Origin of the sequence: Lentzea indica (assembly GCF_012184385.1) — a bacterium.
GTDB classification, from domain to species: domain Bacteria; phylum Actinomycetota; class Actinomycetes; order Mycobacteriales; family Pseudonocardiaceae; genus Lentzea; species Lentzea indica.
On record NZ_VSRL01000037.1, the window covers coordinates 1 to 55,520 of the forward strand.

At 68.0% G+C, this 55,520-nt stretch carries 57 protein-coding genes and 2 pseudogenes; 34 read left to right on the top strand and 25 right to left on the bottom strand.

The window, feature by feature from the left end:
* From FXN61_RS13180 to FXN61_RS13210, 7 genes and pseudogenes are all read left to right on the top strand, one after another.
* Positions 1–950: pseudogene (locus FXN61_RS13180) on the top strand (DEAD/DEAH box helicase); the annotation flags it as partial.
* Positions 951–1,059: 109 nt separating this feature from the next.
* Positions 1,060–1,737: a DUF4333 domain-containing protein gene (locus tag FXN61_RS13185; RefSeq protein ID WP_167973699.1), complete on the top strand. Its 678-nt coding sequence runs from the start codon at positions 1,060–1,062 to the stop codon at positions 1,735–1,737.
* A 67-nt stretch (positions 1,738–1,804) separates the two neighbouring features.
* Positions 1,805–2,311: a hypothetical protein gene (locus FXN61_RS13190; RefSeq protein WP_167973701.1), complete on the top strand. Its 507-nt coding sequence runs from the start codon at positions 1,805–1,807 to the stop codon at positions 2,309–2,311.
* A gap of 37 nt (positions 2,312–2,348) precedes the next feature.
* Complete coding sequence (locus FXN61_RS13195) at positions 2,349–3,521, top strand: GNAT family N-acetyltransferase (protein ID WP_167973703.1); 1,173 nt, start codon at positions 2,349–2,351, stop codon at positions 3,519–3,521.
* A gap of 69 nt (positions 3,522–3,590) precedes the next feature.
* Entirely contained in the window at positions 3,591–3,938 is a 348-nt protein-coding gene (locus tag FXN61_RS13200; RefSeq protein WP_167973795.1) for a YciI family protein, read from the top strand.
* Entirely contained in the window at positions 3,932–5,128 is a 1,197-nt protein-coding gene (locus FXN61_RS13205) for an RNA polymerase sigma factor (RefSeq protein ID WP_167973705.1), read from the top strand. The genes FXN61_RS13200 and FXN61_RS13205 overlap by 7 nt, the downstream gene beginning before the upstream one ends.
* A gap of 143 nt (positions 5,129–5,271) precedes the next feature.
* A complete protein-coding gene (locus FXN61_RS13210; RefSeq protein ID WP_167973707.1) occupies positions 5,272–5,685 on the top strand; it encodes a MarR family winged helix-turn-helix transcriptional regulator in 414 nt (137 codons plus the stop codon).
* Here FXN61_RS13210 and FXN61_RS13215 read toward each other — a convergent pair.
* Positions 5,669–6,610 (bottom strand): NmrA/HSCARG family protein, encoded by a 942-nt coding sequence (locus FXN61_RS13215; protein ID WP_167973709.1) that lies wholly within the window; start codon positions 6,608–6,610, stop codon positions 5,669–5,671. The genes FXN61_RS13210 and FXN61_RS13215 overlap by 17 nt on opposite strands.
* A 117-nt stretch (positions 6,611–6,727) precedes the next feature.
* On the opposite strand from FXN61_RS13215, the gene FXN61_RS13220 reads away from it, so the two are divergent.
* On the top strand, positions 6,728–10,222 hold the full coding sequence (locus tag FXN61_RS13220) for an NACHT domain-containing protein (RefSeq protein ID WP_167973711.1): 3,495 nt from the start codon (positions 6,728–6,730) through the stop codon (positions 10,220–10,222).
* Here the strand turns inward: FXN61_RS13220 and FXN61_RS13225 are convergent.
* Positions 10,219–10,581, bottom strand: coding sequence for a winged helix-turn-helix transcriptional regulator (locus tag FXN61_RS13225; protein WP_167973713.1), 363 nt, complete (start codon positions 10,579–10,581; stop codon positions 10,219–10,221). The two genes, FXN61_RS13220 and FXN61_RS13225, sit on opposite strands and share 4 nt — an antisense overlap.
* Positions 10,582–10,678: 97 nt before the next feature.
* Here FXN61_RS13225 and FXN61_RS13230 point away from each other — a divergent pair, with 97 nt between their 5' ends.
* Positions 10,679–11,065 carry a RidA family protein gene (locus tag FXN61_RS13230; protein ID WP_246291398.1) on the top strand — a complete coding sequence of 129 codons (387 nt, stop codon included), beginning with the start codon at positions 10,679–10,681 and terminating at the stop codon, positions 11,063–11,065.
* 56 nt (positions 11,066–11,121) lie between these two features.
* Complete coding sequence (locus tag FXN61_RS13235) at positions 11,122–11,538, top strand: hypothetical protein (RefSeq protein ID WP_167973717.1); 417 nt, start codon at positions 11,122–11,124, stop codon at positions 11,536–11,538.
* Positions 11,539–11,541: 3 nt separating this feature from the next.
* Here FXN61_RS13235 and FXN61_RS13240 read toward each other — a convergent pair whose 3' ends face one another.
* The 3 genes from FXN61_RS13240 to FXN61_RS13250 are packed head-to-tail and all read right to left on the bottom strand — an operon-like array spanning position 11,542 to position 13,155.
* On the bottom strand, positions 11,542–11,976 hold the full coding sequence (locus FXN61_RS13240) for a hypothetical protein (RefSeq protein WP_167973719.1): 435 nt from the start codon (positions 11,974–11,976) through the stop codon (positions 11,542–11,544).
* Entirely contained in the window at positions 11,973–12,338 is a 366-nt protein-coding gene (locus tag FXN61_RS13245; RefSeq protein ID WP_167973721.1) for an SPW repeat domain-containing protein, read from the bottom strand. Before FXN61_RS13245 ends, FXN61_RS13240 begins: the two co-directional genes overlap by 4 nt.
* A 40-nt stretch (positions 12,339–12,378) precedes the next feature.
* Positions 12,379–13,155, bottom strand: coding sequence for a heparin lyase I family protein (locus FXN61_RS13250; protein ID WP_167973723.1), 777 nt, complete (start codon positions 13,153–13,155; stop codon positions 12,379–12,381).
* Positions 13,156–13,322: 167 nt separating this feature from the next.
* Between FXN61_RS13250 and FXN61_RS56280 the strand changes: the two are divergent.
* Both FXN61_RS56280 and FXN61_RS55260 read left to right on the top strand, forming a co-directional pair.
* Positions 13,323–13,607, top strand: a pseudogene (locus tag FXN61_RS56280) (FAD-dependent oxidoreductase); the annotation flags it as partial.
* Between the two features lie 257 nt (positions 13,608–13,864).
* Positions 13,865–14,353 (top strand): geranylgeranyl reductase family protein, encoded by a 489-nt coding sequence (locus FXN61_RS55260; RefSeq protein WP_312877697.1) that lies wholly within the window; start codon positions 13,865–13,867, stop codon positions 14,351–14,353.
* On the opposite strand, the gene FXN61_RS13260 is transcribed toward FXN61_RS55260, so the two are convergent.
* The 9 genes from FXN61_RS13260 to FXN61_RS13295 form a co-directional block, all read right to left on the bottom strand.
* Positions 14,350–14,535: a DUF397 domain-containing protein gene (locus tag FXN61_RS13260; protein WP_167973725.1), complete on the bottom strand. Its 186-nt coding sequence runs from the start codon at positions 14,533–14,535 to the stop codon at positions 14,350–14,352. The two genes, FXN61_RS55260 and FXN61_RS13260, sit on opposite strands and share 4 nt — an antisense overlap.
* Positions 14,532–16,820, bottom strand: coding sequence for an ATP-binding protein (locus tag FXN61_RS13265; RefSeq protein ID WP_167973727.1), 2,289 nt, complete (start codon positions 16,818–16,820; stop codon positions 14,532–14,534). Before FXN61_RS13265 ends, FXN61_RS13260 begins: the two co-directional genes overlap by 4 nt.
* Before the next feature lie 79 nt (positions 16,821–16,899).
* Positions 16,900–17,406, bottom strand: a complete 507-nt coding sequence (locus tag FXN61_RS13270; protein WP_167973729.1) for an SRPBCC domain-containing protein — start codon at positions 17,404–17,406, stop codon at positions 16,900–16,902.
* 104 nt (positions 17,407–17,510) lie between these two features.
* Entirely contained in the window at positions 17,511–19,475 is a 1,965-nt protein-coding gene (locus FXN61_RS13275) for an AbfB domain-containing protein (RefSeq protein WP_246291400.1), read from the bottom strand.
* A complete protein-coding gene (locus FXN61_RS51980) occupies positions 19,475–20,224 on the bottom strand; it encodes a sugar-binding domain-containing protein (RefSeq protein ID WP_246291401.1) in 750 nt (249 codons plus the stop codon). The genes FXN61_RS13275 and FXN61_RS51980 overlap by 1 nt, the downstream gene beginning before the upstream one ends.
* Positions 20,225–20,231: 7 nt before the next feature.
* Positions 20,232–21,194: an ABC transporter permease gene (locus FXN61_RS13280; protein WP_167973731.1), complete on the bottom strand. Its 963-nt coding sequence runs from the start codon at positions 21,192–21,194 to the stop codon at positions 20,232–20,234.
* A complete protein-coding gene (locus FXN61_RS13285; RefSeq protein WP_167973733.1) occupies positions 21,191–22,123 on the bottom strand; it encodes an ABC transporter permease in 933 nt (310 codons plus the stop codon). The genes FXN61_RS13280 and FXN61_RS13285 overlap by 4 nt, the downstream gene beginning before the upstream one ends.
* Entirely contained in the window at positions 22,104–23,594 is a 1,491-nt protein-coding gene (locus FXN61_RS13290) for a sugar ABC transporter ATP-binding protein (protein WP_167973735.1), read from the bottom strand. The genes FXN61_RS13285 and FXN61_RS13290 overlap by 20 nt, the downstream gene beginning before the upstream one ends.
* Entirely contained in the window at positions 23,584–24,621 is a 1,038-nt protein-coding gene (locus tag FXN61_RS13295) for an ABC transporter substrate-binding protein (RefSeq protein ID WP_167973737.1), read from the bottom strand. Before FXN61_RS13295 ends, FXN61_RS13290 begins: the two co-directional genes overlap by 11 nt.
* 138 nt (positions 24,622–24,759) lie before the next feature.
* On the opposite strand from FXN61_RS13295, the gene FXN61_RS13300 reads away from it, so the two are divergent.
* Positions 24,760–25,749 (top strand): LacI family DNA-binding transcriptional regulator, encoded by a 990-nt coding sequence (locus tag FXN61_RS13300; RefSeq protein WP_167973739.1) that lies wholly within the window; start codon positions 24,760–24,762, stop codon positions 25,747–25,749.
* Entirely contained in the window at positions 25,746–26,303 is a 558-nt protein-coding gene (locus FXN61_RS13305; protein WP_167973741.1) for a hypothetical protein, read from the top strand. The genes FXN61_RS13300 and FXN61_RS13305 overlap by 4 nt, the downstream gene beginning before the upstream one ends.
* Position 26,304: 1 nt before the next feature.
* On the opposite strand, the gene FXN61_RS13310 is transcribed toward FXN61_RS13305, so the two are convergent.
* The 4 genes from FXN61_RS13310 to FXN61_RS13325 all read right to left on the bottom strand — a co-directional run bounded on the left by FXN61_RS13310 (position 26,305) and on the right by FXN61_RS13325 (position 29,950).
* The gene (locus FXN61_RS13310) at positions 26,305–27,570 is read right to left on the bottom strand and encodes a prolyl oligopeptidase family serine peptidase (protein WP_167973743.1); all 1,266 of its coding nucleotides are present in this window, start codon (positions 27,568–27,570) and stop codon (positions 26,305–26,307) included.
* An 11-nt stretch (positions 27,571–27,581) separates the two neighbouring features.
* A complete protein-coding gene (locus FXN61_RS13315; RefSeq protein WP_167973745.1) occupies positions 27,582–27,950 on the bottom strand; it encodes an STAS domain-containing protein in 369 nt (122 codons plus the stop codon).
* 96 nt (positions 27,951–28,046) lie between these two features.
* Entirely contained in the window at positions 28,047–28,934 is an 888-nt protein-coding gene (locus FXN61_RS13320) for an AraC family transcriptional regulator (protein ID WP_167973747.1), read from the bottom strand.
* Between the two features lie 176 nt (positions 28,935–29,110).
* Positions 29,111–29,950, bottom strand: a complete 840-nt coding sequence (locus FXN61_RS13325; RefSeq protein ID WP_167973749.1) for an SGNH/GDSL hydrolase family protein — start codon at positions 29,948–29,950, stop codon at positions 29,111–29,113.
* Between the two features lie 114 nt (positions 29,951–30,064).
* On the opposite strand from FXN61_RS13325, the gene FXN61_RS13330 reads away from it, so the two are divergent.
* From FXN61_RS13330 to FXN61_RS13340, 3 genes are all read left to right on the top strand, one after another.
* The gene (locus FXN61_RS13330; RefSeq protein ID WP_188135003.1) at positions 30,065–30,598 is read left to right on the top strand and encodes an isochorismatase family protein; all 534 of its coding nucleotides are present in this window, start codon (positions 30,065–30,067) and stop codon (positions 30,596–30,598) included.
* Positions 30,599–30,742: 144 nt separating this feature from the next.
* Positions 30,743–32,290 (top strand): hypothetical protein, encoded by a 1,548-nt coding sequence (locus FXN61_RS13335; protein ID WP_167973751.1) that lies wholly within the window; start codon positions 30,743–30,745, stop codon positions 32,288–32,290.
* Complete coding sequence (locus FXN61_RS13340; protein ID WP_167973753.1) at positions 32,190–32,999, top strand: PKD domain-containing protein; 810 nt, start codon at positions 32,190–32,192, stop codon at positions 32,997–32,999. Before FXN61_RS13335 ends, FXN61_RS13340 begins: the two co-directional genes overlap by 101 nt.
* 42 nt (positions 33,000–33,041) lie before the next feature.
* On the opposite strand, the gene add is transcribed toward FXN61_RS13340, so the two are convergent.
* Complete coding sequence (gene add, locus FXN61_RS13345) at positions 33,042–34,043, bottom strand: adenosine deaminase (RefSeq protein WP_167973755.1); 1,002 nt, start codon at positions 34,041–34,043, stop codon at positions 33,042–33,044.
* Positions 34,044–34,201: 158 nt separating this feature from the next.
* The gene (locus FXN61_RS13350) at positions 34,202–35,266 is read right to left on the bottom strand and encodes a CdaR family transcriptional regulator (RefSeq protein ID WP_223165417.1); all 1,065 of its coding nucleotides are present in this window, start codon (positions 35,264–35,266) and stop codon (positions 34,202–34,204) included.
* A 121-nt stretch (positions 35,267–35,387) separates the two neighbouring features.
* Here FXN61_RS13350 and FXN61_RS13355 point away from each other — a divergent pair, with 121 nt between their 5' ends.
* The 8 genes from FXN61_RS13355 (at position 35,388) to FXN61_RS13385 (ending at position 41,837) form a co-directional block, all read left to right on the top strand.
* Entirely contained in the window at positions 35,388–36,275 is an 888-nt protein-coding gene (locus FXN61_RS13355; protein ID WP_167973759.1) for a substrate-binding periplasmic protein, read from the top strand.
* A gap of 10 nt (positions 36,276–36,285) precedes the next feature.
* Complete coding sequence (locus FXN61_RS13360) at positions 36,286–36,999, top strand: amino acid ABC transporter permease (RefSeq protein ID WP_167973761.1); 714 nt, start codon at positions 36,286–36,288, stop codon at positions 36,997–36,999.
* Positions 36,996–37,370, top strand: a complete 375-nt coding sequence (locus FXN61_RS56935) for an ATP-binding cassette domain-containing protein (protein WP_312877693.1) — start codon at positions 36,996–36,998, stop codon at positions 37,368–37,370. Before FXN61_RS13360 ends, FXN61_RS56935 begins: the two co-directional genes overlap by 4 nt.
* Positions 37,363–37,779, top strand: a complete 417-nt coding sequence (locus FXN61_RS56940; protein WP_312877694.1) for an amino acid ABC transporter ATP-binding protein — start codon at positions 37,363–37,365, stop codon at positions 37,777–37,779. The genes FXN61_RS56935 and FXN61_RS56940 overlap by 8 nt, the downstream gene beginning before the upstream one ends.
* Positions 37,776–39,029, top strand: a complete 1,254-nt coding sequence (locus tag FXN61_RS13370; protein WP_167973763.1) for an NAD(P)/FAD-dependent oxidoreductase — start codon at positions 37,776–37,778, stop codon at positions 39,027–39,029. The genes FXN61_RS56940 and FXN61_RS13370 overlap by 4 nt, the downstream gene beginning before the upstream one ends.
* A 12-nt stretch (positions 39,030–39,041) precedes the next feature.
* A complete protein-coding gene (locus FXN61_RS13375) occupies positions 39,042–39,521 on the top strand; it encodes a nucleotidyltransferase domain-containing protein (protein ID WP_167973765.1) in 480 nt (159 codons plus the stop codon).
* Positions 39,522–39,825: 304 nt separating this feature from the next.
* Positions 39,826–41,073, top strand: coding sequence for a cytochrome P450 (locus FXN61_RS13380; protein ID WP_167973767.1), 1,248 nt, complete (start codon positions 39,826–39,828; stop codon positions 41,071–41,073).
* Positions 41,074–41,114: 41 nt separating this feature from the next.
* Positions 41,115–41,837, top strand: coding sequence for a class I SAM-dependent DNA methyltransferase (locus FXN61_RS13385; RefSeq protein WP_167973769.1), 723 nt, complete (start codon positions 41,115–41,117; stop codon positions 41,835–41,837).
* Positions 41,838–41,861: 24 nt separating this feature from the next.
* On the opposite strand, the gene FXN61_RS13390 is transcribed toward FXN61_RS13385, so the two are convergent.
* The gene (locus FXN61_RS13390) at positions 41,862–42,257 is read right to left on the bottom strand and encodes a nuclear transport factor 2 family protein (RefSeq protein WP_167973771.1); all 396 of its coding nucleotides are present in this window, start codon (positions 42,255–42,257) and stop codon (positions 41,862–41,864) included.
* A 57-nt stretch (positions 42,258–42,314) separates the two neighbouring features.
* Between FXN61_RS13390 and FXN61_RS13395 the strand changes: the two genes are divergently transcribed.
* Positions 42,315–42,887, top strand: a complete 573-nt coding sequence (locus FXN61_RS13395; RefSeq protein ID WP_167973773.1) for a PadR family transcriptional regulator — start codon at positions 42,315–42,317, stop codon at positions 42,885–42,887.
* A 15-nt stretch (positions 42,888–42,902) separates the two neighbouring features.
* Positions 42,903–43,211, top strand: coding sequence for a hypothetical protein (locus tag FXN61_RS13400; protein ID WP_167973775.1), 309 nt, complete (start codon positions 42,903–42,905; stop codon positions 43,209–43,211).
* On the opposite strand, the gene FXN61_RS13405 is transcribed toward FXN61_RS13400, so the two are convergent.
* Positions 43,208–43,606 carry a GNAT family N-acetyltransferase gene (locus FXN61_RS13405; protein WP_167973777.1) on the bottom strand — a complete coding sequence of 133 codons (399 nt, stop codon included), beginning with the start codon at positions 43,604–43,606 and terminating at the stop codon, positions 43,208–43,210. The two genes, FXN61_RS13400 and FXN61_RS13405, sit on opposite strands and share 4 nt — an antisense overlap.
* Before the next feature lie 73 nt (positions 43,607–43,679).
* Here FXN61_RS13405 and FXN61_RS13410 point away from each other — a divergent pair, with 73 nt between their 5' ends.
* The 5 genes from FXN61_RS13410 (at position 43,680) to FXN61_RS55275 (ending at position 48,268) form a co-directional block, all read left to right on the top strand.
* Positions 43,680–44,192 carry a hypothetical protein gene (locus FXN61_RS13410; RefSeq protein WP_167973779.1) on the top strand — a complete coding sequence of 171 codons (513 nt, stop codon included), beginning with the start codon at positions 43,680–43,682 and terminating at the stop codon, positions 44,190–44,192.
* 68 nt (positions 44,193–44,260) lie between these two features.
* On the top strand, positions 44,261–45,547 hold the full coding sequence (locus tag FXN61_RS13415; RefSeq protein ID WP_167973781.1) for a PepSY-associated TM helix domain-containing protein: 1,287 nt from the start codon (positions 44,261–44,263) through the stop codon (positions 45,545–45,547).
* A 168-nt stretch (positions 45,548–45,715) separates the two neighbouring features.
* Positions 45,716–46,015, top strand: a complete 300-nt coding sequence (locus FXN61_RS13420) for a hypothetical protein (protein WP_167973783.1) — start codon at positions 45,716–45,718, stop codon at positions 46,013–46,015.
* A gap of 24 nt (positions 46,016–46,039) precedes the next feature.
* Positions 46,040–46,723 (top strand): YbaB/EbfC family nucleoid-associated protein, encoded by a 684-nt coding sequence (locus FXN61_RS13425; RefSeq protein ID WP_167973785.1) that lies wholly within the window; start codon positions 46,040–46,042, stop codon positions 46,721–46,723.
* Between the two features lie 363 nt (positions 46,724–47,086).
* Positions 47,087–48,268, top strand: a complete 1,182-nt coding sequence (locus FXN61_RS55275; RefSeq protein WP_312877695.1) for a M28 family peptidase — start codon at positions 47,087–47,089, stop codon at positions 48,266–48,268.
* 23 nt (positions 48,269–48,291) lie between these two features.
* Here FXN61_RS55275 and FXN61_RS13435 read toward each other — a convergent pair whose 3' ends face one another.
* Positions 48,292–50,256: a putative bifunctional diguanylate cyclase/phosphodiesterase gene (locus FXN61_RS13435; protein ID WP_167973787.1), complete on the bottom strand. Its 1,965-nt coding sequence runs from the start codon at positions 50,254–50,256 to the stop codon at positions 48,292–48,294.
* 261 nt (positions 50,257–50,517) lie between these two features.
* On the opposite strand from FXN61_RS13435, the gene FXN61_RS13440 reads away from it, so the two are divergent.
* Positions 50,518–51,465 (top strand): sugar ABC transporter substrate-binding protein, encoded by a 948-nt coding sequence (locus tag FXN61_RS13440; protein WP_167973789.1) that lies wholly within the window; start codon positions 50,518–50,520, stop codon positions 51,463–51,465.
* 85 nt (positions 51,466–51,550) lie between these two features.
* A complete protein-coding gene (locus FXN61_RS13445) occupies positions 51,551–52,978 on the top strand; it encodes an amidohydrolase family protein (RefSeq protein WP_167973791.1) in 1,428 nt (475 codons plus the stop codon).
* 16 nt (positions 52,979–52,994) lie between these two features.
* Here the strand turns inward: FXN61_RS13445 and FXN61_RS13450 are convergent, their stop codons facing one another.
* Positions 52,995–53,978, bottom strand: a complete 984-nt coding sequence (locus FXN61_RS13450) for an alpha/beta fold hydrolase (protein WP_167973793.1) — start codon at positions 53,976–53,978, stop codon at positions 52,995–52,997.
* A gap of 40 nt (positions 53,979–54,018) precedes the next feature.
* On the bottom strand, positions 54,019–55,520 hold a 1,502-nt coding region (locus tag FXN61_RS13455; protein WP_223165418.1), incomplete at its 5' end, for a LuxR family transcriptional regulator.

The following is a 55,520-nucleotide window of genomic DNA, read 5'->3' on the forward strand; positions in this document are numbered from 1 at the left end:
CGCGGCCGCTGGTCGTCACCGAGGACCGCTGGTCCGGCCGGCTGACGTCGGCGGACTTCCCTGCGCCGGTCGAGGTCCTCGGCCACATCAAGCTGCCACGGCAGGTCGACGTGCGGTCGCCCAAGTCGCGGCGCGACCTGGCGTCGACGATCCGCAACACCGGCATCACCGTGCCGTCCCGCGGCCGCAAGAAGACCACGGCGGACGACGACCCCGAGCTCGCGACGCTGCGCCGCGCCCTGCGCGTGCACCCGTGCCACGGCTGCGACCAGCGCGAGGACCACGCCCGCTGGGGCGAGCGGTACCACCGGCTGCTGGCGGAGACCGAGCAGCTGGAGCGCAAGGTCGCGGCGACCACGCACTCGCTGGCGCGCCAGTTCGACCGCATCCGGGCGTTGCTGCGCGAGCGGGGCTACCTCAGCGAGGCCGAGGAGGTCACCGACGACGGCAAGCGCCTGACCAGGCTCTACAGCGAGTCGGACCTGCTGGCCGCCGAGTGCCTTCGCCACGGCGTGTGGAAGGGCCTCAAGCCGGAGGAGCTCGCGGCCGTGGTGTCGTCGCTGGTCTACGAGGCGCGCCGGGACGGTCCCGTCGAGGCGCGGCTGCCGCAGGGAGCGGTGTCGGACGCGATGCTCAAGACCGTGCGGCTGTGGGCGGAGATCGAGGACGACGAGCGCCGCCACAAGCTGGAGCGCATCACGCGTCAGCCGGATCCGGGCTTCGCCTGGCCGGTGTTCCGCTGGGCACGCGGCGAGTCGCTGGAGAAGGTGCTCAGCGCCGCGGAGGCCGGTGGCAACGAGCTCGGTGCTGGCGACTTCGTGCGCTGGTGCCGCCAGGTGATCGACCTGCTGGACCAGATCCGCGACGTCCTCGGCCGCCAGGACCCGGTCGGAGCGGCGGCCGCCAAGGCCGTCGACGCCCTGCGGCGCGGTGTTGTGGCGATGATGTGACCCGGAGATGTGACATGGGCCTGACAAAGGTTTTGCGAGTCGGAGTAAAGACTGACGTCAGAGGTGTGGTTGGATCGCGCCGCAACGTCGTACACACGGAGGTCGACAGATGAGCAGCCCGTACGGACCGTCCGGAGGGAACGATCCGCAGCAGCCCTGGGGCCAGCCGCAACAGCCGCAGCAGCCCTACGGTGGCGGTTTCCCTCCCGGCACACCGTCCGGCGGCTTCCCGGCTCAGAACCCCTACGGCCAGCCGCAGCCCCAGCAGGGCCAGCAGCCGTACCCCGGTTTCGATCCGTCACAGCAGCAGACGCAGCAGTACGGCGTGCCCCAGCAGCCGCAGTCGAACCCGTACGGCACGCCCGTGCAGGATCCCTACGGCCAGCAGACGCAGCAGTACCCGGGCCAGCAGCCCAACCCGTACGGACAGCAGCCGGGCTACGGCCCGCCGATGCAGCAGAAGAAGAAGTCCAGCGCGGCCATCTGGGTCGCCGCGGTGGTCGTCGTCCTGCTCGTCGGTGGCGTGCTGTTCGCCGGGTTCGTGACGCCGGCCTTCTTCAAGAAGAAGATCTTCGACAACACGGCCGTGCAGAACGGGATCGTCCAGATCCTGAAGGACGAGTACAAGATCTCCGACGTCGGCGCCGCGACCTGCAGCGGTGAGAACGAGGTCAAGCCCAACACCTCGTTCGAGTGCAAGGTGCAGGTCGGCGGCAAGGACAAGAAGGTCAAGATCGTCGTGAAGACCGCGGACGGCGAGTACGAGGTGGGTCAGCCCACCGGCTGATCTTCGCCGGACCAGCGTGGTTTGCGTTAACCTCCCTCAAGGACTTATTGGCCTTGGGGGAGGTTTCGTGTCCGAGCACTTCCAGTGGTACGTGATCTGGGACGAGAACGACTCGATTCCCGCGGGTGTGGTCCGCGTGCACGCGGACCACACCGAGGAAGCGTTCACGCGGGATCTGGTGTGGGAGCGCTCAGACCTGCGGCACCGCACACCCATCCCGGCGCGGTGGGCCTCGCCTGATGACGCTCAGCGCGCGATGAACGAGATGATTCGCCTGATGACGTTGTGCGGGCGGCGGGACTGGGACGGTCCGTACCAGTACTACGGGATCTTCCACCACGAGCGGGACTCGGTGGACGTCATGAACGCCTACCAGCTCGTCCGGCACCCGCGCGAGAACAACTGGGACGCGCAGCGGTGGGACTTCGCGACGGAGGACGGCTGGTCTCGGACGGATGTGCTGCGCCAGATCGATCACGCGAGCATCAACAGCGAGGCGGTGCCGATCACCCCGGCCGAGGCCGAACGGTTCATGGCGGCCCACCTGGAGAAGCACCGGGCATCCGGAAACTGAGGTGCGCCCGCGGACGCGCTGAGACACGATCGCGGGCGTGACCGAGATCCGCGTTCTCACCGACGAAGCGCAGTTCCGCGCCCACACGTCAGTCTTCCGCCGCGCGATGCACTGGGGTCCGCCCACTGACGAGCAGTGGCAGGTCGTGCTGCCCTCCTACGAGCCCGATCGGGTGCTCGCCGCGTTCGACGGCGACGAGATGATCGGGACGACCCAGTCGTACGGCTCCTCTCTTGTCGTGCCCGGTGGCGCCCTCGTGCCGCACGCCGCCATCTCACGTGTGGGCGTCCGTGCCGACTACACGCGCCGTGGTGTGCTGACCGCCCTGATGCGCGAGCAACTCTCGACGCTGCCCGACCCGGTGGCCACGCTGCGCGCCTCTGAGGGGCGCATCTACGGCCGTTTCGGCTACGGCCTGGCCGGGCGGTGGCGGACGGTGGAGGTCGACGCCAACCGTGCCGTCATCGCGGGCGAGATGACCGGCCGGGTGCGGATGATCGATCAGGACACCGCGGACAAGCTGCTGCCGGAGCTGCACGAGGCCGTCGGGCGGACGCGGCCGGGGCAGATCGGCAGGTGGGCCGGCTGGTGGGCGCGGGCGCGCGACCGCAAGAGCGAGGCGGAGAACTCGGTCACCGTCGTCCACAGTGGACCTGACGGCGACGACGACGGTTTCCTGACCTACAAGGCGTCCGGGTACGAGGACTTCAAGCACCGGATGTCCATCGAGGACTTCGAGTGGGCGAACGACGACGCGTGGCGCGACCTGTGGATCTACGCGTCGCGGCTGGACCTGGTCGACAAGATCGAGATCGACGTGGCGCTCGACGAGCCGGTGTCGTGGCTGTTCGAGGATCCGCGCGTGGTCCGCACCAAGGACGTGTTCGACGAGATCTGGCTGCGACTGGTCGACGTGCCGCGCATGCTCCAAGCCCGCACGTACGGCTCCGCTGACCCCGTGGTGATCGAGTTGCGGGACAGGCTCCTGCCCGCCAACGACGGCCGCTACCGGGTGTCGCCTGGTGGCGTCGAGCGCGTCGAGGAGCAGGCCGACATCACGATGCCGGTCGACCTGCTCGGTGCCGTCTACTTCGGTGACACCACGTTCTCGCAGCTCGCGGCCACCAAACGGATCGCAGGGACCCGGCTGTCCGACGCCGACGCGTTGTTCGCCGTGCCCCAGAAGCCGTACTGCGGCACCTTCTTCTAGGAGCTGTCGATTTCGCGGGTCGCCGTTCGTCTTACCGCGACAGTTCTCCGGCAGATGAGAGGGCAGCGAATGAAGTACGTGATGCTGATCTACCAAGGCGGCGCGCTCGACCAGCAGGCGGCGCTCACCGAGGAGGAGCAGAAGCAGGTCCGCGCCGACTACCAGGGCATCAACGAGACGCCGGGCGTCACGCCAGGGCTGCCGATGGGACTCCCGGAGAACGCGACGACCGTGCGCGTCGAGGGTGGGAGGACTCTCACCACCGACGGGCCGTTCGTCGGGATGAAGGAGGCGGTGGGCAGCTGGTTCATCCTCGAGGCCGACGACCTGGACGCGGCCATCGAGGTCGCCTCCCGCGTCCCGGCGGCGCGCTACGGCGGTGCCGTCGAGATCCGTCCCTCCGAGGTGTATTGGTAGCCCCGGTCGAGCAGGTCTTCCGGGAGGAGTGGGGCCGCGTCCTGGCCACCCTGATCGGCTTTCTCGGCGACTTCGACCTCGCCGAGGAAGCCGCGCAGGAGGCGTTCGCCATCGCCGCTGACCGGTGGCCGCGGGACGGCGTCCCCGGTAATCCACGGGCCTGGTTGATGAGAACGGCGAGGAACCGGGCCACGGACTGCATCCGCCGCGACCGGGCGCTCGTCGCCAGGTACGGCCTGCTCGTCACCGATGACCGGGTGGAGGAGGCGGCTGTGACGTCGTTCCCGGACGAGCGGCTGGAGCTCATCTTCACCTGCTGTCACCCGGCGCTCGCCGTCGATGCCCAGGTGGCGCTCACCCTGCGCACTCTCGGCGGACTGACGACCGACGAGATCGCCCGCGCGTTCCTGGTGCCGGAACGGACGATGGCGCAACGGCTGGTACGGGCGAAGCGCAAGATCAAAGCGGCGGGGATCCCGTTCCGCGTACCCCCGGATCACCTGCTCGGTGAGCGTCTGGACGCCGTGCTCTCCGTGCTCTACCTGATCTTCAACGAGGGCTACGGCGGCCGCGACGAGCTCGCGGCCGAGGCGATCTGGCTGGGGCGCGCGCTGGCCGGGCTGATGCCGGACGACCCCGAGGTGCACGGGCTGCTGGCGATGATGCTCCTGCACGACTCCAGGCGCGAGGCGCGGTTCAACGACGGCGAGCTGGTGCTGCTCGCCGACCAGGACCGGTCCCGGTGGGACACGGGACAGATCGCCGCCGGGCGCGCCGAGCTCGACCGCGCGCTCGCACTGGGCGGCCGCGGACCCCACGTGCTGCAGGCCGCCATCGCCTCGCTGCACGCCGAGACGCCGTGTGACTGGGCTGAGATCGCCGCGTTGTACCGGGAGCTCGCCCGGTTGACCGGCTCGCCCGTCGTGCGGCTCAACCTCGCCATCGCCGTAGCGGAGACGGACGGACCGCAGGCCGGCCTGAGCATCGTGGACGACCTCGGGCTCGACGATTTCCGCTACCTGCACTCGACGAGGGGCGAGCTCCTGCACCGCCTCGGTCGCAACGACGAGGCGCGGGAGGCTTACCGGCGTGCGCGAGACCTCTCGAGCGACGGTGCCGAGCGGCGCTTCCTCGACAGGAGGCTGGCGGAACTGGCTAAGGCCGTGTCCTGCAAGTCTCGTCCGCGATAGTCGCGCCCGAGGGGGTTTCTGACGGCACCGCCGCGAAACCCGAATACGCCCGGTATGAGGGCTCCGCGGCGGCACCGTCAGAAACCCTCTCGAACGTGACTCTCATCGAACGGACTGGCAGGACACGGCCTAGCATCTCCCCCATGTCGGACGTCGGTGTACTCTCCGCGCACCTGCTCTCGGGCTTCCAGAAAGAACTCTTCACCCGCCTCGCCGAGGCGGGCCACGAGCAGCTGCGCCCACGCCACGGCGCCGTCATGGCCTACATCGCCCCCGACGGCACCCGCGCGAGCGAGCTGTCCGAACGCTCCGGCCAGCACAAGCAGGTCGTCGGCACGCTGATCGACGAGCTGGAGCGCCTCGGCTACGTCACCCGCAGGCCAGACCCGGCCGACCGCAGGGCGAAGCTGGTCGTGCCCACCGAGCTGGGCCGCGACCAGATGGCCCAGGCCGCGAAGATCATCGCGGACATCGAGGCCGGGTTCGCCCGGCAGGTCGGACCCGAGCGGTTCGCCGCGTTCAAGGAAGTGTTCGCGGAGCTCACTGACCGATCGTGATCTCCGCGCGGTGCGCCGCGAGGAAGTCCTTGAGCGTCATCCACGTCGGCACGATCGAGCGCGTCAGCTCGGCGTCGCGGCGGGGCAGGATGTGCTCGGGGAACTCCGCGTAGTACTGGAACATGTTGCCCAGCTCCACCGCGGCCGGGAACCCGAGCGCGCGGAAGTCGTTGTGGGACATGGGCTCGTACTTGACTTCCTCACCCAGCACCTCGCTGAACGCCTGCGCCACCTGCTGCCCGGTCAGGTGCTCACCGCTGAGCCCGAGCGTGTGCCCGATGGTCTCCGAAGGCCGCTTGAACACGCTCATGACCGCCTTGCCGATGTCCTCGCCGGCGATCCCGGAGAGCTTGCTCTCCCCCATCGGCAACGACAGCGTCAACGTGCCGTCAGCCGCGCGGCGCGGCGCCAGGTCGCGCAGCAGGTTGTTCCAGTAGAACGACATCCGCACGTACGTCGTCGGCAGGCCCGCCTGCTCGAACAACGCGTCCGCCTCGCCACCCTTCACGTCGAAGTGCGGCACCTTGTACTTCTCGTCGAGCGTCGGCATCCGGTCGTCGTCCAGCGCGATCACCTCGCGGGTGTCCTCCAGCGTCGACCACACGACGTGCCGCAGCCCCTTGGCCGCGTCGACGAGGTTCGTGACCTCCTCCAGCTCCTTGGCCGCCGAGAGATGCGTGAAGAACGGCGTCACCAGGAAGGCCCCGTACGCCCCGTCGAACGCCTTCCGCAGGCTGTCGACGTCGTAGAGGTCGGCCGCGACGACCTCGGCCCCCAGCTCCGCGAGCTTCTGAGCAGCGGCCGACGCGACCGAGCGGGTCAGCGCGCGCACCGCGAACTCCCCGTCGGCCAGCAACGCCCGCGCCACGGCTCCGCCCTGCTCGCCGGTCGCACCCACCACAGCAATGATCTTCTTCTCGCTCATGCCTCCACCATATAGTCACTTATTAGTGACTATCAACCTGGATGACTACTTCGTTTGGGTGTAACCCGTGCCACACGGACGGCGATGGGGATACCAGTCGCCCAGCGGAGGTAACGGATGTCGCGCCCAGCCCTGTTCTCCTACGAAGGCGCGCTCCGCGTCCTGGGCAAGTACGAGCGTCCGTTGCTGGACAAGGCCGACACGTTCCTCGGCGTCGGCATCCTCGTCGGCGGCGCGATCGAGCCGAATCTGCTCGACCTGGTCGACCCGAAGAACGAGGCCACGGCGTGCCTGCGCAAGATCCTCGACGGCATCACGGACAAGCTCACCGGCCTCTCCGGGACGCATCGGCACGAGCAGATCGCCGCGGCTCACACGATCATCGCCGTCACGTCGGTGTTCGAGGCTTTCCGCGAGGAGATCGGCGACGACTTCGACAAGTTCAAGATCACCGACAGCGAGAAGTTCCGCATCTTCAGCACCGAGCCTCCTGCCAGGAGGAAGGAGGTCTCCGCCCTGCCGAGCCTCACGGCGATCGCCGTGCCGTCCCCGAGCGCCACTCGAGGCTTCCACGAGAACCTCGAAGGCGCACTTGGCCCGTTCCTCGGCAAGGCAGTCGCAGACGTCTGCAAGTTCCTCGACGGACTGGACGCCAAGCCGGCGCGTATCAGCACTCTTGAGTTCGTATCCGCGGTAACGCTCAAAGCACGCAGCTCGTACACGCATCACTACCTCGGGATCGCCGCAGCCATCCCGGAGTTCCAGATCTGGGCACTGCTCGGGGAGCACGCCGCGACACGTGCCGTGATCGAGGAGAACAACGTCGAGCTGGCACGGGAACTGGCGGCTGTCCGAACGGAGTCACTGGAGCTGTTCTCCCGGCTGATGGCTCTGCTCTCGTCCGGGCAGACGCCGCCGGGCCAGAAGTACCGCGAGAAGCTCAAGACCGTCGCCGAAGCGGCCCTGCGCAAGCCGTTGATCGGCTCCAACATCGATCCGTCTTCGGTCGACGCGGTGTTCCCGAAGGTCGAGGACGGGTTCATCGTCCCGAGCTACCGGCTGACGGTCTACGACGAGTACACCGGGGCGTCTTCAGGGGAATGGTGGAAGCACCACACCGAGGTCCGGCAGGACCTGGACGCGTTCCTGGCCGCGCATCTGGCGGGAGCGGAGAGCACCACCTGTCCCCTGCTGGTCCTGGGCAATCCAGGAGCGGGCAAGTCGCTGCTGATGGAGGTGCTCGCCGCCCGGCTGCCGGCCGATCAGTTCACTGTGGTGACTGTTCAGCTCCGCAAGGTTCGAGCAGAGGACCGCATCTGCGACCAGATCGAAACCGCCCTGCGGGACGTCCTCGGAAAAAACGTCGACTGGGAACAGCTGGCCGAGGCGTGCGGAGACAGCGTTCCCGTGGTCCTGCTGGACGGATTCGACGAGCTGATCCAAGCGAGCGGGGTGCACCAGTCGACCTACCTCAAGCAGGTGCAGGAGTTCCAGCAACTGCAGGCAGACCTGCGACATCCGGTCGCGGTGGTCATCACGTCGCGGATGCTCGTCGCCGACCGGGCGCGCATTCCCCACGGAGTGCCGATCGTGAAACTGGAGGAGTTCGACGACGGTCGCATCGAACGCTGGCTGAACACCTGGAACGCGGAGAACCTCAACACCCCGGGCTTCCGGTCGCTCGACCTCGCCGCCCTCAGCCACCACGCGGATCTGGCGAGGCAACCGTTGCTCCTGCTCATGCTCGCGATCTACGCGACTGATCCGGACCAGCCACCGCTGGACGACCCGAACCTGTCGAACTCCGAGTTGTACCGCCGTCTCATCCAGTTGTTCGTCATGCGGCAGGTCGGCCAGAAGGGTCCGGCGCCGCTCGCCCCGGCGGTCGTGACGCGGCTCGCGGCCAAGAGCTCCTGGCGGCTGGGCATAGCCGCCTTCGCGATGTTCAACCGCGGACACCAGTACGTGACCGCGGTAGCACTCAACAAGGATCTCGCCGTCTTCGCCCCTACCCCGAAGCCGAACCCAGGCACCAGTTTCGACACGCCGATCGACGATGCCGACCGCACCGTGGAGAACTTCTTCTTCGTCCACTCGCCGACGCTCAACGACGGAGCCTCACCCGGCCTGCGCACCTACGAGTTCCTGCACGCCACCTTCGGCGAGTACCTGATCGCCGAGGTGACGATGAACCTGCTTCGAAGCATGGCCACCGCGGGAGCCCTGCCGACCGCCGATCCGTTCGAGGAAGCCAGGCCGCCGGACGAGCCGAAGCTGCTCGCTCTGACATCACATCGGGTGTTCGCCAAGCGGAAGCCGATCACCGAGTTCGCGCGGGGCTTGTTCAGCTCCCTCCCGAAGACCGAGCAAGTACGCGTGTTGCAGACGCTCGACGATCTCATTCGGTCATTCCACGACCGCACGCTCAGCGATCCCCATCCGGCCTACAGGCCGACATCCGCCACGGCCGTCTCGCGCATCGCCACCTACTCGGCCAACCTCGTCTGCTTGCGGGTACTGCTGGACGTGACCGCCCCGCCGCCCGTGGACAGCCTGTTCCCGAGCTACCTCGGCGAGGTCCGGCTGACCCGATGGCGTGCCACCGTCAGGTTGTGGCAGTCCGGTTTGGACCTCGACGGCTGGGACGCGGTGTGTGGCGCGATCACGCTCGTGGAAACCGATGCGTGGTACATCACCGAGCAAGAGGACAACTTCCCACGGCAGGGAGAAGCCAGGCTGCTCGGCGACGCGAGGTTGGAGGCAATGCTGAGCATCGGCGGGAGGTTCGCCAGCAGCGATGTGGGATCCGGCCAGCAGGAACAACGACTCCTGTCCGACCTTGCCGACTGGTTGCTCAATTCCGTCGGAACTGGAGGCACCGGTTCCAGCATGCCACTCGACGTGGTCCGACTGTCCAACGTTCTGCAATCACTGGACGAGGGCGCCCCGATGAACCACAGTGCTCGAGCCATCATGGCGGTGGCACTGTCCAGAGAAGCACCGCGTCTGCCGCGATCGACCGTGGAGCGGGCGTTGAAGCACATCATGCCGCGCACTTCGGCCCGAGGCCGCGCGACCAGGAGGCACGCATTCGACTTGATCTCCGTGATCTGCGCTCATCCCGAACTGGCCGGAAGCGAAGTGGTCCCGGTCGAGTTGCTGCCTGCGATGTTCGAGTTCTCACATGGAGATGCACTGGGCTCGCTGGTACTGGTGTGGACCGCGCTGAACTCGGACCTCGGCCGTGCGAACGATTCCTTCCGAGCCTTCGCAACTCAGGTGGAAGAGGCTGCTGCTCCTTACCTCGATCGAGTAAGCATCTCCCTGCTTCCGGTCGGAACAATCGAGTATCTCGCCGAACCGAGGAAGACCGAGCCGACGCTGGACCGGTCTCTTTTCGCGAAGCTCGCCATATGCGCAAGAGCCGGCGCGAATCAGGTCAGCCCGCAGGCGGTGGCGAAGCTGCTCGAACGCTTCAGGGGCAAGGTCGACGAAAAAATGATCTTCGTGTTCGCCGAGAGATATCTGGACAAGCGAACGACGGAGTTTCCCGCATCGGATCAAGAGGCGGTGTCGACTCTGCGGCAGATCGCCCAGCGACGACCGGACTAGCCTTCGAAGCGCCGGCGGGCCTGCTCGATCTCGCCCAGGTACCGCTGCGTCCAGTCGCACATGGCGTCCACAGTCGCCCGCAGCGCCTGCCCCGGCTCGGTGAGCGTGTAGTCGACGCGCGGCGGCACGGTCGGGTGCACGACACGCAACACCAGCCCGTTGCGCTCCAGCAGCCGCAGGTTCTGGGTCAGCATCTTGTGACTGATGCCGTCGACCTCGACCTTCAGCTCCGTGAAGCGCTTGGTGGAGTCGCCGATCGTCTCGATGATCAGCAGAGCCCACTTGTTGGCGATGTCCGAGAAGATCTCGCGGGCCAACGAATCCGCCCGCGCCAGATCCCCGCTGAGCTGCTTGCTCACCTTTTGGTTCCCCACTCACGAAAAAGTGCGTTCTTCCAGGTCAGCGCTCACTCTCCTATGGTTTGCCAGTAACCACAAGAGAGCGAAGGATAGAGCCTTGATCGCCCACGTCAACCCCGACCAGCTGCCGAAGATCGACGTCTACCACCAGGTGGCCATCGCGACCGGCACGAAGACCATCTACGTGGCCGGCCAGGTCGCGTGGGACGCCGAGCCCGATCTCGCGACCCAGACCGAGCAGGCCTACATGAACGTCCACACCGCGCTCAAGGCGGCCGGGGCGACGTTCGCAGACCTCGTGAAGGTGACCATGTACGTCGTGGACTGGACCCCGGACAAGATGCCGCAGCTGCTCGAAGGCATCACCCGGGCCGCGACCAGGGCCGGGGAGACGCCGGTCCCGCCCGCCACGTTGATCGGCGTGGCCGCGCTGGACGTGCCGGAGCACCTGGTCGAGATCGACGCGACCGCCGTGATCGACTGATTTACCGGCGACTAACCAGCGCATCGGATGCTCCGTGGCAAACGAGGAGGAGCACCATGCGCAAGATCCTGGCCGCGGCAGCCGTTGCGACAGCAGCGGCCGCCGCACTGACCGGCACCGCCCACGCCGAGACGAACCCCGCCTGCCCCGGTGCCGACCAGATCGGGTCGACGGCGTACGTGAAGAACAACGGCACGACGGTCGCGTCGGTCAAGCAGTACGCGGGCTGCGGCAAGAACTACTCCTACATCTACGTGTGGGACTCGTGGATCGCCAGCCACGGCAGGGACTTCACCCTGCGCACGTACGTCCAGACCCGGCCGAACCTGACGCACGGGTACAAGACGGGTGCACGGGGCCAGCGGGAGCTGTGGTCCGGCGGCGCGGACACGCTCGACCAGTGCACGCGCGCGCACGGCGAGGTCGACGGGAGCAGCTACTTCCTGTTCGCCAAGACCGGCGAGCGCTGCTGAGTTTCAGCGGAACTCCGCGAGTCCGTCCACCAGCTCAACGGTGACGGTGGTACGCCCGACCGGAGTGTGCCGGTCGGGCCCGTACTCCGGCAGCAAGGTCTTGTTCGCCCTCACGTTCGACTCGTAGGCCCGGACGTGCTGGGCGCACTCGCACTGGTGGTTCAACGGAGAAGCGCACGCGAAGAGGGAACGCAGCCGGTCGACGTCCTCGGAAACGAGGACCGACGACCACACCATGACGTCGTCTTCTTCGCCGAACACCACGAAGTCGTCGTAGCTGAAAGCTCGCAACTCGCCCACGTCGCAGGCCGCACAGAACAGCACGCGCGCGTAGTCGTGCATCCGCTCGTACGGCCCCCGCTCCCGGATGCCGATGACGATCTCCTGTGCACCGGAGCAGATCAGGCAGTTGTCCGACGGCACGTGCCACTTGCTCATCGGCGCAGGCCGATCAGGAGCGCCAGCCCGGCCGACAGCGCGACCACTCCTGAAACAACCAGCTGGTTGAGCCACACGACCGGACTCCCGCCTGCACCCTCACCCAGCGCCACGATGATCAGCCACAAGGCGAGGACGATCGTCACGGGCCGCAGGAACGGCACGTCCAGCGGCGCCATCGCCCGCACCATGCCGAGCAGCATGATCACGACGGCCAGGCCCATGGACACCCAATAGGGCCGGAAGGCGTGCGAGGACGCGCTGAAGTGCAGGATCGGTGGCGCCGCGATCAGCCACACGCCGGCCAGGAAGGCGGCGACACCGGCCCTGCTTTCGGTCGTTCGTGCGTGCAGATCCCCCACGCGAGTAATTCTCACCTCCGGACGACCGCCTGGGAACACCTCATTCGTTTCGGTACGCCTTCATGTTCCGCAGCAACAGGTAGGTGTCCTGCAGTTGCCCGGAGTCACCGAGGGACCGGTAGATGCCCCACTTCGGATGCGCCTGGTCACCGCCGAGCCACATGTCGAAACCGGACCGGGACGCGTTGACGACGGTGGTGCCACCGTCCTTGAGCGAGTACCGCAGGCTGCCGGAGTCGCCGACCTTCATCTCGATCTCCACGTCGATCCACTTGTTGCGCAGCGGTGCGAGCGGCGTGCTGCCGAGTTTCGCCTGTCCCGCACCGAACAGCCGCATCTCGACGGTCTCGGTCGAGCCGGAGCGGAACAGCGACATGGTGACCACGGGCGAGGCGACGCCGGTGTGCTTGACCTGGAAGATGTGCGTGAAGCTGGAGGTGCCCTTCAACGAGCTGGGAATGTACATCTGGTAGTTGAAGCGCCAGGTCTCGTTCTTCTTCATGTCGTGGCGGGTGCCGTTGGTCTGGATCGCGCGGACTTCCTGGCGCTGCCGGTCGGATCCGTCCCGATCGGACTTGTGCATCACGAACCGGTACTGGTCGCTCTCGGCGAAGATGTGCGTGGCGGACGGGTGCGAGTTGGCGCGGTCGTCCTCGATGCCCACGAACGCCTTCAATCCGGCCGAGCCCGGGTTCGGAGCCCACTTCTGCACGAACGCCATCGCTCCCACGTCTGCGGACGCGACGCCGGCCACGAACGGCGTCGTCGCGATGGCGAGCGCTCCGCGCATCGCTGTGCGGCGGTTGAACAACTCCATCGTTTCCTCCTCGAACCAGGGCGGCGGTTCGAGGCGGCGGTACGCACCACGATTGCGACAGACCTCCGATGTGTCAAGGGCTCGCGCTTGTGGAGGAAACGTGCAGATCCGGTGAAGGTGTTGCCGGGAAACGGGCACCGCCCGGCCGGCCGGTTCTACCGTCAGGCATGGACACCGTGGACGTGCTCGTCGTCGGCGCTGGGCTGGCCGGCCTCAACACCGCACGCCTGCTCGCCGAAGCAGGCCTCGACGTGGCCGTGTGTGAACGCAGGGCGAGCCTCGACACCGGCATCCGCACCACCGGTATCTTCGTCAGGCGCACCCTGGACGACTACGACCTGCCTCACCTCGGTCCGGCGGTCCGGCGCGTGCTGCTCTACCCGCCGTCCCTCAAGGAGCCGGTCGAGCTGCTCAGCACTCGTGACGAGTTCCGGGTCGGCGACATGGCGGGCATCTACGCCCAGGCGGTCGAAGACGCCGAACGTGCCGGTGCGCAGGTCAACCTGAACGCCGGTTATCCCGGGAAGTCCGCGAAGGCCCGTTTCACCATCGGCGCGGACGGCGCCCGCTCCACGGTCGCGAAGAAGCTCGGTCTGGACGTGAACCGGCAGCTGATCACCGGCATCGAGGAGGTCTACCCGGTCAGGACCGGCTCGACGCCGACGTTTCACTGCGTGGTCGACCCGCGGCTCGCACCCGGTTACATCGCGTGGGTCATCGACGACGGCGACACGCGCACGTCGGGCTGGCCGGCCGCGCCGACCGGTTCAGCGCGCCACTCCCCCAGTTGCTGCAACGGTTCCGCGACAGCTTCCCGACGCCGGAGCCCGCCGGGCCGGTCAAGCGCCGCGGCGGGCCGATCCCGGTCGGCGGGCTGCTGCGCCGGATCGTGTCCCCTCAGGGGCTGCTGGTCGGTGACGCGGCGGGCGCGGTCTCCCCGCTCACCGCAGGCGGTCTCGACCCGTGCATGCGGATGTCCGAGCTCGCGGCGTCGGTCACGTTCGACTACCTGCGCAGCGGCAACAGGTACGTGCTGGAGCACTACGACGGCGCGGCGCTGCGACGCCGCTACCGCATCCGGTCGCTGATGCGGCGCGGCCTCTCGCTGGTCCGCGAGCCCAGCCTGGCCGAGTTCGCGTTCGCAGGGCTGCGCACGCCGATCGGAAAGGCTGTGGCCAAGCGGATCCTGTTCACCTAGGACGGTTCGAAGACCATCCCGAGGAACGCCTTCCAACCGACGGTTGGAAACCGCAGCCCAGGCTCGGCATTCTTGCTGTCGCGGACCTGGACGCCGCTCTTCGACAGACACACCTCGACGCACTGACTTGCAGTTCCACTTCCGCTGCTGGCGGTTGACTTCCTCCATCGCATCTCTGTCATCGCTGCTCCCTTTCCTCGCTCTCCAACGCGGTGGAGAGACGAAGCGTCGCCGCGTTCACTCCGCCGACATCACCAACAGCCCGACAAAGCTCCACAGCTCGACGGTGAAAAGGCACGGCGTCGGACTGGCGACCGAGCTCCTGGTAGGCGATCCCGGTGACGTCCAACCCCTGTGCTTCCACGGTGGTGACGCTGAACTGCTGGGCGATGACGATCGCGCGCTGCGCCGAGACGAGTGCGTCCGCGGGCGAGCCTTCAGCGATCTCCAGCCGCGCGAGTTCGAGGAAGACCTCGCACTCGGCGATGAGGTTGCCTGCGCGACGGATCAGCTCGACCGCCGTCTGGAAGGAGGCTCTGGACTCGGCGAGCATCCCCAGCTCACGCTGAGCAACTCCCTGCACCCGAGTCGCCACCAACTCCACAATCACATCGTCGAGCCGCCGCAGAGTCGGCATCGCGTCGGCGACGCACCTCAACGCCTCCTCCGGCGAACCGAGTTTCAGATGCGTATCGCCGAGATTGACGGTCGCGAGCGCCCGCATCGACGTTTCGCCATCGCTCAACGGTTCGGCCGTGATCGCCCGCTCGAACGAAGCTCGGGCTTCCTGGAGCCGTTCGGCCTCCATGTGGACCACCCCCATGCCGTTGGTGACCCGTGCTTTGCCGAGCCCGTTTCCCAGGAACTCGAACACCTCCAATGCCTCGCGGAAGCAGTCAAGTGCTTCGTCCGCACGCCGCAACTTCCGAAACTTGATCCCCTGTCTGTCGAGAAGCACACCTTGTCCATAACGGTCGCCGACACGCCGAGCCGCCTCCAACGCAGCCCGTTCGGTGGCCAACCACACGTCCGCGGAGTCATGGTTGTCGTAGATGACCGCGAGCGTCCCCGGTATCTGCCAGGCGATGCGATCGAACCCGCACTCGGCGGCGACTCGCGTGGCCGCCATGAGATTGGACCGTTCCCTTCCGTACCAGGCCAGGGCCTGCTCACGATCCGCGAACGCCTCGGGGGCCGAGGGCAGCTCAGCGGCCTCCACGTCGATCTTCAGGTGCCTGCCACCGCGCGACACCGACAGGTAGGCCTGCTCTGCCGCGCTCAGGTACCAGCTCAGCAACCGGAAGATCGCTGCCCGCTGTTCATCAGGGGGCTCGTCGTGGCGGACCTGATCGATCGCATAGGCGCGCAGCAGGTCGTGCAGCTGATACCGGTCAGGGCCGACCTGTTCGAGCAGATGGCCGGCGAGCAGGACGTCCAACACGTGGCGGGCGGCACCCGTGTTCAGTCCTGCCAACGCGGCAGCCGCGCCGAGGCCGAACTCCGCGCCGGGATGCAGTCCGAGCCGGCGGAAGAGCTGTGCGGCGGCGTTCGGCAGCGCCCGGTACGACCACGCAAACACAGTCCGGACGGCATCGGCCTCGTCGTCATCCGCACTCGACAGCGCTCCCCACAACGCGGACTCGTCCCGCAGGTCGTGGATCAGTTCCGACAGCGCCATCCACGGACGAGTTGCCGCTCTCTCAGCCGCGATCCTCAAAGCGAGTGGCAGACGCGCGCACAGGTGAGAAAGTTCGTTCAGCTCTTCCAAGTCATCGTCTCCGCGATGCTCCTCGACGAGGTTCCGCAGCAACGTGACCGCCTCGCTGTCGTCCAGCACGTCGACAGTGACGCGAACGGCACCGTCCCTGGAGACCAGGCCTGGCATGCGGTTCCGGCTCGTCACAAGAACGAGGCAGCTCGCCGTGCCTGGAAGCAACGGGCGGACCTGGCTCACCGTCGCCGCGTTGTCCAGCACCACGAGGACGCGCCGATCAGCCAGGAGTGACCGGTACAACATCGCCTTGGCCTGTGGGTCCGACGGGATAGCACTCGCTCGAACTCCCAGCGCCTGCAGGAACAGGTTCAACGCCGACTCGGGTGTCACGGGTGCGCCGGGGTCGTATCCCCGAAGGTTGATGTAGAGCTGACCATCTGGGAAGAGGTTCCGCACGCGCTGGGCCCAGTGGACGGCCAGCGATGTCTTGCCCACACCTGCGGTTCCGGCTATGAGCACGACAGCAGGCGCTGCGAACTCAGGTGTTCTGTCATCCAGCAGCCTGTCCAGTCGGCCGAGTTCCACAACCCGGTTCACGAAGCCCCGGACGTCAGCGGGCAACTGCCGAGGCGGACCAGCATCCGAGGACTTCGCCTGGTGCAAGTGCACGCCGCCGTGCACGTCCCCGGCCTGGACCACGTGGCCCGCGATCCCGGACATCTCCGAGCGGACAGTTGGTTGCGGGTCGCTCATCGATCCAGGATCACCGCAGGCCGACAGCCTGACTACTCGCGCGGCCCAGGTGGCCACCTTCTGTCCATGACTCGCGCACCTAAGACGATTCGGCAACGCGCTTGAGAGCGGCGTTCTCGGCCTGCATGCCGTCGCGCATCGCCTTGCCCATGAAGTGGTTCGCTCCCCCGGACAGCACACCGTCGATCAGCAGCTCGTTGGACACCAGCACGGTCCCGTCGGGCTGCGACGTGAGCGTCCGGCAGCGCTGCCCGTAGACGAACCACGAGTTCCAGCCGGCGTCCTTCCAGCAGAACCGCTGACCGGGCACCCCGTTGAGCACGACGTGCTTCGCGGCCATGGTCACCGAGCCGAGGATGACGTCGACCTTCACCTCGTCGCCCGGCGCCGTGCCACCGGCGGCCTTGGTGACCCACGGGTTCCAGCGCGAGTAGCCGGCGAAGTCCGTCAGCAGCCCGTAGATCCGCTCCTGGGACGCCGAGACGACCGTGTCGACGCGGTAGATCACCGAGTGCTCGCCCGGCTCCCTGGGATCCAGCGGGGAACCGCTCGCCAGCACCGCGAGCACCAGACCGGCTGCCAACACGTGATCACCTCGAAAGAGTTCCACCGGGACACAGACGTGAAGAAAATACGCGTTAGCGTCCCGGTGGACATCGGCCGATCAGGGGGTCAGCAGTGTCTTTCGTCCTACGGTGTCCATGGTGAACTGACCGCCCAGCTCACGTCTTCCGCGTAGGAGACCGGGTTGTCGTAGATGTGCGCGCCGCCGTTCGAGGCGACCCAGACCTCCTCCGCGTAGTGACGGACGTTGGTGCCGAGCTCGTTGACCGACTCCAGCCGCACGCCGCCGTTGCCAGGCTGGGCACAGAACGTCGCATCGCGGCGGAAGAGGTCGGTGTTGTCGTTGGTGTTCAGGCGAACGCGGAAATCCGCGTGCCGCAGGTAGTTCCCTGGGAAGTTGCGAGACTCGAGCGAGTAGCAGGTCGGGTCGGAGAGCCCGCGCCTGACCACGAACGTCGCGTCGGCCTTGAGCAGGCCGTCGCTCGCGCTCGTCACGACGTCCGTGCGTGCCAGACCGTCGCGGTGCCGCAGGTAGCGGTCGGTGAAACCGGGCGTGGTCACCCGGAACGACCGGGCCTGGTCCAGCGGCAGGTCCGCGCCGCTGCGCCACAACGCGACGCCGATCGCCCACGTCGTGTCCGCGGCGAACGAGTTCGGTGTGTCCCAAGGGTTCGGGCCACCGGAACGCGCCAGGTGGACGGCCTCGTTGTAGTGCCGCACGAACGAACCTCGCTGGTTGTACGACTCCAGCGCGGTGCCGCCTGAGCCTTCCCGCGCGCAGAACGTGGCGTCGGCCGCAATCGTGCCGTTGTTCACGTCTTTCCGGATGCGTCCGTTGCTGTGCCTGAGGAATTGGCCCGGGAAGTTCCGTGACTCGAACGACAGGCATGCTGCATCAGCGAGTCCTGGACGCACGTGGAAGGTGGCGTCCAGCCTGCCCAGGTCCGTGCTGATCACGTCGGTGCGGGCGAGACCGTCCTGGTGGCGCAGGTAGCGGTTGGTGTAACCGGTCGTCGTGACGCGCAACGAGACCACGTCGTCCGGACCCACCGCCGTGCCGCGCGCGATCGCGAGCACCTTCTGGTTGATCTCCCGCACCCGTGCCTCCGTCATCTTCAGCACGCGGCGGTCGTAGGTGTAAAAGCCGTTGACCTCGTTCTCCACGTCGTACGGCTCGGTGTAGACCGACGCGGACAATCCGCGCGTGTGCACCAGCCGGGCGACCTGCTTCACGATCTCCTCGTACCGCTTGGTCAGCGACTGCTCGTCCGGATACAGGGCGCCGTAGGCGAATCCCTTGCCCGGCTCGTACTCGTGGCCGACGACCCGGCGGCCCAGACCGCCGAACTCGCCCAGCATCGCGACCCTGTTGTTGTCGGGCGGCCGGGTGGCGGTCGTGATCTGGTAGGCGTGGTCGTCGATCACGTCGCCGTTGCCGGGATCGGGATCCGAGACGCAGCAGTTGGAACCCGAGTTGTGGTTGATCAGGCGGGTGTTGTCGATCGAGCGGACCAGGTCGACGATCCGGCCGGCGTCGTACTCGCCCCAGCCCTCGTTGAACGGCACCCACTGCACGATCGACGTGATGCCTTTGAGCTGGTCGAGCATCCGGCGCAGCTCGGACTCGTAGTTCGCGCGCCCGTTCGGGACCTCGTCGACCGCGTCGAGCGACGGCATGTCCTGCCAAACCATCAGCCCGAGCCGGTCGGCGTGGTAGAACCAGCGCGCAGGCTCGACCTTGATGTGCTTGCGAACCATGTTGAACCCCAAAGCTTTCTGGCGTTCCAGGTCCCAGCGCAGCGCCTCGTCGGTCGGCGCCGTGTAGATGCCGTCCGGCCAGTAGCCCTGGTCGAGCGTGCCGATCTGGAAGACGAACTTCCCGTTCAGCAACGGCCTCATGACACCGCCGACCATCGCCTTGCCGAGCGAGCGCATGCCGAAGTAGCCGGTCACGACGTCCCCGCCGGCCAGCGTGACGCGCAGGTCGTAGAGGAACGGGTCGTCCGGCGACCACAACCTGGCGTTGGGCACCGGGATCCGCAGGTGGCCGCCGGTCGTACCGGTGCGCGAGCCGACGACGGTGCCGTTCATCAGGACCTCGGCTGTGACGCTCTGGCCGGCGGTGCCTGCACGACCAGGTCGAGCACGCCCGCACCGACGTCCGGGGTGGTGTCGAGGCGCGTGATGTGTGCGCTTCGCACCGGTTCCAGCCAGACGGTCTGCCAGATGCCGGATGCCGCGGTGTAGAAGATTCCGCTCGGGTCGCGGCGCTGTTTCCCGATCGGATAACGGCTGCCGTCGATCGGCGAGTGAACGCCGACGACGATCTCGTTCGTTCCCGCCTGGAGCGCGGGCGTGATGTCGAACGAGAACGCGTCGAAGCCACCGGTGTGCGTGCCGACCTGCCTGCCGTTGACCCAGACCCTCGTCTCCCAGGTGACGGCGCCGAAGTTGAGCTTCACGCTCCGTCCGTTCCAAGTGGACGGAACGGTGAAGGTGCGGCGGTAGAACATGTTGTCCTCGTGCCGTTTGATCCCCGACAGCGCGGACTCGATCGGGTACGGCACGAGCACGCCTTCGGCCAGCGGCCTGCCGAAGGGCGGGTTGTTCAGGTTCGGTGCTCCGGCGAACTCCCAGACCCCGTTGAGGTTCTGCCACTCGGTGCGCACGAGCTGCGGGCGTGGATACTCGGGCAGGGCGTTGGCCGGCGACACCTGGGCGGTCCAGGGTGTCGTCAGCGGAGGGGTTTTCGGGACCCACTCCACCGCGTGCGCGGCGGGGGTGATGAAAGTGGCTGTGATCAGGATTCCGACCAACACGCCCAGGACGCGTCTGGTCATGGCTCTCCTATCTTCGAAGTATTCGTTGCAGGACAACGACGACGAGCAGGAAGACGCCGCTGACCACCGACTGGTAGTTGCTGTCGAGCGTGCCGATCTGGTTGATGACGTTCTGGATGACCTTGATCAGGCCGACACCGATCACGGTGCCGAGGACCGTGCCCATGCCACCGGTCAGCAGGGTTCCGCCGATGACGACGACCGAGATGGCGTCGAGTTCGGTGCCGACGCCGATGACCGTGACGCCCGATTGCAGATAGGCGGCGGTCAGGGCGCCGGCGAGGCCCGCCAGCGTGCCGCTCATCGTGTAGACGAGGATCTTGGTCTTCGCGACGGGAACACCCATCAGGATCGCGGACTGCTCGGCGCCGCCTGCTGCGAACACGTTCTGGCCGAAGCTCGTTCGGTTCAGGATCATCCCGCCCAGGACGCACAGCACGGCCGCGATGAAGATCGGATAGCCGAAGCCGAACACCGTGCCGCGGCCCAGTTCGACGAACGCGCTGTCCGGCGGGATCTGGTAGGTGTTGGCGCCCTCGTCGGTGATGGCGAGCAGGAGTCCGCGTGCGAACAGCAGGGACGCCAGCGTGACGATGAACGGCGCCATGTTCGTGCGGGCGATCAGCAGGCCGTTGATCAACCCGATGAGCCCGCACACCAGCAGCGGCAGTGCCAGCGCCACCAGGAAGCCGTACTGCGAGCCCCAGGCCGCGAGCACGCCGCCGAGGGCGTAGAGCGAGCCGACGGACAGGTCGATGCCACCGGTGATGATCACGAACGTCATGCCGAGCGCGATCACCGCGAGGAACGAGCCCTGCAGGGCCAGATCGCGCAGGTTGTCGAGGCTGCCGAAGCGCGGGAAGACCAGCCAGGACACCGCGACCATCAGCACCAGCGCGACAGCGGCGCCCTGGCGTTGCAGGACCTTGGTTCTGGTTGCCGCGGTCAGGGTGGTCATCGGGGTGGTCATCGGCGCTCCCGTGCCACGTACACGGCGGCGATGATGATCGCGGCCTGGATCATCTGCGCGATCGAGTCAGGCAGGTTGTGCTTGATCAGGGTGGCACGGACGAGCTGCATCAGGACCACGCCCATCACCGTGCCGAGCACGCGCACTTTGCCGCCGGTGAGCGGAGTTCCGCCGACGACCACCGCGGTGATCGCGGACAGTTCCATGAGCAGGCCCATGTCCGCGGGGTCGCTGGCGGCGAGCCTGGAGGTGGCCAGGACGCCGGCGACCGCGGCGAGCACGCCGCAGATGGCGTAGACGCCGACCAGCACCCGGTTGACCGGGAGTCCGGCCAGCGTGGCGGCCTTGCGGTTGCCGCCGATCGCGACGAGCTGACGGCCGAACGTCGTGCGGTTGGTGAGACCGGCGACCACCACCGCGAGCAGGACCGCGATCAGCACGCTGATCGGGATTCCGAGCACGTCGCCGGTGCCGAGTGCGAGGAACGCCGGGTCGTGCAGCTGCACGAGCTGGCCCTCCGCGATGACCAGCGCCAAGCCGCGTCCGCCTACCAGCAGCGCGAGGGTGGCGACGATCGGCTGGATGCCGACTTCGGCGACGAGGAAGCCGTTGAAGGCGCCCGCTGCCAGGCCGACGACGAGCGCCATCGTGATCGCGACGAGCGGGCCGGCGCCGAGGTAGAGCGGGATGATCGCGGCGGCCAGCGCCATGACGGCGCCGACGCTCAGGTCGACACCTTCGGTGCCGATCACCAGCGCCATGCCGAGCGCGACGATCAGGACGGGCGCGGCCTGGACGAGCTGCGTGGTGAAGTTGCCGAGCGTCAGGAAGTTGGCCGTGAAGAGTGCGTTGAACAGCAGCAGCGCGACAACGGCGACGTAGACACCGTTGTCCTGGAGCCAGCGTGTTCTAGTTGCTGTCAGCGTCATCCATCACCTCCGCCGCGATCGCCCCGAGCACGTGCTCGCGGGTGAGCTGGGCTCCCTCCAGCTCACCCGCGACGGCCCCGTCCCGCAGCACGATGAGCCGGTCCGCGCCGTCGAGCAGCTCGTCCAGCTCGGAACTGATCAGCAACACCGCCAGGCCTTCCCGCGCGAGCTCGTCGATCAGCGCCTGGACCTCCGCCTTGGCACCGACGTCGATGCCGCGCGTGGGTTCGTCGAGGAGCAGGATCTTGGGTTCCGTGCACAACCATCTGGCCAGCAACACCTTCTGCTGGTTGCCGCCGGACAGCTCCGCGACCTTCTGCTCGGGGCTGGAGACCTTGATGCGCAGGCGGGTGATGAACGTGTCGACGATCCGGTCCTGCCTCGCCCTGCTGATCACGCCGAACCTGCTCAGCCTCGGCAGCGCGGCAAGCACGATGTTCTCGCGCACGGACAGGTTCGGGATGATCCCCTCCGTCTTGCGGTCTTCCGCGAGCATGCTGATGCCCGCCTTGGTGGCCGCTTTCACGTTGTGCGGCACCGGTTTGCCCGCGACGAGCACGGTGCCGTCGTCGAGCGGGAGGGCGCCGATGATCGCTTTCGCGGTCTCCGTGCGGCCCGACCCGAGCAGGCCGGCGAGGCCCACGACCTCACCCGGCCGGATCGCCACGTTGACGGCGTTGATGCGGGGTTTGCTGGTGAGACCGGTTGCTTCGAGAACCGGCTCTCTGCCGGCGTAGTGATCCTCGCCGAACGCCGTGGTGCCGTGTTTCTGGATCTCGTTGACCGATCTGCCCAGCATCAGCGACACCAGCTCGATGCGCGGAAGTTCCTTGAGCGGCCCGCTGTGCACGCTCCGCCCGTCTCTCAGGACCGTGACCGTGTCGCAGATCCGGTACAGCTCGTCCATGCGGTGGCTGACGTAGATGATCGCGATCCCTGCCTCGTGGAGTTTTCGCACCACTTCGAGCAATGTCTCGACTTCGCGTGGTTCCAGCGATGACGTGGGTTCGTCCATGATCACGACATCGGCGTCGGCCTCGACAGCTCTGGCCAGCGCGACCATTTGCTGCTCGCCGACCGCGAGTGTCCCGAGTGGACTGCTCACGTCCGCCGTGATGCCGTAGCCCGTGAGCAGTTCGGCGGCGTCGGCGCTGCGGCGGGCGCGGTCGATCAGGCCGAGCCGGTTGCGCGGCTCGCGGCCGAGGAACAGGTTGGCGGCCACGCTCATCAGCGGGACGAGGTTGACCTCCTGGTAGATCGTGGAGATGTGGCCTTTGCGGGTGATGCGACCGGCATCCGGGGTGTGGATGCCGGTCAGCACCTTGATCAGCGTCGACTTGCCTGCGCCGTTCTCCCCGACCAGCGCGTGGATCTCGCCCCGGTTGAGCGTGAAGTCCACGTCGTCGAGCGCCCGCACGCCGGCGAAGGTCTTCGTGACGCCGGCGACCTCGATGACCGGATCAGTAGGCATTGCTCAGCTTCTGCGCCGCGTTCGTGGTGTCGTACTCGTCGTCGGAGATCACGATGTTCTGCGGGATCTCGTCGCCCTTGCCGAACTTCTCCAGCGTGTCGAACGCGAGCGGACCGAACCGCGGGTTCGACTCGATCACCGCGGTGTAGCTGCCGTCCGCGACCAGCTGCACGGCGTTGCGCGTGCCGTCGACGGACACGATCTTGACGTCCTTGCCCGGCGACTTGCCTGCGGCTTTGAGAGCGGTGACGGCGCCGACGCCCATCTCGTCGTTCTCGGCGTAGACGGCGGTGATGTCCGGGTTGCTCTGGATCAGCTGCTCCATCACGGCCTGGCCCTTGGACCTGTCGAACTCGCCGGTCTGCTCGGCCACCACCGTGAGGCCGGTGCCGGCGATCCCGTCCTTGAAGCCCTTGGTCCTGTCGACCGTGACGTTGTTGCCCGACGCGCCGAGCAGGATCGCGACCTTGCCGCTGCCGCCGGTCGCCTTGACCATCTGCTGGGCGGCGCGCTTGCCCTGCTCCACGAAGTCCGAGCCGATGAACGTGAGGTAGTCCGTGCAGGGTTGCGAGGTCACCTTGCGGTCGATGGTGATCACCGGGACCTGCTTGGCCTTGGCCGCGTCGAACGCGGGCTGCAGGCCGTCGGAGTTGAGCGGTGCCACGATCAGCAGCTTCGCCCCGCGATCGAGCAACGACTTGATGTCGCTGATCTGCTTGTTCAGGTCGCTCTGCGCGTTCGTGACCAGCAGGTTCACACCTCGTTTGGCGGCCTCGTCCTTGATCGACTGCGTCTCGGCGACGCGGAACGGGTTCGCTTCCTTCTCCGACTGGGAGAAGCCGACCGTCGCCCCCTTGACATCCACTTGGGGATATCCGGTCTTGGCCCGCGAACAGCCAGGACCCGAGGTTTGTTGCTGCGCGGCGCTCGCTGCGGGCCCGCCACTGTTCGTGGTCTGCGGGCTCTCTCTGGCGGTGCAGCTCGTGACGAGCAGTGCGGTGACGGCGATGAGCAGGGTGCGAGACATCGTTGGCTCCTACACGGGCTGTGCGTGGACGCGCTCTCACCGCTAGATTTGCATCGTTGTTCCAACGATGTAAAGACTGAGGCCTTCCCGGTACTTTTCCCGGTACGAGTCCCGGTTCCCTTTCGGCTAGGAGGCTGTGTGGCCACGCTCAAGGACGTCGCCCGCCTGGCGGGCGTCTCGGTGAAGACCGTGTCGAACGTGGTCAACGGCTACTCGTTCGTCAAACCCGACAACCGCCGCCGCGTCGAGGAGGCACTGGAGGCGACCGGCTACCGCCCCAACCTCGGCGCCCGCAACCTGCGCCGCGGCCGCACCGGCTTCATCGCCCTGGTCCTGCCGGAGCTCTCCATCCCCTACTTCGCCGAGCTGACGGGCCTCGTCATCGCCGCGGCCCAGGAACACGAGTGGAACGTGCTCATCGAGCAGACCTTCGGCACCCTGTCCGGCGAACGCTCGGCCTTGGCGTCGCTCGGCCCGCACCTGGTGGATGCCGCGATCTTGAGCCCGGAAGCGTTGCAGGTGGACGACTTCCAGCTGACCGTCCCCTCCGTGATGCTGGGCGAGCACGCCGTGGACGTCCCGATCTCGCGCGTCGGCATCGACAACGTGGCAGCGGCCCAGGCCGCGGTCCGCCACCTGATTTCGTTGGGCCGCAAGCGAATCGCCGCGATCGGCGCCCACCCTCACCGCGGCACCGCCGCCCTGCGCCTGGAGGGCTACCGCGCGGCACTGGCCGAAGCCGGTCTGCCGTTCGTTGAGGAGCTGGTCGTACCGGCTCTGAACTACCACCGCGCCGACGGTGCCGCCGCGATGAAGTCGTTGCTGGACCTGCGCACCCCGCCCGACGCCGTGTTCTGCTTCAACGACCTGCTGGCCATCGGCGCGATGCGAACAGCCGCCGAACGTTTCGTGCGAGTGCCCCACGACCTTGCCGTGGTGGGCTTCGACAACAACGAGGAAAGCGTCTACAGCTCCCCGTCCCTGACTTCGATCGCCCCCGACAAGGCCGCCATCGCCTCCGCCGCCGTGGACCTGCTGCAACGCCGCGCCGGCCAGCCGGACCTGGCGCTCGAGGACGTGCAGACCCCGTTCTCTTTGCAGGTGAGGGAAAGTACCGTGGCCCGATGACGGTGACGTTCGGTCCGGACCACATCGTTTTCGCCGGCTACGAGTTCCCGTGGGCCAGCGTGCACCCGCACGGTGTCCTCACCGCCTCTCGCATCCGCGACTGCTACGTGGAGGTGGGCCCGCTGGAGATCCGCACCGTGTCGGGCGAGACGTTGTTCCTGTCGTGGGACGACAAGCCAGGCCTGGCCGAGTTCTGCCGGCGTCACGACATCCCGGTGGTGAGTCGGCTCGACGTCTGGGGCAACCTGTTCGAGCCGTTCCTCGACACCGAGTTCTCCTCCTCCGAGCAGTCGGCGACGGACGCGCGGTTGCGGGCCGTTGGGCTGTCTCAATCGTCGATCGACACCATTCGTCAACGGCTCACGCCGTTGATGCACTCGTACAACTTCGACAGCATGCTGTGGGAGTGGGGTCATCTCGGCCTGTACGAACTGCTCAAGGCGTTGAACGGTCACCTCGTCGATCCCGCTTTGCCTGCGGCGTTGGGGGATTTGGGCGAGGTCTATCGGTGGGCTATGGAGATCGCTGACTACGGGCGTGCGAAGGCGTTGTAGGTCACGACAACGGGCACGTGGCCACGTCATTTGGCCTGGGCAAGGTCGCCGACTCCGGCGGCGCCACCCCGTCCAGCCACCGCTCCAGAGCAACGAACGCCGAACGATGACAAGGCGCCAACGGCCGCAACCGATCCGGATAGGCGTCCACGAGCCCGTCGACGTGCGTGCCCTGCTCGATCCGGTAGTACCGGTGCAACCGGTCAGGCGTCATCGCGGCGTACACGTCCGAATCCTGGCTGATCGGGAGCAGCACGTCGTACGTCCCGTGCACCGTGATCAGCGGCCGTTTCACCTTGCCCGTCAAGTCGATCCGCGAAACCAACGGACCGGCTATGCGACGTCGCTCGGCATAGGAGTAGTCCGCGTCGCAGGCGGGCGTTCCCGAAGCGCAGAACGGCACGCCGGCTTCCAAGGCGCCGTCGAACGCCGGATCGAACTCCTCGCGGTAGATCCGCTGGGTGAGGTCCCAGTAGTAGCGGTAGTGGTAGTCCCACAAGAATTCCGTGCCGCCAGGAAAGCCTGCCGCGACCATCGCCGCGTGAGCCCCAGGATCGCCGGCGAGATGAGCCGGGTACGCGCGGAGCACGGGAGGCAGGAACGTCAACGGGTTCGGGCCGTCGACCGTCCACAGTGTCCCTTCCCAGTCGACGCCGCCGTCGTAGAGGTGCGGGCGGTTCTCCAGCTGCCATCGCACGAGGTAGCCGCCGTTGGAGATGCCGGTGGCGATCGTCCGGCGCGGGGCGCGGCCGTAGCGTTGGGCGGCAACGGAACGGGCCGCGACGGTGAGCTGCGTGAAGCGGTGGTTCCACTCCTCCATCGCGCGGCCGTCGCGGTAGAACTGGACGCCGGTGTTGCCCTTGTCGGTGGACGCGAAGGCGTAGCCGCGGGAGAGGACCCAGTCGGAGATGGCGCGGTCGTTGGCGTACTGCTCGCGCACGCCCGGCGCGCCGGTCACGACCAGGCCGCCGTTCCAGTGGTCCGGCAGCCTGAGCACGAACTGCGAGTCGTGCCAGCCGTGATTGGTGTTGGTGCGGGACGTGTCCGGGAAGTAGCCGTCGATCTGGATTCCGGGAACGGCGGCGGGCACGGGCAACGCGGCGCTCGTGAGGCCCGCCCAGTCGGCCGGGTCGGTGTGGCCGGTGGCCACGAGGCCGGTCGTGGTGAGGTCGGCCAGGCGGGCGACCTGCTGATGTTCGGCGCCGGGCACCGTCACCCCCGACGTCGGCGGGGTCAGCGAGAGTACGAGTACCAGCGGGAGCAACATAGCTGGTCAAGCTAGTGACGGCGGCCCCTCGGCGACATGGTCGCGTCCCACACAAGGCCGGCTTTGAAGGTGGTGAAGCCGAACAGGTCCAGGACGCGGCGCACCTGGGGCTGGAGGCGGTGCAGGTCGAACGACTTGCCGTTGTAGTGCGCGGCGCACAGCAGGAGCAGGAGGCTGCGCAGGCCGCTCGCGGACAGGAAGGTCACCTCGGCCAGGTCGATGGACACGCGGTCGGTGGCGGTGTCGGTGACGCCGGGCAGCACCGCGGCGAAGAACAGGTCGCAGGTCGTCACGTCCATCTCGCCCCGGCAGGTGGCCACGAAGCGGGTGCCCGAACGCTGCGTCCGCACGGCGAACGGGCTGGACTCACAGGCGGTCATAGGACCTCACATCGGAGAACGGGACTTCACCTCACCGCACCGCGACACCGAGCGATAGCAGCGGAAGCGAACGCGCTACCGGGAAAGCGAAGCGCCTCAGCCTGACCGCAGGGTCTGCGACGGCAACACCCCGTAGGCCGCGCGGTAATGCGCGGCGAATACACCCGGACGGGCGTAACCCCACCGGGCGGCGATCGCCGTGACTGACCCGTTCGCAGTACGCAGGTCGGCATCAGCGCAGGAGAGTCGCACGCGTCGGAGATACGCCATCGGCGTCATGTCGAGGTGACGGCGGAACGCGAGCTGTATCGCGCGGATGGACACGTGCGCGGCGTGCGCGATGTCGGCGGCGGTGACGTCCTTCGCGGCGTTGTCCTCTATGAACGCGATAGCGCGCCGCACGGTCTGAGGATGCGCATCACGACGATCCGCAACCGCTTCGTTGAGAGTGTTGTTCGGGAACGCAGCGAGCGTGGTGGCCACGAGCAGGCGCGTCGCATTCGCCACTACCAGCGGATGCTCCTCGAACAGAGGAAGTACCTCGTCACGCAGGTGCAGACACGTCGATCGCCACGCAGCAGCAGCACGCGGTGAGATCGGGCGACAACCCTCGAACCGGACGTTGTCGGCAACTTCGTCCACCACCGCCTGGCTCAACACGATCGCCGACGCCTCGGGGTCCTCGATCGCCGCCACCAACGGCCGATCAGGCGGCGCGCTGAGAAACACGTCCCCAGGCAACCAGACCCGGTCCTCACCGTCAGAACTGTGGCGGACCCGCCCGGACTCCACGTACCCGAACACGTAGTTGTGCAACGGCTCAGCAGTGGCCTTGAACCCGATGCGCCCGCCGACCCGGTCGAACCGGACCCGCCCGAACATCCGCGAGGTCATCCTCATCAGCGACCGGTCACGGCCGCCGTCGAGGCGAATCCGGCCGTAAGCCGCGCTGAGCACCTCGTGTGCCGCGGCCAAGTCAGTCACTTCGACGACCTGCTCCACGTGCTGCACGATCCTCGCCCGTTCCGGCGATGTCCATCGCCAGGACGGTCGTTTCCTCTGACACGGTCCAGCGCCCGGAGGACGTCTTGGCCGGGAAGGCGTTGCAGGCAGGCGGAACGTTCTCGAACCCTGCAGAGCGTTCCGCCGCCATCAACTCACTAGGCCCGGACGAGCGAAGCCAGTGCCGTCTGACCCTGCTGGTTCGGGTGGAACACGGCCTCCGGCCCCTCCTGGCCCGGTGCCAGCGCGTCGAACCCACGCAGGAACGGGGTTCCCGCCTCGCACAGGGCGTGGCCCTCGAACGTGCCGGGGCGGGAGAACGGGCTGGTGTAGGTGGCGAAGACGCCCTTGCGGAACGCCGCGGTCACGGCGGAGCGAAGCGTGGCGTCGAGGCCGTCGGCCACCCTGTTGCCCTCGCGGCGTTCCGCGGTGGTGAGGATGCCTTCGCCGCAGATCGGGTCGAGGGTCGCACCGGGAGGGTTGTCCGAAGTGGACACCTGGCGGCCGTAGCCCACGAGGACGATGCGCGCGTTCGGGCTGCGCTTGTCGATCTCGGTGAGCAGGGCCGTGACGTTGCGGCCCATCTGCGGCAGCTTCGCCAGAATCGCCTCGGTCGGGGCGCCGGTGCAGTCCGCCTGGATGCACGTGCCGCCGTAGGCCGCGTAGTCGATGTCGTTGGTGCCGACGGTGAGCAGCACGAGGCTGGTGTCGCGCTTCAACGCGTCGAGCTGGGCAGGGCGGTCCTTGAACGGGACGGCGAAGTCGGCGGTGGCGGCGCCGCTGCAGCTCACGTTCGCGAACGAGCCGAGCCTGCCCGCGGCGCGCAGGCGGGCGGCCACCTGTTCGCCGTAGGAGTTGTTGCTGCGCCAGCAGTTGCCGGCGGTTCCGTCCTGATAGGCGCCCGCTCCCGTGCCGGACGCGTAGGAGTCGCCGAGCACCACGAGCGACGTGGAAGCCGTGGCGTTCGCCGTGGGAGCGATGCCAAGAGCAGCCAGCACTGCGGTGAGGACAACGATCGTTCTTTTCACAGAACCCCCAATGTTGATGTTGTTCCGTCACCATCCTGCACCAAGCACCACATCGCGCGCCGCCAAACGAGATACCGTGGCCGGATGAAGGCGGCACTGGTGATCGTCGACGTGCAAGAGGTGCTGATCCCGGTCGTGTGGCGGGGAACAGAGCTCGCGGACCGGATCGCCGTGCTCGCGACCAAAGCGCGTGACCGTGGAGTGCCGGTCGTCGCGCTGCAACAGGTCGGCGGCGAGATGTTCGACCCTGCGAAGCCGGGAACGCGGCTCGCCGGGCGTCTCCGGCTCCAGCCCTCGGACACCGTGATCCAGAAGACCGCGACGGACGGTTTCTACCGCAGCGACCTCGAAGCCTTCCTCAGGAGCCAGAACGTCGACACCATCGTGCTGACCGGAGTGGCCACCGACTACTGCGTCGACGCGACCGCGCGGTCAGCCGTGAGCCACGGGTTCGACGTGGTGCTGGTCGAGGACGGGCACGCGCCGGTCCGCCACGGCGATGAGGAGGCCGGGCTCAGCGCCGAGCAGATCATCGCGCGGCACAACCGGCTCCTCCGCACCGCCGTCCACCCTGGAGGAACGATCCAGTTGCGACCGGCGACCCAAGTATTTGACTGAAAGTCAACAAAACCCCCTGACGTGACGTTCGATGGATGACACGATCCGCCGAACGGTTCGTCTCTTAGGGGGAATATGGGAACCTCAGGCAGACCCTGGCGTAGCGCCGGGGCACTCGTCGCTGCGCTCGTCGCAGGTCTCGCGGTGGTACCTGGCACCGCGAACGCCGCCCAGCAACCGAGCAGGGCCACGCTCACGCCTGCTGAATGGGTCACCACGGACTCCAAGCAGCCGTACAAGTCGATCACGACCGGAGACGCCCGCGTAGGGGCCTGGCGTGACGACAAGCACCACATCGGCAAGTCCTACTTCACGTTCGACATCACACGGTTCAAGAGCACGCAGCTGTTCACGGCATCGCTGCGCACGCCGGAGAAGGCCGCGAACGACTGCACGAAGCCGCGTTCGACGCAGCTGTGGGTCGTGAAGCCGCAGGACAACATCACCTGGGCGCACCAGCCGTGGGAGATCACGAACGTCGCCCCCACCGCGAACGAGGACTGCGTCTCGCCGTGGGTCACCTGGAACGTCGCCGAGCCGATCAAGAAGGCGCTCGAGCGAGGCAAGACGGAGATCACGTTCGCGCTCCGGATCGCCGAGCAGTTCCAAGGCAAGGTCGAGTACGGCCGCACCTACGACTCCGCGGCGGTGCTGAGCACGACGTTCAACACGCCGCCCGGTGTCCCGACCGATCTGAAGGTCGGGAACGGAACCTGTGACGCCGCAACGAACTTCCACTACGAAGCGCAGCCGGCGGTGTCGGCGATCGTGCACGACGCCGACGGCACGTACGGACTGGAAGGACGGCTCGCGTTCTGGCCCGTCGCCACACCGGAGCAGCGCGTCGAGACCGGACCGCTGTTGGCAGGCAACGGTTCCGTGAGCGGCTGGTTCCCCGCCGGCATGGTCGTGGACGGTGGCGTCTACGCGTTCGCCGCTCGCACCGAGGACGGCTTCGTCAACTCCGCGTGGTCCGCGCCGTGCCAGTTCACCGCCGACTTCACCCCGCCCGCCACGACGCCGGCGATCTCGTCGACGACCTACCGCGAGAACGGTGGCCCGCCCGGTGACGGCGGTCAGGGTCTTGCGGGTGACTTCACCTTCGACGCCAAGGGCGACAAGGACATCATCGCGTTCGAGTACAGCGGGCTGGGCATCGGCAGCGGCCGGGTCAACGCGGACGCGCCCGGCGGCAAGGCCACGATCACCGTCACGCCGGCCACGGACGGGCCGGTGGTCCATCTCGGTGAAGGGCATCGACAGGGCCGGTCACCGTTCGCCTGGCGCGGACTACCGGTACTGGGTGCGCACGACCGCGCCGTCCGTGCAGCTTCCGCTCTTCGAGATCGGCTTGCCGCGCGAGATCGTGTTCACCGCCAACCAGGACGGCGCATCGCAGTTCGTCTACAAGATCGACGACGGCGCGGAGCAGACCGTGCCCGTCGGCGAGGACCGCACGGGACGCAAGACGCTGTCCTTCCTCGAACCGGGCCAGGACAGGCACGACCTCAAGGTCTGGACCGTCAACGCCGCCGGAGCGAAGTCCGGCACCTCGCAGCGATCCTTCACGGTCAACCAACTGCGGCCGTGGGTGGACGTCGACCCGTGGGACGGGCTCGTCGGCGAGAAGCGCACGTTCACCGTGACGCCGAACCGGACCGGTGTCGTGTCCTACGTGTACAAGGTCGGTGACGAAGCCGAGAAGCAGCTGCCCGCCAACGCGGACGGGTCGCTGACGTTCGAGTACACGCCCACGAGGAAGGGCGACTTCATCGTGCGGGTGGCCAGCCTCAACGCCGCCGGCGTGCGCTCGGGCTGGGGCGAGACCGAGATCCTCGCCGAGGCTCCGGCACCGGAAGTGACGAGCAACGACTACAAGTACGAACCGGGCGGCGCACCTGGCCAGGCCGGCACGTTCACGTTCTCGTCGCCGCGGCTGCCGGTCGTGTCGTACAAGTACAACTTCGACGACGAGCCGTGGCAGACCACCACGGGCACGCAGGTCCAGTGGACGCCCAAGAAGCCGGGTCACCACTACCTGCACGTGCGCGGTGTGACCGCGGACGGTGAGGAAACCGACGAACGGTCGTACCTTTTTCAGGTGAAGCCTGCGCTTCCCACCGTGACGAGCCCGCAGTTCCCGGACGGCGGCCCCGTGACGGCACGGCCGGGTGAACCGATCGAGTTCGTGGTGACGCCGACGTTGCCGGGTTCGCACGAGGTCCTGTGGAGCATTTCGTGGGGCCAGACGCAGGTCGCACCTGTCGGTGAGGACGGCAAGGCCCGATTCACACACACGGTGTCGTCCAGCTCGTCGTTCTACCTGACCGTGTCGAGCAGGACGCCTGATGGCGTCGTGTCCGGCACCGTCGAGCGTTCGTACTTCGTGCCGCAGCAGTGAGGTGACGGTGGCCCGCCGGCGAACACCGGCGGGCCACCGGTCTCACACCGCCGCGAGAACCGCCGCGATCTCCTCCAGCAACGGGGTCTTGCGGGGGTTGGGCAGGAACGAGGCCAGCACGGCGTTCTCCGCCAGCCTCGCCACATCGGCGTGTCCGAGATCGAGCGCCGTGGCCACCGCCAGGTACTCACCTTCCAGCGTGGCACCGAAGAACGGCGGGTCGTCGGTGTTCAAGGTGACCACCACACCGCCGTCGAGCATCTGGCGCACGGGATGCGCCCCGATCGACGCCACCTGCTGCGTGCGGACGTTCGACGTCGGGCACACCTCCAGCGGAATCCCTTTCAGCGCAAGGTGTTCCAGCAGGGCCGGATCCTCTACGCAGCTCGTGCCGTGCCCGATCCGCTCAGCCTTGAGATCCCGCAGCGCGGACCAGATGGTCTCAGGGCCGCTGGTCTCCCCCGCGTGCGGCACGCAATGAAGTCCCGCATCCCTTGCGGCGTCGAAGAAGGGCGCGAACTGGGCGCGGCCGACGCCGGCCTCGGGACCGCCGAGACCGAAAGAGACCAAGCCCTCCGGACGGTTCAACGCGAACGCCAGTGTCTCTCGCGCAGCGGGAAGACCTTTCTCGCCCGGAATGTCGAAGCACCAGGCCAGCTCGACGCCGATGCCCGCAGCGATCGCCCGGCCGGATTCGAGCCCCGCAAGGACTTCGTCCCCCGGCATACCGTCGGTCATGTGGTTGTAGGGCGTCACGGTGACCTCGGCGTACCGGACGTTCTGCCGGGCCAGCTCGCGAGCCAGGCCGACGACGAGGGTGTGGATGTCGTCGCGGCCCTTCAGCATCGACTGCACCGCCCAGTACACCTTCAGGAAGTGGTCGAAGTCCCGGAACGTGTAGAAGCGCTCCAGCTCGTCCCGGTCGGCCGGCACCCCGGCCTCCGGGTGACGGCGAGCGAGCTCCAGAACGGTGTCGATGCCGGCCGAGCCGACGAGGTGGACGTGCAGCTCCACCTTGGGCAGTGCGCGGATGAACGAGTGCATGGCAAAGCTCCCTGAGAAAGCGGTGAAGGGTGTCGGGAAGAGAACAGGCGACTCAGGGAGCGAGGTCGCCGCGTTCGGTGTCAGCGCCGTAGAGCGGCAGCTTGAAGTCCGGCACGAACGTCAACGTAGCAGTGGGCGGACGGACCAGCACAGCGAATTCACGAGTCCAGGACGTCGGCGACGCACGCCAGGTAGAGCTTCAAGGCGACCCGCGCGTCGCGCACCTTCAACCCGGCCTCCTCGATCTTGCCCAGCCGGTAGATCAACGTGTTGCGGTGGATGCTCAACGCCGCCGCGGCCCGCACCAGGTTGAACCCGCTCTCGCACCACTCCACGATCGTCAGCCGCAGCACCGGCCAGTCGGGCTGCTCCCGCAACGACCCGATCAACGCCCGCACCAGCCGTGAACGTGCACCGGAAGCCGCGACGAGCTCGTGCACCCGCAGATCGTCGATGTGCACGACCCGTGGCGAGCCCGGCAACCTGGCCGCGAGGTACCGCGCGGTCGAGGCGTCCACATAGGAATCGTGCAGCGCTGGCACTCCGCAGGCACGCCCGCCCACGCCGACCGAGCACTCCGGATCGATCGGCGGAATCGAGCCGTTGTCCTTGTGCAGAACCACAAAACGCCCGGAGCCACCTCGCCCGATCACGTCCTGCGGATCGTCGAAGGCCTTCCGCAACCGTCGCAGCACCGACGCGGGTTCGGCCGAGGTCTCCACGACCACCGCGACGCGCGGCAGCCGCAGATCGTAGCCGAGATCGTCGCCGCGCAACGTCAGCATCCCCGGATCCGCCGTCGCCGGGTCGAAGTGCGCCACGTCGCGCAGCAGGTCCTCGACGGCCTTCTCGCGGAACAGCCGGGACGACAGGAGAACGGACTCGCGCAGCAGGATCTCGGTCTGGTTGCGCACCAACCGGCCGAAGCGTTCGACCTGGTCCGGCGAACCGGTGATGCCGACGGTGCCGACCGCCTCGCCGTTCAGAACGAGCGGCAGGGTGATGCCGGGTTCGACGCCCGACAGGCGGCGCGCGGCCTCCGGGTCGTGGCTCATCGCCCGCACCTGCCGCACGACCTCGACGGACGCCTCGTGGAACGACCCGACGCGGCCGGGATCGCCGCTGCCGATCACGACACCGTCGCGATCCGTGATCAGCACGTTGAACCCGATGATCGCGCTCGTGTCGGCCGCGATCTCCTGAGCGATCGATCCGGTCAGCACGTACGAATCGTACGACCACAGCAGGTCAATTGCGGCTAAGTTCCGGTCAAGGCGTCCAGTGACCTTAGGCCAATGCGGGCTTACGGTGTGTCCCACCTCATAGCCAGTAAGGACGTGTGCCATGACGAGAACCGCTGTGCTCGCCCTGGTCGCCGGACTCGCGTTGGCCGCGTGCTCGTCCGGCGCGGCCACGAACTCGGAGCTGGGCACCATCGAACCGGGCGTGCTGAAGGTCGCCATCCAGCCCTACGCGCCCTACACCGACTACAAGGACCGCCAGCTGACCGGGCTGGACAGCGAGATCCTCACCGCTGTCGCGGCCAGGCTGAACCTGAAGGTGCAGCCCGAGGTCACCGACTTCGCGGGCATGCTCGCCGGCGTCCAGTCGCAACGGGTCGACATCACCATCGGCGGCGTCGCGTGGTCGGCGGACCGGCAGAAACAGGGCCTGTTCACCGACCCGCCCTACTACTCGCCGCCGGCGATGGCGGTGAAGTCCGGCAAGACCTACCGGACCGTGCCCGACCTCGAGGGGCTGCGGCTCGGCACGGTCGAGGGCTATGTGTGGGTGAAGTCGATCCAGGCGGTGCCGGGCGCGAAGCTGCAGGCCTACCCGGACGGCAACGGCGTGATCGACGACCTCGGCGCAGGACGGGCGGACGTCGGGTTCCTCGATCCGCTGATCATCATCGCCGCCCAGAAGGCACGGCCGGACCTCGGGCTCCAGACGCAGTACCTGACGCCGCCGACCGATGCCGACGTCAAGGCCAAGCCGGAGTACGAGTACTTCCGCTCCTACATGACGAGCTTCTACCTGCCCAAGCAGGCGACCGCACTGGAAGCGGCCATCTCCAAGGAGATCCGCGCCATGTACGCGAGCGGCGAGATGACCAAGCTCGTGCAGAAGTACGGCGGCGAACCGGAGCAGTTCCTCAAGCCTGCCGCGCACATCGCACCGCTGCGCCGCGGCGTCGACCGGCCAGCGGACTGGGCTCCGCCGACCATCTGAGGGGACGCACATGTTCGAGGTGCCGTGGTCGGAGTACTCCGCCGACCTCTGGGAAGGCTTGCTGAAGACGTTGTCCTACACCGTCGCGGGGTTCGCCGGGGCCGCGCTGCTCGGGCTCGCGGTGGCGCTGCTGCGGCTGAGTGCGGTGAAGGCCTTGAGGATTCCCGCGCTGATCTACACCGAGCTGTTCAAGAACGTACCCCTGCTCGCGGTCATCTTCCTGACCTACTTCGGGCTGGGCTCTGTCGGGTTGAAGCTCGACGCGTTCCAGGCCGGCACGCTCAGCCTGATCCTGTTCTACGCGGCCTACCTGTCGGAGATCTTCCGGTCGGCCATCAACGGCGTCCACAACGGACAGCAGGAGGCGGCGTCGGCGCTGGGACTCAGCCGGCTGTCGACGTTCCGCAAGGTCGTGTTCCCGCAGGCGATGCGGCTGGCGTTACCCGGCACGAACACGATGCTGGTCGACCTGCTGAAGTCGACGTCGCTGCTGGTCACGATCTCCGCGGCCGAGTTGATGTCGCAGGGCAGGCTGATCACCTCGGCGACGTTCCGGGCGCTGGAGGTCTACCTGGTGATCGCGGTGATCTATTTCGTGCTCTGCTACCCGCTCTCGCAGGGGTTGCTGTGGCTGGAACGGCGGATCCACGCGGGCGTGCCGCTCTCCCCCACCCGTCGGCGCCGGTTGCGTGAGGCGCGCAAGTTGCTGGAGGTCCAGGTATGACCCCAAAAGGAGACTTCACAGTTCTCGCCGCTGATGTGGTGAGGGTGGACGGCCTGAGCAAGTCGTTCCACGGCCGGCTGGTGCTCGACGACGTGTCGCTGGCGGTGCGGCAGGCGACGATCACCGCGATCATCGGCTCGTCCGGTGGCGGCAAGACGACCCTGTTGCGTTGCCTGAACCTGCTGGAACGACCGGACTCCGGCACGATCGCGGTCGACGGCGTGCCGATCTTCGCGGACGGCGCGGTGTGCACGGACCTGCCCCGGTTGCGGCGGTCGGTCGGGATGGTGTTCCAGCGGTTCAACCTGTTCCCGCACCGCACGGCGCTGGAGAACGTCATGGCTGGCGCCGCTCGACGCCGGGGTGCCTGAGCAGGAGGCGTTGGAGCGCGCCGTCACGTTGCTGCGGCGGGTGCGGCTGGTGCATCGGGCGACGGCGTACCCCGAGCAGATGTCCGGCGGTGAGCAGCAACGGGTGGCGATCGCGCGGGCGCTGGCGTTGCGGCCGTCGGTGCTGCTGTTCGACGAGCCGACCTCGTCACTGGACCCCGAGTCGACCGGCGAGGTGCTGCTGGTGATGCGCGAGCTCGCGGCGACCGGCATCACGATGGTGCTGGTGACGCACGAACTGGCGTTCGCGCGGGAGGTCGCGGACCACGTGGTGTTCGTGGACGCGGGCAGGATCGCCGAGGAGGGCCCGCCGTCGCAGGTGCTGGTGCAGCCGCAGTCGGCGAGGACGCGGGAGTTCCTGACGCACTTCACCCGTGAAGGCCGATCATGAGCTCCGATCCGGTGGTCGTCGTCGGGGGCGGCGTCGTCGGTCTGTGCGTGGCGCACTACCTGGCCTCGGCCGGCGTCGCGGTGGAGGTGGTGGAACGGTCCGCGCTCGGTTCCGGTGCCTCGTGGGGCAACGCGGGCTGGGTGTGCCGATCGCACTCCGCACCGGTTCCCGCGCCCGGCGTGACGCGCTTCGCGTTGCGGTCGCTGGGAAAACCGGACTCCCCGCTGTACCTGCGGCCGCCGCTCGACTCGAGCTTCCTGGTGTGGCTCTGGCGGATGTGGCGCAGCAGCACGCGGGCCGGGTTCCGGCGCGGGTACGAGGCCGTGACGGCGTTGAACGCGCCGACGTTCGACCTGTTCGACGGGTTGGCCGCGGCCGGAGTGGAGACGACCTTGCACAGACCGGGGATGGTGCACGCGTTTCTGTCGGCCACGGAGGCGCGGCACCACCTGGAGGTGCAGCGGTCGATGGCGGACGGCAACTACGCGATGCCTTCCGCCGTGACGCTCGGACCGGACGCGGCCCTGCTGGATCCTGCTCTGTCGCCACGGGTTCAGGCCGCGTACCTGGTGGAAGGTGAGGGGGTGGTCGACCCTGTCGGACTGGTGGGGTCGCTGGCTCAGGCCGTGAAGAACGCGGGCGGACAGGTGCGGGAGAACGTTGCGGTGACCGGGTTCTCCGGCGGTGACCGGGTTCGGGTCGTGCACACGTCCGAAGGTGATCTGCGGTGTTCGGGTGTGGTCGTGGCTGCCGGGATGTGGTCGCAGCAGCTGCTGGCGGCATTGGGTGTGCGGCTGTCGATGCAGGCGGGCAAGGGGTACAGCTTCACGGTGGACCTGGACCCGGCACCGCGGCACGCATTGTACCTCGGGGATCGGCGGGTGGTGGCGTCGCCGATGAACGGGGCGACGCGGATCGCGGGGACGATGGAGCTGAGCGGCAACAACCGGAACCTGGACTGGCGGCGGGTGGTCGCGATCGCCAAGGCCAGCAGGCACTACCTCGGGGCGTGGTTCGACGATCCGGACGATCTGCCGCGGCGGATCCGCGATCCGTGGGTGGGTGGACGGCCGTTCCTGGCCGACGGGCTGCCGGTGATCGACCAGGCGCCGCAGCACGACAACGTGTTCGTGGCGACCGGGCACGGGATGCTCGGGGTGACGCTGGGACCGGCGACCGGGAAGGCGCTCGCCGAGTTCTACCTGAGCGGGCGGCGGCCAAAAGTGCTGGACCCGTTCCGGTTCAGGTGATCTTCTGAACCGGTGACCGGTGAGGACGTGCTGGAGATCTTGGCGGCGCTGGACGGCTTCGGCGTCTGGATCGGCGGTGGCTGGGGCATCGACGCGTTGGCCGGCAGGCAAACGCGTCCCCACGACGACCTCGACCTCATGCATCGCGAGGAACAGGAACCGTCGGTCCTCGCCGCCCTGGCCGCGCTCGGCTTCGCCGAAACCCTCTCGTGGCGGCCGGTGCGGTTCGTGCTCACGGACCCCGCAGGCCGCGAGATCGACCTGCACCCGCTGCGGTTCGCGCCGGACGGCAGCGCCGAGCAGTCCTCGCTGACGCCAGGCGAACCGTTCCACTACCCGGCGAAGTGCTTCGTCACCGGCACGATCCTCGGCACCACCGTGCCGTGCCTGTCCGCCGAACAGCAGATCCACTTCCACCAGGGCTACGAGCCGCGTGAACGGGACCTTCACGACCTGGCACTACTGGCCTCGATCGTCACCCGACGGTCGTAGGCCAACAGCAGGCGGACAACTGCACCAAATGCTCCCATGGGCGATTCGAAATACTAATGGAGATGGGCCGCCCAAAAGGGCAGAGTTCCCCTCAATCCATTCCTGTTGACAGAAGAAGTCACTCCCATGTCAACCCCGTATGCGCTGCTCAAAGCATCATTCGACCAACGTCGGTTGGACGCGAACCATTCCTGACACTTCCGGAACGCGCATCGGTTCAGTTCTTTCCCCAGTTTCTCGCGGCTTAGAACTCGCACATTCCTCACTTCCCGCCGACCGAACAATCTCCCGGAAGAGGATCGCGATGACCACAGCCTCGAAGCCGGACGCCGCGCTGGACGCCATGAGACCGGTGTTGCCGCCCGACCTCATGCAGCGCGCGAGCACCTTCGACCCCGCGACGCGCCTGGCCGGGCTCAGCGTGGCCGGTCCGATCCACCGCATCGAGCACAACGACGAACCGCTCTGGCTGGTCACGAGCCAGGAGGCCGCCCGCACCCTGCTGTCCGACCCGCGGATGAGCGCGGACCGGTTCAAGGTCAAGCGGTTGCGGGACAAGCTCGACCCGGAGATGCGTGACAAGTTCGCCGCCGCCGAGAGCCGAGCGGGGTCGTTCATCACCACCGACCCGCCCGAGCACACCCGCTACCGCAGGCTGCTCGCCCGGCAGTTCACGATGCGCCGGATGCGCGCGCTGACCGAGCAGATCGAGCAGATCATCACCGGCCGCATCGACGCGATGATCGCCGCGGGCCCGCCGTCGGACCTGATCCGCGACTTCGCGCTTCCCGTGCCGTCACTGGTGATCTGCGAGCTGCTCGGCGTGCCGGTGGCCGACCGCGGCCACTTCCAGGACGACACGATCGAGCTGCTCGACATGGCCACGGACCTGGAGGGCCTGATCGAGGTAGGCACCCGCATGCATCGCTACATGTGGGGTCTGGTGCAGCAAAAACGCGCCGACCGCGCGGACGACCTGCTGTCCGAACTAGTACACACCAGCGACATGTCCGACGACGAGATGGTCGGCCTGGCGAACCTGCTGCTGATCGCCGGCCACGAGACCACGACGAACATGCTCGGCCTCGGCGTGCTCGCGTTGCTGGATCATCCCGAACAGCTCAAGGCTCTGCGCGATGATCCCGGCGGCCTGATGGACACCGCGGTCGAGGAGATGCTGCGCTATCTGTCCATTGTCGACACCGGGATCGTGCGCTATGCGTTGGAGGACGTACGAATCGGCGACGTCACGATCCGGGAAGGCGACACCGTGATGTGCTCGGTGATCGCCACCAACCGCGACCCCGCGGAGTGCCCGGCCCCGGACGAGTTCCGCATCGACCGCCCGCGCAGCAGGCACCTCTCGTTCGGCCACGGCGTGCACCAGTGCCTGGGCAACGAGCTCGCCCGCATCGAGATGTCCGTCAGCTTCCGCGAGCTCCTGCGGCGCCTGCCCGCCCTCCGCCTCGCCGTGCCCGCCGAGGACGTGCACGTCCGCACCACGTCCACGATCTTCGGCGTCAAACATCTGCCGATCACCTGGGACGACTAGAGGAGAAAAACTCGGTGGCCGCGGGGGCTAGCGTGGAAGTCGTGAAGGGATTCAATCCGAGCTTCAGTCCCGAAACAGCGAAAACCTACGACAACTCACCCCGCGGCGACGAGGCGGACACCGTGCGGTTCCTCGCCGGGTTCGGCAGATCCGCGCTGGAGTTCGCGATCGGCACCGGCCGCATCGCGTTGCCGTTGAAGGAAACCGGTGTCGCGGTCGACGGCATCGAGCTCTCCCCCGCCATGGTGGCGCGCATGCGGGAGAAGCCCGGCGGCGAGAGCATCGACGTGACCATGGGCGACATGTCGAAGGAAGGCACCGGCCGCACCTACGAGCTGGTGTACCTGGTCTTCAACACGATCTGCAACCTGCTCACCCAGGACGACCAGGTGCGCTGCTTCGAGAACGCCGCACGCCACCTCGAACCCGGCGGCGTGTTCGTGATCGAGTCCGGTCTGCCGAGCTGGGCCGCGCGGCCACGGCACCAGTTCATCGACGTGGAGACGCTGGAGGTCGACCGCGTCGGGTTCGACGTCAACCGCTACGACCCGGTCACGCAGATGCTCGACGAGAACCACGTGGAGATCAGCGCGGACGGCATCCGGTTCGGCCCGATCCGGCAGCGGCTCACCTACCCGGCCGAGTTCGACCTGATGGCACGCATCGCCGGACTGCGGCTGCGCGACCGGTGGGGAGGCTGGAACGGCGAGCCGTTCACGGCGGACAGCACGCGGCACGTGAGCGTGTACGAGGTCGCCGCGTAACGTTCTTCGGCGCGAGCCACACCACTAGGCGTTGAACGCCTCCAGCGCCTCGGCCCTGATCTGCTCGAACTGCGCAGCCATCGCCTCGGACAACGCCTGCGCGCCGGACAACGGCCGCACCATCACGGTGAACTCGTCGATCAGCCCGTCGGCGTCGAGGTGCAGGAAGTCGCAGCCCTGGATCTCCTTGCCGTTGACCTCGGCACGGAACACCAGCGCGTGGTTCGGGCCGTCGACGATCTCGCGCTCGTAGCGGAAGTTCTCGAACACCCGCATCACGCCGCGCAGGATCGCGGCGGTCAGCGGCTTGCCGGGGTACGGCGCGAACGCGACCGGGCTGGTGAACACCACGTCGTCGGCCAGGCAGGCCGCCATGGCGTCGGTGTCGCGTGCCTCGACTGCCTTGCGGAATGCGTTCACAGCGGGCCCTCGCATACTCAACTTGTTGACTAGGTCGGGGCACCGTAACCTGCGGGTATGTCGCTGCGCAACGCTGTGATGGCCGCTTTGCTCGACGGGGAGGCGTCCGGCTACGACCTCGCCAAGGCCTTCGACGCGTCCGTCGCCAACTTCTGGATGTGCACGCCGCAGCAGCTCTACCGGGAGCTGGACCGGATGGAGGCCGACGGGCTGATCGAGGCGCGCACGGTCGAGCAGGAGCGCCGGCCCACCAAACGGCTGTTCTCCCTCACCGCAGCAGGTTTCGAGGCTTTGGCGGCGTTCACAGCCGAACCACGCAAGCCCACCGCCATCCGCGACGAGCTGCTGGTCGCGGTGATGGCCGCGGACTCCGGTGACGTCGAGGCGGTGAAGGCCTCGATCAGGGAACGCAAGCAGTGGGCCGAGGCGAAGATCGTGCGATACGAACGCCTCAGGGCCAAACTGCTCGGCGGCCGCACCGAAGAAGAGTTCCTGACCACGGCCGAACGGGTCGGGCCGTACCTGACGTTGTTGCGCGGCTTGTCGTTCGAGCGGGACAACGTGCGGTGGTGCGCGCGCTGCCTCACTGTTCTGGAGCGGCGTGGTGCACGGCTCGATGCGCCCACGTGAGGTTGAATCGGCTTCATGAACGGCATTTCGTTGTTGCAGGAGGCACTCAGTGCGCCCGCGGAAGAGGCGCGCAACCGGTTCGCGGGGCGGCTCAACGGCTACCTCGAGGGATCCGATGTCGTGCACGCCGTGCGGATGCAGGGCTGGCTCGGGCTGGACGTGCCCGGCCCCGGCTGTCACGTCGGCACCGGCAGCTGGGACTTCACCCGCTTCAAGGCGACGACCTCACCCGTGACGTGCGGGCGGTGCCGCAGCGCGGGGCTGCTCACCAGCTCGTTCACCGGCGGCCCTCACCAGCAGACCCTTGACCTGGAAGGGATCTAACCCGCACAGGCGTCTCGGTTGCGCAGCCCCATGCCGGTCAGCGCGGCCATGCCGAGGCGCTCGTAGTAGGGCCGCAACGACTCGTCACACGTGAGATCCACCGAGTAGAGGTGCCCTGCCTCGGCCAGGATCCGTCTCATCAGCTCGGATCCGATGCCCCTGCCCTGGAACTCCGGCCGCACCTCCAGCCACGGGATGAACGCGGTCAGCACACCGTCGCTGATCATGTTCACGAACCCGGCGACCTCGCTGCCAGAGCGTGCGATCACCACGCGGTAGCTCCCGCGCAGCACGGCCAGGTGCTGGGCCGGCGACGGCGGTGTGGGCCAGCCCACGAAGAACCCCGCGAGATCGCCCTCGGCGAGGTCGCTGACATCGGTGTTGTACGAGATCACAGCGGTATTGAACCGCTCCTGCAGATCTTTCGTAGCGCTGGTTTCGACCAATTTGCCAGCTAAGCTCCGCAGCGTGACCCTGCCGACAGCTCCGCTGCGCCGTGCGCGCTGTGCTGCTGTTGGTGTTGTCACCGGGGCACTCGCCGTTCTCGCACACACGAGTGCGGACGGCCACTTGCCGGACGCCGGGCTGGTCTTCTCGCTCGTCGGGTTGCTCACGTGGGCGACCACCGGGTTCGCCCGGCACGAGCTGACCCCGTTCCGGCTGCTGGTGCTGATCGGCGGCGGACAGCTGGCGATGCACCTGATGATGTCCCTCGCCGTGTCTCGTCACGAGCACGAGCCCGACCCGTCGCGCATGGTCGCCTCGCACGTCGTGGCCACCGCGCTGACCATCGTCGTCCTCGCCGTCGCCGAACGCACGGTGCTGACAGTCGCCCGCGCCATCGCGTCGGTCCTTCCCCGCAAGCACACTCCCCTGCCCGCCACGGCACCCCTGATCGTCGCCACGCCTGCCCGTGTGCCGGTCACGATCGACTTCCTGGACGTGCTGTCGTGGCGCGGTCCTCCGGCTGAACAGGTCTGAATCCCCTTTCACAGGGCCGCCCATCGGCGGTCCTGCACCTGTTCACGCCACTTTGGAGTGCCACCCTGATGACCACCACAGCCGCTCCGCCACGCACATCGTTCGCGTGGCGAGGGCTCTTCCTGCGCCTGCACTTCTACGCCGGCGTGCTCGTCGGCCCGTTCGTTCTCATCGCCGCGCTGACCGGCGTGCTCTACGCCCTCACCCCGCAACTGGAGTCCTGGGTCTACTCCGACCAGCTCCGCGTTCCCGTTTCCTCCCAGCAACTTCCGCTCAAGGACCAGGTCGACGCCGCGCTCGCGTCCTCACCTCAGGGCTCACTGGTCGCGGTGCGCCCGGCCCCCGAACCCGGCGCCACGACCCGTGTCCTGTTCGCCGAGGAAGGACTCGGCGAGTCCGAACGCCGAGCCGTCTTCGTCGATCCCGGCACCGGACGCGTCACCGGTGATCTCGTCGTCTACGGGACGAGCGGTGTGCTGCCGTTGCGCACGGCGCTGGACCAGCTGCACCGCAACCTGATGCTCGGCGAACCCGGCCGCCTCTACAGCGAGCTCGCCGCCTCCTGGCTGTGGGTCGTCGCGCTGGCCGGCCTGGTTCTGTGGATCACCAGGCCCCGCAACAGCAAGCGCATCCGCACGCACGGGTTGATCGGTGTGTGGGTGTTGGGAGGCGCGCTGTTCCTGTCCGCGACAGGTCTCACGTGGTCCGCCTACGCGGGCGAGAACATCTCCACGCTCCGCCAGGCCTTCGGCTGGACCACGCCGTCGTTGAAGATGCCCGGTGCCGGCGAGCACGGTGAGCACAGCTCGGGCACCTCGTCCGGCAGTGGTCACAGCGACATCGACAGCGTGGTCGGTATCGCGCGGTTGGCGGGCGTTGATGCTCGCAACGTCGAGGTCGGCCTGCCGGCCACTCCTGGTGGTGCCTGGAAGGTCGCGGAGATCGAGCGTGGCTGGCCCACCCAGGTCGACTCCGTCGCGGTGCACGGCGGTGAGGTGGTCAGCTCGGTGAAGTTCGCCGACTACCCGTTCGCCGCGAAGCTGACCCGGTGGGGCATCGACGCGCACATGGGCGTGCTGTTCGGTTGGCCCAACCAGCTGGTGCTGTTGCTGCTGGGCGGCGGGCTCGTCGCGTTGGTGGTGCTCGGCTACCGGATGTGGTGGAAGCGCAGGCCGACCAGCGGCTTCGGACGTCCGACGCCGCGCGGCCAGTGGCGCAAGGCCCCGCCGGTCGCCCTGGTCGGGCTCGGCGTCGGCACGCTGGTCGTCGGGTGGTTCGTGCCGTTGCTCGGGGTCAGCCTGGTGGTGTTCCTGGTGATCGATCTGCTGCTCGGGCGGCGCGCGAAAACGGCCTGACACAACGGAACGGTGGTGGCGCACGGTCATGCGTCACCACTGTCCACTGTGGACAAGGCTTGCCTGATCAGGACATTTACGGCATATTTACGCCCAGGAGCGCCGGGAAGCCTGGTCGGCCCGCACGTCACACGTCGTGACGGCGGAGAGCTGACGAGGGGCGCGCAGATGACGTTACTTCCCCACGCCATTCCTCTCACCAACGATCCGCAGGTCGTGCACGCCCTGGCTGCCCGCTGGCAGCGCGCCAGGACGTTGCTGCTGCTCTCCGCCGGTGTGCTGCCCGTCGCGATCGGTCTCGTCTGCATCGTGCTCGCCGCGATGACGTCGGCCGGGCAGCGGATCATGCCGTGGTGGTCGGCGATTCCGGCCGTGGCGGCCGCAGCCTGCGCGTGGGCGCTGCTGTCGTGGTTGCGCCGCAACGGGTTGAGCGACCCGCACTCGTGGCTGCCCGCCACCACGCTATGAGCCGGCGCGCAGCTCGTTCTCGGCGTGCTGCCGGGCTCTGGCATCGCGTTGCGGCTCAGCCCCGGCGCGGCGATCGCGGTGAAAGCCCTGTGCGCGGCCGGAGTGCTCGGCGCGGGCTCCGCCTGCTCACTGGCCGGGCTGGCCCGGCGCTCGCTGCTCGCGGCTCCGGTGCTCGAACTCGGCTCGACGGCGTTCTCCCTCGTCCTGGTCGGCCAGGGCTCGCGCGTGGTGATCGGCACCGACCGCGTCGACTGGACCACACGCCACGGCGGGCGGATCGACGCCGGGGTCTCGTTCGCCCGCATCCGCCGCGTGACCGCTCACGCGAACGCGATCGTCCTGCACACCGCGTCCGGCTCGTGGACGGTCCCGGTGTCCGATCCGGCGACCGCACAGGAGTTGCTGCTTCGCAGGCTCACGTGGTGGGAGGAGCGCCGCAATGCCATCGAGGAGCGCGAGCGCCGCCGCTACCTCGACCTCGTGCAGCTGCTCGCGGCGGTCAGCGGCAAGGCCACGCGCGGCGGCGTCACCGTGACCGTGGACTCGAACGGCGTCACGACGGGCATCGAACTCGGTCCCGCGGCGCGCGACCTGGATCCGGAGGCCCTCGCCGCGCAACTGATGGCCTGCGTCCAGAGAGCGCGGTCCGACGCACGCAGGCAGGTGCAGGACCTCGTCCTCGATCACGCCGAGAAAGCCAGCCACTAGTCGCTTGTCCCGCGCCTCCTGGCCTGCCTAGTGTCGCGACCGTCAGCCTTCGCCCCGTATTCCGACGTTCAGACGGGTGCATCGTGGTGCCGCCCCCGCGTCCTCGTACTGGTTGTACGGGGGCGCGGGGCCGGTGCCGCGAGGTGCCCTGCTGAGCGCCGGAAGACGCGGCGATTGTTGGCGGTCGCGGCACTGGGTTGTGGAACATCGGACGATGGGGGACGAGATGCGCAGACGTGACTTCCTCGCCGCGGCGGCCGGTGTCGCCGCCGTCGTGGCCGACCCCGCGAGCGCGCTCGCGGCGACAGGGCAACGGCGGGTGCCGCGAACCCGCCGGATCTCAACCTCAGCGACTTCCCCGTCGTGGCAAGGGTTCGGGCGCGCAAGGCGCTCGAACACCTCAAGGTGCTCAGCGACGGGATCGGGCCGCGGATCGGCGGTACCTCGTCCGAGCACCGGGCCCGCGACTACCTCGTCCGCGAGCTCAAGGCGCTGCGGTACCAGGTGACGACGCAGCCCTTCACCGTTGCGGACAAGTACCTCGCCGACGTCAACGGCAAGTGGCAGGCCGGCGCTTCACGTTTCGGGACTCTCGGCGTCACGGTCAAGGCACCGTTCGTCGAGGTGGTCGACGGTCAGCTGCCCGACCTCACGGGCAAGATCGCGTTCTACGTCAACGCTCCCGCCGGATCGGCGCCGACGCACGCGGCGATCGAACGCGGTGCGGTGGCGGTGATCCTCGGCCGGATCTCCACGACGGCCAACAGGTCCAGCGCGTTCTCACCCACGCTCGACCGCAACGTCACGGTGCCGGTCATCGGCCTCGCCCAGGTGCACACGGAGAAGCTGCGCGCGCAGGCGTCCGGTGAGCTGACGATCAGCACCACGCACCACCCGAACCTCACGTCCTACAACGTGATCGCGGACCGGCCGGCGACGTTCCCGTGGCACGACAACGGGGTCGTGATGGTGACCGCGCACTACGACAGCGTGCCGGGATCACCGGGCGCCAACGACGACGGCAGCGGAACCGTGCTGTGCCTGGAACTGGCGCGGGTGTTGCGGTATCTGCCGACGCACAAGGCGATCCGGTTCGCGTTGTGGGGTTCGGAGGAGCAGGGGCTGCTCGGCTCGCGGCACTACGTCTCGCAACTCGCGCCAGAGGAGATCGCCCGGATCAAGGGCGTCTTCCAGAACGACATGGTCGCCACGAGCCACGACCCGGCGACGGCGTACTGGTTGCTGTCCGTGGACGGCGCCGACAACACGACGACCGCCGAGGTACGTGCGGCGGCGCAACGGCTCGGGTACGACCCGCGGGTGCACGGACCGGTGGCGCGCGGGTCGAGCGACCACGTGCCGTTCCACGAGAAGGGCATGGCGGCGGCGAACTTCAGCTGGCGCGGCGAGGGCGGACCGGCGCAGCTGGAGCCGATCTACCACACGCCGGAGGACACGATCCGGGACAACATCAGCCTGGAACGCCTGCAAGTGTCGCTGGAGCTGATCGGCGCGGCGGCCTATCGGCTCGCCAGTCGGCGATGAGCAGCAACTGAACAGACACACGGTCACGGGGTCGGCGCGGTCAGCTCGTCGAGCCGCCGATCCCGCAACCACACGGCGAACTCGTCCGCGGGCAACGGCTTGCTCAAGCAGTACCCCTGCACGATGTCGCACCCCAACGCCGCCAGCGCGGACCAGGTCTCCTCGTCCTCGACCCCCTCGGCCACGACCTCCAGCTCGAGGTTGTGCGCGAGCCCGAGCAACGACCGGGTGATCGCCGCGCTGGACGAGTCCGACCGCATGTTCGTCGTGAACGACCGGTCGATCTTCATCTCGTGCACGGGCATGGTTCGCAGGTAGGCGATCGACGAGTACCCGGTGCCGAAGTCGTCGATCGACAGCCGCACTCCCAGCTCCCGCAACCGTTCCAGCACATCGCCTGCCCTGTGTGGATCGGCGATGATCGCCGACTCGGTGATCTCCAGCGTCAGGGCCTCCGCGGGCCGGTCGTGCTCCTTCAGCAGCCGCGAGACCTGGTCGGGGAACGTGGGATCGTGCAGGCACTGGGCACCGACGTTGACCGAGATCGGCACGTCCCGCCCGCCGGCGTGCCATTCACGGCACTGCGCCAGCGCGTGGTCGAGCACGTACCGCGTGAGCGGCTCGATCAGCCCGGTCTCCTCGGCCGCGGGGATGAAGCGGTCCGGCCCGAGCAGTCCCAGCCGCGGATGCTGCCACCGGCACAGCACCTCGGCCCCGCACACGGTTCCGCTGCGCAGGTCGGCCTTGGGCTGGTAGTGCAGCACCAGTTCGCCGTGGTCGATGGCCCGGCGCAAGTCGCTGATCACGGTCAGCTGAGCCTCGCCGTGCTGGTCGAGCCCCGGTTCGTAGACCGACGTGCCGAGGCGGGCGCGCTTGGCCGCGTACATCGCGATGTCGGCGTGCTTCAGGAGCTCGTGAGCATCCGAGGAGTCCGTCGGATACATCGCCACACCGATGCTGCAGCCGACGTCGACGGACAGGCCGTCGATGTCCACGGCCTCTTCCAGCGCCCGGTGCACCCGGTCCGCGACGATCAGAGCGTTCGCGGCAGTCCGCACCGAGGGCAGCAGGACCGCGAACTCGTCGCCACCCAGCCTGGCCACGGTGTCGACGTCGCGGACGGCGCCGGTCAGGCGGTTGGCGACGTGTTGGAGCAGGCGGTCACCGAACGCGTGGCCGAGCGTGTCGTTGATCGGCTTGAAGCGGTTGAGGTCGATCAGGAACAGGCCGAGAGGCTCGCCGGACCGGTTCGAGCGTTCGATCGCCTGTCCGGTGCGCTGGGTGAGCAGCGTGCGGTTGGCCAGGCCGGTCAACGCGTCGTGCATGGCCTCGTGCTCGCTCTTCGCGGCCTGGCGGAGGATCTTGCGACGGTGGCCCAGCAGCACGACGCCGCAGAGCGCCACCAGGCCGAGATCGATCACGAACGCGACGACGGCGGCCAGCCTCAACCGGCCGTTCTGCCTCTCGGCGGCCCGCAGGTAGTCGGTGGTTTCAAGGCGTTTGAGCTGGACGACGGTGGAGAGCTGTTTGCGCAGTGAGACAAGGGTGAGCTCAGCCTGGTCGGCTTTCTGCCGGGCGGCCGTGCCGTCGCCGCTGTCGCCGGCCGCAACGGTTTCGCGCAGCAAGGTCGTGTAGTCGCCGTAGAGGTCGCCGACGATCACGGCGGCACGGACGTCGGCATTGGCGCCGTGCTCACGCAGCCAGCGCAGGCTTTCACCTGCGGCACCCGCGGCGTTGGCGACCGGTTGGCCCATGACGGGGGTGCCGGAGCGGAGGTAGTCGACGAGGGCGTGGTCGGCGACGTCGACGTTCTGCACGACGCGGCCCCAGCGGTCGCTGATCTCGTTGAGTTCGTGCAGGTGGATGGCGGCGCGTTGCATGCTCAGGCTGGTCCACAGCGCGAGGCCCGCCAACGCTGCGAGACCGATCGTCAGACTGATGACGGTCGTCCGCGCGGTTGTGCGGGCCTCGATCCAGTTGGACAGCATCCAAGCCGCCTGCCTTCAGCTCACCGGCCGGACATCGCTTTCCGGCGAAGTGGTAATTGGTACGCAGCCAAAGGATGGCACGCAAGCCCGACACATCGGGGCGCTGTGGTCTACCCTCGTGCGCTTCTAGCGATCAACTGATTGGGCATCCCCATGGTTGGCCTGACCCGTACGTTCTTACCTGCGCTTTTACTGGCGGTGGCGGGGGTGAGCGGATGCGGCGACGGGAAGACGTCCGATGACCCGCCCACGATCGGATTCGTGTCCCAGAACAACAGCCGCGACTTCTCCAAGGAGATGAGCGAGGGCTTCCGGGCGGGCGCGACCATCGCCGGCGGGATCAAGGCCGAGGTCACCGGGCCGGACACGCACGACGGGCTCAAGCAGGTCGAGCTGCTGCGTGACCTCGCGACGCGTGCGAAGGGCGGCATCGGGCTGTCGGCGGTGGCGCCGGAACTGGTGGCGGAGCCGATGGCACAGGTGACCGCGCAGGGCATCCCGATGATCGCGGTGGCCGGCGGGCAGGTCGCTCCGGGCTCCGGGGTCAGGCTGCTGATCGAGAACGACAACTACGAACTGGGCAGGATGCTTGCCGACGTGACGGCCGACAAGGTGCCGCCGGACAGCGCGGGCAAGATCGTCATCGGCAGCAACTCCCCCGCGATGCCCGCGCTGGACCAGCGCGCCGCCGGCCTGAGGGCACGGCTCGTGGAACGGTTGCCGAAGCTGCAGGTGATCGGGCCGCTGGACACCGGTCGCGACCTTCCCGCGAACCTCGCGACGTGGCAGCGCCTGGCCGAGGCCAACCCGGACGCGCTCGCGTTGCTGGGCACCGGTGACGTCGACGCGATCAACCTCGCCGCCGTGCACGCGGCCAGGAACGCGAAGTGGCTGGCAGGCGCGTTCAGCCTGGACCCCAGGGCGTTGCAGGGCGTCAAGGAGGGCCACCTGTTCGCGTCGGTGTCCGCGGAGCACTTCCTCAAGGGCGCGGTGGCTGGGTGGCTGCTGGCCGAGCACGCCAAGACCGGCCGCGCGCTCCCACAAGGCTGGTTCGTCGCGCCGGGACTGACGGTCCAGGCGTCCAACGTGGACGAAATCATCCGCCGCCAATCCAACGAGACCAACCGTCTCGAGGCCGCCCGGCCGAAGATCGACGTCCTCATCGCCGATCCGTCGCAACACCTGCGTCCACTCGATCAGGCGCGTTGACCCGTTTTGCGCATTGGATCTCCCACGCCGGTGACAGACAGCCGACCTTGAGCAAGCATGCATGCTCCCTGTCTTGGAGGGCCGCATGATCAATCGAAGGACACTCGCCAAAACCGTTGGTGCCGCGCTGGCGGTGTCGGCCACCACGGGTGTCGCCACCGCTGACACCGAACACACGCGGCGCGGCCGGTACCTCATCCGCAACGGCGCGGTCGTCACCGTCGACAAGGCGCTCGGGGTGTTGCCGCGCGCGGACGTCCTCGTCGACGACGGCAAGATCGAAGCGGTCGGGCGTGACCTGAGCGCGCACGGCGCCAAGATCGTCGACGCGACCGACATGATCGTCATGCCGGGCTTCGTCAACACCCATCACCACATGTGGAGCGCGATCGGCCGCAACTACGTGGCCGACGGCTTCCCCTACTTCGCGGCGAAGCGGGCCACGTCGACGCTGTACGAGGCGAAGGACGTCTACCGCAGCGTCCTGCTCGGGCTGGCCGAGCTCGCCAACGCCGGGGTGACCACCGTGCACAACTGGTCGAACAACACCCGCTCCCCCGCGCACGCCGACGCCGAACTTCAAGCGCACCGCGACGGGTTGCTGCGCGCGAGGTTCTCCTACGGTCACGTGGACCAGATGCCGCGTGACGTGCCGATGGATCTCACCGACGTGGACCGCGTGCGCCAGCAGTACTTCTCTCAAGGAAGCGCGTTCGACGGACTGGTGCACCTGGGCATCAACCTGCGAGGGCTGTCGCAGAGCACCGAGCCGGCGTTCTTCGCGGACATGGAGGCGGCGCTGCGACGCGGCCTGCCGATCGCGATCCACGCGGGCCAGGCGCCGCCGCGGATCGTGGACGCCGCCGACTACGAACGACGCGGCTGGCTCGGCCCCAAGACGTTGCTGACGCACTACGTCACGGCGCTGGACAGCGACATGGAGGTCCTGGTGCGGACCGGCACGCCGTTGAGCTGGTCACCGCACTCGGAGTTCCGGCTGGGCACGGCGGGCGATCCGCGGGACACGCTGCTGCGGTTCCGCAAGGCGGGCGTGCCGGTGTCGCTGTCGTCGGACGCCACGTCCATCGCGCCGTCGGACATGTTCGAGACGATGCGGCTCGTCTGGAACACCGGCATTCCGTGGCAGGGCACGCCGTCCGCGGGTTTGCCGGAGGTCGGTTTCCGTGACGTGCTGGAGATGGCGACGATCAACGGTGCCCGCGCGCTGGGGCTGGGCGACGTCACCGGGTCGATCACCGTCGGCAAGCGGGCGGACGTCGTCCTCGTGCGCACCAACGACATCAACCTCGCGCCGGGCGGGTTGTTCGAGACGACACTGGTGCAGGCGGCGACTCCCTCGAACGTCGACACGGTGTTCTCGGACGGCCGGATCGTCAAGCGCGGCGGCAGGCTGGTGGCCTACGACGTGGACCGGATCGTGCGTGATGCCAAGGCTTCCTCGCTTCGAATCCGCACGGCTGCGGGAGGGATTCTGACTCCTCCCGCGAGCTGAGGGCTGCCGGTGGCGTTCAGCGGCTGACGTCGAGCACGGCACGGGTGAACGCCTCCGGGGCTTCCTGCGGAACGTTGTGCCCGATGCCGTCGAGAATCCTGTGTTCGTAGCGCCCGGTGAACCGGTCGCGGTAGCCGGCGCCGCTCTTGTTGGGGCCGTCGAAGTCGCTGGCGATCGTGATCGTCGGCACGCTGATCACGGGCCTGCTCTGCAGCTTGCGCTCCAGCCCGTCGTAGCGGTGCTCACCCTCAGCGAGCTGGAGCCGCCAGCGATAGTTGTGGATGACGATCGCGACGTGGTCGGGGTTCTTCCAAGCCGTGGCGCTCTGGGCGTAGGTGGCCTCGTCGAAGTTCCACTGCGGCGAGGCGAGCTTCCAGATCAGCTTGTTGAACTCGTAGGTGTTCTGCGTGTAGCCCTTCTCACCGCGTTCGGTGGCGAAGTAGAACTGGTACCACCAGCCCAGCTCGGCCTGCGGGCTCAGCGGCTCCTGGTTCGCCGCGAGACTGATGATCAGGTACCCGCTGACCGACACCAGCGCCCTGACCCGCTCCGGCCACAGCGCCGCGGTGACGCACGCCGTCCGCGCGCCCCAGTCGAACCCGGCGAGGGTCGCCTGGCGGATCTTGAGCGCGTCCATGAACGCGATCAGGTCGCTCGCCACCGCCGCCGGCTGCCCGTTGCGCTTCGTCCTGGCGTGCAGGAACCGCGTCGGGCCGTAGCCCCTCAGGTACGGGATGAGGACCCGGTGGCCCTGCGCGGCCAGCCTGGGAGCGACGTCAACGAAGCTGTGGATGTCGTACGGCCAGCCGTGCAGAAGGATCGTGACCGGACCGTCCGCCGGACCCATCTCGGCGTACCCGACGTCCAGCAGTCCTGCCCTGACCTGCTTGATCGGTCCCCACGCAGGCTTCGACGTCTGTGCGGTCGCGGTGGCCGTGACGAGGGGCGCCGCCACGCCCGCCACCGCCAGTGCCTGGGAGAACTGTCGCCTGCTGATCATGACGTCGACCGTAAGCGCGGGTCTTGGTAGCTCGCGAGCGTCAGGTGACGGTCTCCGAGTACGTCATCAACGCGGTCTTGAGCTCGGCGCGGGCCGTCACGCCGAGCTTGGGAAAAATCCGGTGCAGATGTGTGCTGACCGTCCGGTGCGACAGGTGCAGCCGCTCCCCGATCTCCTTGTTCGTCAGCCCGTCCGCCGCCATCCGCGCGATGGTCAGCTCGTGCTCGGTCAGCTCGCCGTTGCCGTTGCGCGACTCCCCGGACGCCCTCAGCTCCTCGCGCGCCCGTTCCGCCCAGTCCTTGGTGCCGAACGCCTCGAACGCCTCCGCGGCCGCCTTGAGGTGCGGCCTCGCCTGGGCGGCTCTGCGTTGCCTGCGCAGCCAGGCCCCGAAGGCCAGCTGCGTCCGCGCCCGGTCCCACGGCGAGCTTCCGGCGTCGAGCGCGGCAGTGAAGAGGGCCTCGGCTTCTTCGTCTCGCGCCAGCAGAGCGCGCGCGTACCTCAGGCCTGTCGCCAATGCGGGCGAGCTGGTGGCGGTGCCGAACTCCTCCACGATCTTGCCGGCGTCGTCGGAGTTGCCGCTGCGGGTGGCGGCCTCGACCAGTTCTGGCAGCACGTACCTGCGCAGCGCCAGCTGGTAGGCGGGGTCCGCCGGGTCGTGGACGCGGCGGACGGCGGCGAACGCGTCCGCGTACCGGCCCTCGCCCAGCGCGGCAAGGCTTCTGGCCAGTTGGACGGTGGCCAGGACGGGTCGCGCGCCTGCTGCGAGCCCGATCCGTTCGGCCTCAGCGGCCAGTTCCGCGGACTGCTCGTAGTCGCCGCGCAGGGCGGCGATCTCGGCTCGCACGGCCGCGGCCAGCCCGCGCATGTACGGCTGGCGGGTCTCCTCGGCCAGCCTGGCGGCTTCGCAGGCGGCGGGTTCGGCGGCGGTGATGTCGCCGAGACGGGTTCGGCTCCACGCTTCGACGGCGAGGGCGCGCGCCAGGAGGCCGAACTGGCCTTGCGCACGCAGACCTCGTTGTGCGGCAAGGGAAAACCGCACGGACTCTTCGAACGCGCCCACCTGGAGGGCGGCGCTGCCGAGCAGGCGGAACGTGGCGGGGTCGTCTCCCCCGCCACGGACCGCGCGCAGTCCCGCCACCACCGCGTCGCCCTGCTCGACCGGACTCACGTACGCCGACATCGCCAGCATCCGCGGATCCTGCGGGTCGATCGGCAACCGGCGTGCCACCGCGGCGATCCGCTCACGGACAGCGGCTCCCGGCTCCACCCAAAAGCAGCGCATCGCGACGCTCCAGAAGATCCGCATCCCCAGCTCGACGTCGCCGTCGCCCACCACGGCCTCGGCCAGCACAGCCAGTTCACCCGGCCCTGCCGCGCCCTCCCCCACGCCGTCGTCGAACGCGCTGGGCAGCCACGTCACCAGCGCCCGCTCCCGTGCCGTGAGGTCACGGTCAGGGACGGCTACGACGAGGTTCCGTCGCTGGAAAAGGCACGTCCTGGCATCGAGAACGCACTGGCGAACGAGCCGTCGCTGTTGCTGCT

Excerpts from the sequence above, each read along its gene's own strand:
- FXN61_RS13185 (WP_167973699.1), top strand. The coding sequence starts at position 1,060 with ATGAGCAGCCCGTACGGACCGTCCGGAGGGAACGATCCGCAGCAGCCC.
- FXN61_RS13200 (WP_167973795.1), top strand. The coding sequence starts at position 3,591 with ATGAAGTACGTGATGCTGATCTACCAAGGCGGCGCGCTCGACCAGCAG.
- FXN61_RS13210 (WP_167973707.1), top strand. The coding sequence starts at position 5,272 with ATGTCGGACGTCGGTGTACTCTCCGCGCACCTGCTCTCGGGCTTCCAG.
- FXN61_RS13215 (WP_167973709.1), bottom strand. The coding sequence starts at position 6,610 with ATGAGCGAGAAGAAGATCATTGCTGTGGTGGGTGCGACCGGCGAGCAG.
- FXN61_RS13220 (WP_167973711.1), top strand. The coding sequence starts at position 6,728 with ATGTCGCGCCCAGCCCTGTTCTCCTACGAAGGCGCGCTCCGCGTCCTG.
- FXN61_RS13235 (WP_167973717.1), top strand. The coding sequence starts at position 11,122 with ATGCGCAAGATCCTGGCCGCGGCAGCCGTTGCGACAGCAGCGGCCGCC.
- FXN61_RS13240 (WP_167973719.1), bottom strand. The coding sequence starts at position 11,976 with ATGAGCAAGTGGCACGTGCCGTCGGACAACTGCCTGATCTGCTCCGGT.
- FXN61_RS13250 (WP_167973723.1), bottom strand. The coding sequence starts at position 13,155 with ATGGAGTTGTTCAACCGCCGCACAGCGATGCGCGGAGCGCTCGCCATC.
- FXN61_RS13260 (WP_167973725.1), bottom strand. The coding sequence starts at position 14,535 with ATGACAGAGATGCGATGGAGGAAGTCAACCGCCAGCAGCGGAAGTGGA.
- FXN61_RS13265 (WP_167973727.1), bottom strand. The coding sequence starts at position 16,820 with ATGAGCGACCCGCAACCAACTGTCCGCTCGGAGATGTCCGGGATCGCG.
- FXN61_RS13275 (WP_246291400.1), bottom strand. The coding sequence starts at position 19,475 with ATGAACGGCACCGTCGTCGGCTCGCGCACCGGTACGACCGGCGGCCAC.
- FXN61_RS51980 (WP_246291401.1), bottom strand. The coding sequence starts at position 20,224 with ATGACCAGACGCGTCCTGGGCGTGTTGGTCGGAATCCTGATCACAGCC.
- FXN61_RS13280 (WP_167973731.1), bottom strand. The coding sequence starts at position 21,194 with ATGACCACCCCGATGACCACCCTGACCGCGGCAACCAGAACCAAGGTC.
- FXN61_RS13285 (WP_167973733.1), bottom strand. The coding sequence starts at position 22,123 with ATGACGCTGACAGCAACTAGAACACGCTGGCTCCAGGACAACGGTGTC.
- FXN61_RS13290 (WP_167973735.1), bottom strand. The coding sequence starts at position 23,594 with ATGCCTACTGATCCGGTCATCGAGGTCGCCGGCGTCACGAAGACCTTC.
- FXN61_RS13295 (WP_167973737.1), bottom strand. The coding sequence starts at position 24,621 with ATGTCTCGCACCCTGCTCATCGCCGTCACCGCACTGCTCGTCACGAGC.
- FXN61_RS13305 (WP_167973741.1), top strand. The coding sequence starts at position 25,746 with ATGACGGTGACGTTCGGTCCGGACCACATCGTTTTCGCCGGCTACGAG.
- FXN61_RS13310 (WP_167973743.1), bottom strand. The coding sequence starts at position 27,570 with ATGTTGCTCCCGCTGGTACTCGTACTCTCGCTGACCCCGCCGACGTCG.
- FXN61_RS13315 (WP_167973745.1), bottom strand. The coding sequence starts at position 27,950 with ATGACCGCCTGTGAGTCCAGCCCGTTCGCCGTGCGGACGCAGCGTTCG.
- FXN61_RS13330 (WP_188135003.1), top strand. The coding sequence starts at position 30,065 with ATGAAGGCGGCACTGGTGATCGTCGACGTGCAAGAGGTGCTGATCCCG.
- add (WP_167973755.1), bottom strand. The coding sequence starts at position 34,043 with ATGCACTCGTTCATCCGCGCACTGCCCAAGGTGGAGCTGCACGTCCAC.
- FXN61_RS13355 (WP_167973759.1), top strand. The coding sequence starts at position 35,388 with ATGACGAGAACCGCTGTGCTCGCCCTGGTCGCCGGACTCGCGTTGGCC.
- FXN61_RS13360 (WP_167973761.1), top strand. The coding sequence starts at position 36,286 with ATGTTCGAGGTGCCGTGGTCGGAGTACTCCGCCGACCTCTGGGAAGGC.
- FXN61_RS56935 (WP_312877693.1), top strand. The coding sequence starts at position 36,996 with ATGACCCCAAAAGGAGACTTCACAGTTCTCGCCGCTGATGTGGTGAGG.
- FXN61_RS13370 (WP_167973763.1), top strand. The coding sequence starts at position 37,776 with ATGAGCTCCGATCCGGTGGTCGTCGTCGGGGGCGGCGTCGTCGGTCTG.
- FXN61_RS13380 (WP_167973767.1), top strand. The coding sequence starts at position 39,826 with ATGACCACAGCCTCGAAGCCGGACGCCGCGCTGGACGCCATGAGACCG.
- FXN61_RS13395 (WP_167973773.1), top strand. The coding sequence starts at position 42,315 with ATGTCGCTGCGCAACGCTGTGATGGCCGCTTTGCTCGACGGGGAGGCG.
- FXN61_RS13400 (WP_167973775.1), top strand. The coding sequence starts at position 42,903 with ATGAACGGCATTTCGTTGTTGCAGGAGGCACTCAGTGCGCCCGCGGAA.
- FXN61_RS13415 (WP_167973781.1), top strand. The coding sequence starts at position 44,261 with ATGACCACCACAGCCGCTCCGCCACGCACATCGTTCGCGTGGCGAGGG.
- FXN61_RS13420 (WP_167973783.1), top strand. The coding sequence starts at position 45,716 with ATGACGTTACTTCCCCACGCCATTCCTCTCACCAACGATCCGCAGGTC.
- FXN61_RS13435 (WP_167973787.1), bottom strand. The coding sequence starts at position 50,256 with ATGCTGTCCAACTGGATCGAGGCCCGCACAACCGCGCGGACGACCGTC.
- FXN61_RS13445 (WP_167973791.1), top strand. The coding sequence starts at position 51,551 with ATGATCAATCGAAGGACACTCGCCAAAACCGTTGGTGCCGCGCTGGCG.
- FXN61_RS13450 (WP_167973793.1), bottom strand. The coding sequence starts at position 53,978 with ATGATCAGCAGGCGACAGTTCTCCCAGGCACTGGCGGTGGCGGGCGTG.